The organism is Tenacibaculum adriaticum (genome assembly GCF_008124875.1).
Lineage (GTDB): Bacteria > Bacteroidota > Bacteroidia > Flavobacteriales > Flavobacteriaceae > Polaribacter > Polaribacter adriaticus.
In genome coordinates, this window is the sequence record NZ_VNIA01000003.1 from 115,343 (window position 1) to 173,013 (window position 57,671).

The 57,671-nt window shown below is 30.6% G+C and carries 54 protein-coding genes, 1 tRNA gene, 1 other RNA gene and 1 pseudogene (2 of these 57 running past the window's edge); 31 read left to right on the forward strand and 26 right to left on the reverse strand.

What is annotated here, in order from left to right:
• The 3 genes from C7447_RS09505 to C7447_RS09515 all read left to right on the forward strand — a co-directional run.
• Positions 1-1,629: the 3' portion of a S41 family peptidase gene (locus tag C7447_RS09505; protein ID WP_148870286.1), read on the forward strand. Its footprint begins 1,551 nt before the window's first position; 1,629 of the gene's 3,180 nt are visible here — the last part of the coding sequence; its start codon lies beyond the left edge, outside the window; it ends in the stop codon at positions 1,627-1,629.
• Positions 1,630-1,698: 69 nt separating this feature from the next.
• Positions 1,699-3,810, forward strand: coding sequence for a DNA helicase RecQ (recQ, locus tag C7447_RS09510; RefSeq protein ID WP_246143055.1), 2,112 nt, complete (start codon positions 1,699-1,701; stop codon positions 3,808-3,810).
• Positions 3,811-3,826: 16 nt separating this feature from the next.
• Positions 3,827-4,546: a hypothetical protein gene (locus tag C7447_RS09515; protein WP_148870287.1), complete on the forward strand. Its 720-nt coding sequence runs from the start codon at positions 3,827-3,829 to the stop codon at positions 4,544-4,546.
• A 51-nt stretch (positions 4,547-4,597) separates the two neighbouring features.
• On the opposite strand, the gene C7447_RS09520 is transcribed toward C7447_RS09515, so the two are convergent.
• Positions 4,598-8,023 carry a methylmalonyl-CoA mutase family protein gene (locus C7447_RS09520; protein WP_148870288.1) on the reverse strand — a complete coding sequence of 1,142 codons (3,426 nt, stop codon included), beginning with the start codon at positions 8,021-8,023 and terminating at the stop codon, positions 4,598-4,600.
• Positions 8,024-8,164: 141 nt separating this feature from the next.
• On the opposite strand from C7447_RS09520, the gene purU reads away from it, so the two are divergent.
• Positions 8,165-9,019, forward strand: a complete 855-nt coding sequence (purU, locus tag C7447_RS09525; RefSeq protein WP_148870289.1) for a formyltetrahydrofolate deformylase — start codon at positions 8,165-8,167, stop codon at positions 9,017-9,019.
• Here purU and C7447_RS09530 read toward each other — a convergent pair.
• Positions 9,016-9,339 carry a hypothetical protein gene (locus tag C7447_RS09530; protein WP_148870290.1) on the reverse strand — a complete coding sequence of 108 codons (324 nt, stop codon included), beginning with the start codon at positions 9,337-9,339 and terminating at the stop codon, positions 9,016-9,018. The genes purU and C7447_RS09530 overlap by 4 nt on opposite strands.
• 63 nt (positions 9,340-9,402) lie before the next feature.
• Between C7447_RS09530 and C7447_RS09535 the strand changes: the two genes are divergently transcribed.
• The 5 genes from C7447_RS09535 (at position 9,403) to C7447_RS09550 (ending at position 13,397) form a co-directional block, all read left to right on the forward strand.
• Positions 9,403-11,397 carry a urocanate hydratase gene (locus tag C7447_RS09535; RefSeq protein WP_148870291.1) on the forward strand — a complete coding sequence of 665 codons (1,995 nt, stop codon included), beginning with the start codon at positions 9,403-9,405 and terminating at the stop codon, positions 11,395-11,397.
• 11 nt (positions 11,398-11,408) lie between these two features.
• On the forward strand, positions 11,409-11,957 hold the full coding sequence (locus C7447_RS09540; protein WP_148870292.1) for a DUF4136 domain-containing protein: 549 nt from the start codon (positions 11,409-11,411) through the stop codon (positions 11,955-11,957).
• Between the two features lie 98 nt (positions 11,958-12,055).
• Positions 12,056-12,223: a DUF5522 domain-containing protein gene (locus C7447_RS14795; RefSeq protein WP_170245976.1), complete on the forward strand. Its 168-nt coding sequence runs from the start codon at positions 12,056-12,058 to the stop codon at positions 12,221-12,223.
• Between the two features lie 43 nt (positions 12,224-12,266).
• Positions 12,267-12,977, forward strand: a complete 711-nt coding sequence (locus C7447_RS09545; RefSeq protein WP_148870293.1) for a DUF4197 domain-containing protein — start codon at positions 12,267-12,269, stop codon at positions 12,975-12,977.
• Between the two features lie 234 nt (positions 12,978-13,211).
• On the forward strand, positions 13,212-13,397 hold the full coding sequence (locus tag C7447_RS09550; RefSeq protein ID WP_148870294.1) for a hypothetical protein: 186 nt from the start codon (positions 13,212-13,214) through the stop codon (positions 13,395-13,397).
• On the opposite strand, the gene C7447_RS09555 is transcribed toward C7447_RS09550, so the two are convergent.
• Positions 13,377-14,171, reverse strand: coding sequence for an ABC transporter substrate-binding protein (locus C7447_RS09555; RefSeq protein WP_148870295.1), 795 nt, complete (start codon positions 14,169-14,171; stop codon positions 13,377-13,379). The two genes, C7447_RS09550 and C7447_RS09555, sit on opposite strands and share 21 nt — an antisense overlap.
• Before the next feature lie 5 nt (positions 14,172-14,176).
• Positions 14,177-14,989 (reverse strand): orotidine-5'-phosphate decarboxylase, encoded by an 813-nt coding sequence (gene pyrF, locus C7447_RS09560; protein WP_148870296.1) that lies wholly within the window; start codon positions 14,987-14,989, stop codon positions 14,177-14,179.
• A gap of 63 nt (positions 14,990-15,052) precedes the next feature.
• Here pyrF and C7447_RS09565 point away from each other — a divergent pair, with 63 nt between their 5' ends.
• From C7447_RS09565 to C7447_RS09600, 7 genes are all read left to right on the forward strand, one after another.
• Positions 15,053-16,129 carry an ABC transporter permease gene (locus C7447_RS09565; protein WP_148870297.1) on the forward strand — a complete coding sequence of 359 codons (1,077 nt, stop codon included), beginning with the start codon at positions 15,053-15,055 and terminating at the stop codon, positions 16,127-16,129.
• A gap of 1 nt (position 16,130) precedes the next feature.
• The gene (locus C7447_RS09570) at positions 16,131-16,601 is read left to right on the forward strand and encodes a TlpA family protein disulfide reductase (protein ID WP_148870298.1); all 471 of its coding nucleotides are present in this window, start codon (positions 16,131-16,133) and stop codon (positions 16,599-16,601) included.
• 1 nt (position 16,602) lies between these two features.
• Positions 16,603-17,088 (forward strand): TlpA family protein disulfide reductase, encoded by a 486-nt coding sequence (locus C7447_RS09575; protein WP_148870299.1) that lies wholly within the window; start codon positions 16,603-16,605, stop codon positions 17,086-17,088.
• Positions 17,089-17,140: 52 nt separating this feature from the next.
• On the forward strand, positions 17,141-17,899 hold the full coding sequence (gene tpiA / locus C7447_RS09580; RefSeq protein ID WP_148870300.1) for a triose-phosphate isomerase: 759 nt from the start codon (positions 17,141-17,143) through the stop codon (positions 17,897-17,899).
• The gene (gene prmA, locus C7447_RS09585; RefSeq protein WP_148870301.1) at positions 17,900-18,733 is read left to right on the forward strand and encodes a 50S ribosomal protein L11 methyltransferase; all 834 of its coding nucleotides are present in this window, start codon (positions 17,900-17,902) and stop codon (positions 18,731-18,733) included. It begins immediately after the preceding gene.
• A 6-nt stretch (positions 18,734-18,739) separates the two neighbouring features.
• Positions 18,740-19,015 carry an ATP-dependent Clp protease adaptor ClpS gene (locus C7447_RS09590; protein WP_148870302.1) on the forward strand — a complete coding sequence of 92 codons (276 nt, stop codon included), beginning with the start codon at positions 18,740-18,742 and terminating at the stop codon, positions 19,013-19,015.
• Between the two features lie 813 nt (positions 19,016-19,828).
• Positions 19,829-20,662: a M57 family metalloprotease gene (locus tag C7447_RS09600; protein WP_148870304.1), complete on the forward strand. Its 834-nt coding sequence runs from the start codon at positions 19,829-19,831 to the stop codon at positions 20,660-20,662.
• A gap of 55 nt (positions 20,663-20,717) precedes the next feature.
• Here C7447_RS09600 and C7447_RS09605 read toward each other — a convergent pair whose 3' ends face one another.
• The gene (locus C7447_RS09605; protein ID WP_148870305.1) at positions 20,718-21,110 is read right to left on the reverse strand and encodes a hypothetical protein; all 393 of its coding nucleotides are present in this window, start codon (positions 21,108-21,110) and stop codon (positions 20,718-20,720) included.
• Between the two features lie 288 nt (positions 21,111-21,398).
• On the opposite strand from C7447_RS09605, the gene C7447_RS09610 reads away from it, so the two are divergent.
• On the forward strand, positions 21,399-21,971 hold the full coding sequence (locus C7447_RS09610; RefSeq protein ID WP_148870306.1) for a biliverdin-producing heme oxygenase: 573 nt from the start codon (positions 21,399-21,401) through the stop codon (positions 21,969-21,971).
• On the opposite strand, the gene C7447_RS09615 is transcribed toward C7447_RS09610, so the two are convergent.
• From C7447_RS09615 to C7447_RS09635, 5 genes are all read right to left on the reverse strand, one after another.
• Complete coding sequence (locus C7447_RS09615; protein ID WP_148870307.1) at positions 21,961-24,219, reverse strand: ATP-binding protein; 2,259 nt, start codon at positions 24,217-24,219, stop codon at positions 21,961-21,963. The two genes, C7447_RS09610 and C7447_RS09615, sit on opposite strands and share 11 nt — an antisense overlap.
• 37 nt (positions 24,220-24,256) lie before the next feature.
• Positions 24,257-24,709 (reverse strand): response regulator, encoded by a 453-nt coding sequence (locus C7447_RS09620; protein WP_148870308.1) that lies wholly within the window; start codon positions 24,707-24,709, stop codon positions 24,257-24,259.
• 415 nt (positions 24,710-25,124) lie between these two features.
• Positions 25,125-25,198: transfer RNA gene (locus tag C7447_RS09625), tRNA-Arg, on the reverse strand.
• 44 nt (positions 25,199-25,242) lie between these two features.
• Entirely contained in the window at positions 25,243-25,470 is a 228-nt protein-coding gene (locus C7447_RS09630) for a putative signal transducing protein (RefSeq protein ID WP_148870309.1), read from the reverse strand.
• Between the two features lie 19 nt (positions 25,471-25,489).
• Complete coding sequence (locus C7447_RS09635; RefSeq protein ID WP_211354912.1) at positions 25,490-25,642, reverse strand: SsrA-binding protein; 153 nt, start codon at positions 25,640-25,642, stop codon at positions 25,490-25,492.
• A gap of 571 nt (positions 25,643-26,213) precedes the next feature.
• On the opposite strand from C7447_RS09635, the gene C7447_RS09640 reads away from it, so the two are divergent.
• Positions 26,214-27,155 carry a calcium/sodium antiporter gene (locus C7447_RS09640; RefSeq protein ID WP_148870311.1) on the forward strand — a complete coding sequence of 314 codons (942 nt, stop codon included), beginning with the start codon at positions 26,214-26,216 and terminating at the stop codon, positions 27,153-27,155.
• Between the two features lie 44 nt (positions 27,156-27,199).
• Here the strand turns inward: C7447_RS09640 and C7447_RS09645 are convergent, their stop codons facing one another.
• Positions 27,200-28,213 (reverse strand): glutamine synthetase beta-grasp domain-containing protein, encoded by a 1,014-nt coding sequence (locus C7447_RS09645; RefSeq protein WP_148870312.1) that lies wholly within the window; start codon positions 28,211-28,213, stop codon positions 27,200-27,202.
• A gap of 400 nt (positions 28,214-28,613) precedes the next feature.
• Between C7447_RS09645 and C7447_RS09650 the strand changes: the two genes are divergently transcribed.
• On the forward strand, positions 28,614-29,792 hold the full coding sequence (locus C7447_RS09650) for an AIR synthase related protein (RefSeq protein WP_148870656.1): 1,179 nt from the start codon (positions 28,614-28,616) through the stop codon (positions 29,790-29,792).
• Positions 29,793-29,906: 114 nt separating this feature from the next.
• On the opposite strand, the gene C7447_RS09655 is transcribed toward C7447_RS09650, so the two are convergent.
• Together C7447_RS09655 and C7447_RS09660 are read right to left on the reverse strand one after the other, a co-directional pair.
• Positions 29,907-30,902: a radical SAM protein gene (locus C7447_RS09655; protein WP_148870313.1), complete on the reverse strand. Its 996-nt coding sequence runs from the start codon at positions 30,900-30,902 to the stop codon at positions 29,907-29,909.
• Positions 30,877-31,158 carry a hypothetical protein gene (locus tag C7447_RS09660; protein WP_148870314.1) on the reverse strand — a complete coding sequence of 94 codons (282 nt, stop codon included), beginning with the start codon at positions 31,156-31,158 and terminating at the stop codon, positions 30,877-30,879. The genes C7447_RS09655 and C7447_RS09660 overlap by 26 nt, the downstream gene beginning before the upstream one ends.
• A 250-nt stretch (positions 31,159-31,408) precedes the next feature.
• On the opposite strand from C7447_RS09660, the pseudogene C7447_RS14985 reads away from it, so the two are divergent.
• Positions 31,409-31,546 (forward strand): annotated as a pseudogene (locus tag C7447_RS14985) (phosphoribosylformylglycinamidine cyclo-ligase); the annotation flags it as partial.
• Here the strand turns inward: C7447_RS14985 and C7447_RS09670 are convergent.
• Both C7447_RS09670 and C7447_RS09675 read right to left on the reverse strand, forming a co-directional pair.
• On the reverse strand, positions 31,547-32,299 hold the full coding sequence (locus C7447_RS09670; RefSeq protein ID WP_148870315.1) for an endonuclease/exonuclease/phosphatase family protein: 753 nt from the start codon (positions 32,297-32,299) through the stop codon (positions 31,547-31,549).
• Positions 32,300-32,493: 194 nt separating this feature from the next.
• Entirely contained in the window at positions 32,494-32,928 is a 435-nt protein-coding gene (locus C7447_RS09675) for a DUF6265 family protein (protein WP_148870316.1), read from the reverse strand.
• Between the two features lie 91 nt (positions 32,929-33,019).
• On the opposite strand from C7447_RS09675, the gene prfA reads away from it, so the two are divergent.
• Positions 33,020-34,096 (forward strand): peptide chain release factor 1, encoded by a 1,077-nt coding sequence (gene prfA / locus C7447_RS09680; protein WP_148870317.1) that lies wholly within the window; start codon positions 33,020-33,022, stop codon positions 34,094-34,096.
• A gap of 252 nt (positions 34,097-34,348) precedes the next feature.
• On the opposite strand, the gene C7447_RS09685 is transcribed toward prfA, so the two are convergent.
• The 3 genes from C7447_RS09685 to C7447_RS09695 form a co-directional block, all read right to left on the reverse strand.
• Positions 34,349-34,756, reverse strand: coding sequence for a hypothetical protein (locus C7447_RS09685; protein ID WP_148870318.1), 408 nt, complete (start codon positions 34,754-34,756; stop codon positions 34,349-34,351).
• A gap of 443 nt (positions 34,757-35,199) precedes the next feature.
• Entirely contained in the window at positions 35,200-36,219 is a 1,020-nt protein-coding gene (locus C7447_RS09690; protein WP_148870319.1) for a helix-turn-helix domain-containing protein, read from the reverse strand.
• Positions 36,220-36,414: 195 nt separating this feature from the next.
• Positions 36,415-36,627 carry a hypothetical protein gene (locus tag C7447_RS09695; RefSeq protein WP_148870320.1) on the reverse strand — a complete coding sequence of 71 codons (213 nt, stop codon included), beginning with the start codon at positions 36,625-36,627 and terminating at the stop codon, positions 36,415-36,417.
• 476 nt (positions 36,628-37,103) lie between these two features.
• On the opposite strand from C7447_RS09695, the gene rpsU reads away from it, so the two are divergent.
• The 4 genes from rpsU (at position 37,104) to C7447_RS09715 (ending at position 39,722) form a co-directional block, all read left to right on the forward strand.
• Positions 37,104-37,292: a 30S ribosomal protein S21 gene (gene rpsU / locus C7447_RS09700; protein WP_148870321.1), complete on the forward strand. Its 189-nt coding sequence runs from the start codon at positions 37,104-37,106 to the stop codon at positions 37,290-37,292.
• 152 nt (positions 37,293-37,444) lie between these two features.
• Entirely contained in the window at positions 37,445-38,824 is a 1,380-nt protein-coding gene (locus tag C7447_RS09705) for a hypothetical protein (RefSeq protein WP_148870322.1), read from the forward strand.
• Positions 38,821-39,147, forward strand: a complete 327-nt coding sequence (locus tag C7447_RS09710) for a DUF4325 domain-containing protein (protein WP_148870323.1) — start codon at positions 38,821-38,823, stop codon at positions 39,145-39,147. The genes C7447_RS09705 and C7447_RS09710 overlap by 4 nt, the downstream gene beginning before the upstream one ends.
• Complete coding sequence (locus tag C7447_RS09715; RefSeq protein WP_148870324.1) at positions 39,144-39,722, forward strand: hypothetical protein; 579 nt, start codon at positions 39,144-39,146, stop codon at positions 39,720-39,722. The genes C7447_RS09710 and C7447_RS09715 overlap by 4 nt, the downstream gene beginning before the upstream one ends.
• Positions 39,723-39,829: 107 nt before the next feature.
• Here C7447_RS09715 and ssrA read toward each other — a convergent pair.
• Positions 39,830-40,224: a transfer-messenger RNA gene (gene ssrA, locus C7447_RS09720) on the reverse strand.
• Positions 40,225-40,418: 194 nt separating this feature from the next.
• On the opposite strand from ssrA, the gene C7447_RS09725 reads away from it, so the two are divergent.
• From C7447_RS09725 to C7447_RS09735, 3 genes are read left to right on the forward strand one after another with little or no spacing between them, the layout of a single operon-like run.
• Positions 40,419-41,621, forward strand: coding sequence for an NAD(P)-dependent oxidoreductase (locus C7447_RS09725; protein WP_148870325.1), 1,203 nt, complete (start codon positions 40,419-40,421; stop codon positions 41,619-41,621).
• A 46-nt stretch (positions 41,622-41,667) separates the two neighbouring features.
• The gene (locus tag C7447_RS09730) at positions 41,668-41,883 is read left to right on the forward strand and encodes a DUF3820 family protein (RefSeq protein ID WP_148870326.1); all 216 of its coding nucleotides are present in this window, start codon (positions 41,668-41,670) and stop codon (positions 41,881-41,883) included.
• Positions 41,883-42,257, forward strand: coding sequence for a DUF1801 domain-containing protein (locus tag C7447_RS09735; protein WP_148870327.1), 375 nt, complete (start codon positions 41,883-41,885; stop codon positions 42,255-42,257). The genes C7447_RS09730 and C7447_RS09735 overlap by 1 nt, the downstream gene beginning before the upstream one ends.
• On the opposite strand, the gene C7447_RS09740 is transcribed toward C7447_RS09735, so the two are convergent.
• Together C7447_RS09740 and kdsA are read right to left on the reverse strand one after the other, a co-directional pair.
• The gene (locus C7447_RS09740) at positions 42,251-43,204 is read right to left on the reverse strand and encodes a transglutaminase domain-containing protein (RefSeq protein WP_148870328.1); all 954 of its coding nucleotides are present in this window, start codon (positions 43,202-43,204) and stop codon (positions 42,251-42,253) included. The genes C7447_RS09735 and C7447_RS09740 overlap by 7 nt on opposite strands.
• Before the next feature lie 25 nt (positions 43,205-43,229).
• On the reverse strand, positions 43,230-44,048 hold the full coding sequence (gene kdsA, locus C7447_RS09745) for a 3-deoxy-8-phosphooctulonate synthase (protein ID WP_148870329.1): 819 nt from the start codon (positions 44,046-44,048) through the stop codon (positions 43,230-43,232).
• A gap of 67 nt (positions 44,049-44,115) precedes the next feature.
• Here kdsA and C7447_RS09750 point away from each other — a divergent pair, with 67 nt between their 5' ends.
• The 3 genes from C7447_RS09750 (at position 44,116) to C7447_RS09760 (ending at position 47,357) form a co-directional block, all read left to right on the forward strand.
• Positions 44,116-45,105 carry a M20/M25/M40 family metallo-hydrolase gene (locus tag C7447_RS09750; protein ID WP_148870330.1) on the forward strand — a complete coding sequence of 330 codons (990 nt, stop codon included), beginning with the start codon at positions 44,116-44,118 and terminating at the stop codon, positions 45,103-45,105.
• Positions 45,106-45,208: 103 nt separating this feature from the next.
• On the forward strand, positions 45,209-46,699 hold the full coding sequence (locus tag C7447_RS09755) for a S8 family peptidase (protein WP_148870331.1): 1,491 nt from the start codon (positions 45,209-45,211) through the stop codon (positions 46,697-46,699).
• Between the two features lie 139 nt (positions 46,700-46,838).
• On the forward strand, positions 46,839-47,357 hold the full coding sequence (locus tag C7447_RS09760; protein WP_148870332.1) for a DUF4136 domain-containing protein: 519 nt from the start codon (positions 46,839-46,841) through the stop codon (positions 47,355-47,357).
• 42 nt (positions 47,358-47,399) lie between these two features.
• Here the strand turns inward: C7447_RS09760 and C7447_RS09765 are convergent, their stop codons facing one another.
• From C7447_RS09765 to C7447_RS09785, 5 genes are all read right to left on the reverse strand, one after another.
• Positions 47,400-47,876, reverse strand: a complete 477-nt coding sequence (locus tag C7447_RS09765; protein WP_148870333.1) for a hypothetical protein — start codon at positions 47,874-47,876, stop codon at positions 47,400-47,402.
• A gap of 15 nt (positions 47,877-47,891) precedes the next feature.
• Positions 47,892-53,975 carry an alpha-2-macroglobulin family protein gene (locus C7447_RS09770; protein WP_148870334.1) on the reverse strand — a complete coding sequence of 2,028 codons (6,084 nt, stop codon included), beginning with the start codon at positions 53,973-53,975 and terminating at the stop codon, positions 47,892-47,894.
• Between the two features lie 201 nt (positions 53,976-54,176).
• The gene (locus C7447_RS09775; protein WP_148870335.1) at positions 54,177-56,249 is read right to left on the reverse strand and encodes an OmpA family protein; all 2,073 of its coding nucleotides are present in this window, start codon (positions 56,247-56,249) and stop codon (positions 54,177-54,179) included.
• 12 nt (positions 56,250-56,261) lie between these two features.
• Positions 56,262-57,215: a PorP/SprF family type IX secretion system membrane protein gene (locus C7447_RS09780; protein ID WP_148870336.1), complete on the reverse strand. Its 954-nt coding sequence runs from the start codon at positions 57,213-57,215 to the stop codon at positions 56,262-56,264.
• 18 nt (positions 57,216-57,233) lie between these two features.
• Positions 57,234-57,671 carry the 3' end of a gliding motility-associated C-terminal domain-containing protein gene (locus C7447_RS09785; RefSeq protein ID WP_170245980.1) on the reverse strand. The gene runs 2,442 nt beyond the window's last position, so only the last 438 of its 2,880 coding nucleotides appear in the window; the start codon falls outside the window, past its right edge; the stop codon is at positions 57,234-57,236.

Below are 57,671 nucleotides of genomic sequence, written 5' to 3' on the forward strand. Positions count from 1 at the left end.
TACGACGTTTGGATGCTTTGGTTACAAAAAGAAGATTGGGAAAAGTCAAAAGCCGATCATGAAGAAGGTGATTATTACCAAAAAGAAGAGAAGAAAGACAAAGAGGAAGACAAGGATAAGAAAGATAAAAAGCCAAAGAAGAAAAAAGTTGTTGTAAAGATTGATGAAGATAAAATTTACGATCGTTTAGTACAGGTAACTTCGTTACAAGATGATGAGTACAGTTTAGCGTTTAGTAAAGACAATGATTTTATTTATTATTCAGCTACCGATCCATCAACTAAAAAAAGAAGTTTGTTTAAAATTAAATGGGATGGTTCAAAGCCAAAAGCAGTAAAAGGAACTGATGGAGCAAGAGGAGTTTCTTTACAAAACGGAAAAATTTATTTCCTTGCAAAAGGTGGTTTAAAAGAATTAGATACGAAGTCTGATAAAATTACAGGGTTACCACATTCGGCAACCTATACCAAGAATGTTCAAAAAGAGCGTGAGCAAATTTTTGAAGAAGGAATTAGAGCTCTGTCAGCTGGTTTTTATGATCCAGAATTCCATGGTTACAACTGGAAAAAGTTGATAGAAAAATATAAGCCTTGGGCGTTGAATGCGAGTACGCATCAAGATTTTACCTATATGTTTAACTTGTTATTAGGTCAGTTAAATGCAAGTCACATGGGGTACAGACCATCTAACAGTCCGGGCAAAACAACCAATGAAAAAATAGGATTGATAGGATTAGAGGTTACCAATACTAACAACGGAGCAAGAATCAATTATGTGTTGCCAAATTCACCTGCAGATAAGTCGAAAAGCAAATTAAATGTGGGTGATATAATTACGTCTGTAAACGGTACTCCGATTAAAAAAGGCACAAACTTTTTCAGTCTGTTTAAAAATACCGAAGATGATGAAGTGTTGTTAACTTTACAATCGGGTAAAGATGTAGTATTAAGAGCACAAAAAAGCTTAAGAAACTTACAATATGATGAGTGGGTAAATTCTCGTAAAAAACTGGTGGATGAATTTTCAAACGGACAATTAGGGTACATTCATATTCAAGGAATGAATATGCCAAGTTTTGAGCGTTTTGAACGCGAACTAAAAGCTAGTGGATATGGTAAAAGAGGAATTGTTATTGATGTGCGTTACAATGGTGGTGGTTGGACTACTGACCGATTAATGGCGGTATTGAATGTAGATCAGCATGCATATACCATTCCGAGAGGAGCTACAAAATCGTTGAAAAACAACAAACAATTTACAGGGAACTATCCGTTTAATGAACGTGCTATTTTATCAGTAAACACAAAACCTGTAGTAGCGTTGTGTAATGAAAACAGTTATTCAAATGCAGAAATTTTTTCACATGCATTTAAGAGTTTAGAGTTAGGTAAATTAGTTGGGCAACCTACTTTTGGGGCGGTAATTTCTACTGGAGGTAGACGTTTACAAAACGGATATATTCGTATGCCTTTTAGAGCTTGGTATGTAAAAAATACTGGAAAAAATATGGAAAATGAAGCTCCGGCAGTTCCAGATTATTTAGTTGAAAACAAACCAGGATGGAAAGATAGAGGAGAGGATGCTCAACTAAAAAAAGCTGTTGAGGTGTTATTGCAAGAGATTAAGTAAGTTTTTATAAACTATAAATTGAAGCGTAGAATTTATATTCTACGCTTTTTTTATTTCTACTTTTGCCGTATGATGCAGATTCAAGAAAAAGATTTACTTTCTAAGTTAAAAACAAATTTCGGTTATGATAGTTTTAGGCTACAACAACAAGAAATTATTGAAAATATTTTAGCAAAAAAAGATACGTTGGTAATTATGCCAACAGGTGGAGGTAAATCGATCTGCTATCAATTACCGGCACTTTTTTTTGAAGGAATTACTTTGGTTATTTCTCCGTTAATCGCGTTGATGAAAGATCAGGTAGATAGCTTAAAAGCCAACGGAATTTCAGCAGCGTATTTTAATAGTAGTCAAACACCCGAAGAGCATCAAAAAGTGTTCGATGGAGTAGCAGATAAAACGGTGAGATTACTTTACGTAGCGCCAGAGAGTTTGTCTTTACTTCAACATGTTTTAAATCAAAACTATATTAGTTGTATTGCGGTTGATGAAGCGCACTGTATTTCTGCATGGGGACATGATTTTCGACCATCATATAAACAACTTGCTTTTTTAAAAAAATCATTACCAGAAACACCAATTGTAGCCTTAACGGCAACAGCGGATAAAGCCACACAAGAAGATATATTACAACAATTAGCAATTCCGAATGCTACAAAATATGTAAGTTCTTTTAATCGTGAAAATATTGCTTTAGAAGTAAGACCTGCGAATGATCGTATAAAGCAAATTATTCGTTTTATTAAAGGTAAACCGAAAGAGGCAGGAATTATTTATTGTTTAAGTAGAAAAACAACAGAGCAACTCGCTAAAAAATTAAAAGACAACAATATTAATGCAAAATCGTATCATGCAGGTTTGTCTTTTGAAGAACGCTCTAAAACGCAAGAAGATTTTATTAAAGATGATGTTGATGTTATTTGTGCAACCATTGCTTTCGGGATGGGAATTGATAAATCGAATGTACGTTGGGTGATTCATTATAACATGCCTAAAAATATTGAAGGATATTACCAAGAGATCGGACGTTCTGGTAGAGATGGTTTAGAAGCACACGCGTTACTTTTTCATAGTTATGCAGATGTAATTCAGTTGCGTCAATTCATTGCAAATACTACGAATAAAGACGTTCAGGAAGCCAAGTTAGATAGAATGAAGCAGTTTGCAGAAGCTACTGTTTGTAGGCGTAAAATTTTGTTGAGTTATTTTGGAGAGCTGATTGAAGAAAATTGTGGTAATTGCGATGTTTGTAAAAATCCACCAAAGTTTTTTGACGGAACATTAATTGCACAAAAAGCATTGTCTGCTATTTATAGATTAGAAGGTAAAGAAGCCATGGGAACTGTAATAGATGTGTTGAGAGGGGCTCAAAATGCAACGATTTTAGAGAAAGGATATCAGCAAATAAAAACTTACGGAGTAGGAAAAGATATTTCATGGAGAGATTGGCAACATTATATTATTCAATTAATAAATCAAGGATTTTGTCAAATAGCTTTTCATTTACATAATGCTTTGCAGCTTACAGAATTCTCTAATAAAATACTGTTTAATGGTGAAAAAGTATTTTTAACCACTCCTGTTGAAATTGAAAAAATTAAAAAAGAAACTGAGGTTAAGTCAAAAACAAAAAAGAAAGTTGTAAAAGACACCTTATTTGAACGTTTGCGAAAATTGCGCTACAGAATTGCGCAGGAAGAAGATATTGCTGCCTATTTAGTTTTTAACGATGCTACATTAAGAGAATTGGAAAATGAGCGTCCGCAAACAGAAGAGGAGTTTTTGGCAATAAGTGGAGTAGGGCAACGAAAATTAGAAGTGTATGGAGGAGAGTTTATGGAAGAGATTAAAACGTTTCTCAATGAAAAAAAGAAGAGTAGAAAAGACACCACGTTAGAAACTTTTAATTTATACAAAGAAGGTTTTACTATTGATGAAATTGCTGATAAAAGAGGACTGAAACCTCAAACGATCTTTTCGCATTTATCAAAATTATACCTAGAAGGAAAAGATGTGAGTTTAGATGAATTTATCTCCGCAGACATTTTGAATTTGGTTAGAAACGCAAAAAAAGTGTTGAAAAATGAAACTGCTTTAAAACCGTATTTTGAGTTTTTAGGTGAAAAAGTTCCGTATGAGCAAATTAGAATAGGATTGACTATTTTACAGAAGAAACGATAAGAAGAACGTCTTAACGATGAGTAAAGAAAAATTACCTGCTACTAATAAATTTGATGAAAATGTTTCTGATTTAGAATCCAGAATTGATGATTTAAAAAATCAAATAAAAGCTATTGAAGTTCAATTAAATCCGTTTGAGCAATCGTTAAGAAATGCCATTGTGGATTTGTTGATTGAAGAAAAAGAGCTTACAATTCTTTATAAGCAGCAAAAAATAGCGAAAAAACAAAAACGTTTAGAGCAGAAGAAGAGAGGTAAAAACTACAAAGAACCTGTTGGATTAAAAATCGTAAAAAAAGAAACATCTGTTTTTGATAGTACTGATCAAAAAGAAAAAAAGCGTTTGTACAGAGAAGCTATGTTGTATGTGCATCCTGATCGGTTTTCTTTAAAAGAGGATAATGAAGATTTAGCAACTGAAATAACGACAAAACTTATTCAAATTTATCAAGCCGGAACGTTAGAAGAATTGCAAGCATATCACGCACATATTTTTGGGGGAAATACTCAAATGAAACTAGAAAATATTGATATTAAAATCAATACTACTATTGATAAAAACGTTTATTTAAAAAAGGAAATAAAACGTTTAGAAAAAGAATTGAAAGAGCTTTTAGAAAGATATACCTATAAGGTTTTAATTGAATATGAAAACCCGATGTTGTTTGTTGATGAGTTAAAAGAATACTATAACGATCGAATTTTTAAATTAAAAAAGAGAACACGGACTAAATAAAAAACCTCACAAATTTGTGAGGTTTTTATAATCATCTGCAAACATTGTTTGCTACATATTTCTTCTGTATTGTCCACCAACTTTAAATAAAGCTTCTGTAATTTGGCCTAAAGAACAGAACTTAGTAGCTTCCATTAATTTTTCAAAAAGATTCTCATTTTGAATAGCTGCTTCTTGTAAAATAGCTAATTGTTCTTGAACTTTACCATCATTGGCTTTGTTTAGTAACTCTTTTGTTTGAATTTGGAATTGCTTTTCTTCTTCCGTAGCTCTAATCACTTCCGCTGGTTGTACCGTTGGAGAACCTTTAGAACTTAAGAACGTATTTACTCCAATAATAGGGAACTCACCAGTATGTTTTAAGGTTTCATAGTATAAACTTTCTTCTTGAATTTTAGAACGCTGATACATAGTTTCCATTGCTCCTAAAACGCCTCCGCGCTCTGTAATTCGATCAAATTCAGCTAAAACCGCTTCTTCTACTAAATCGGTTAACTCTTCAATAATAAAAGCTCCTTGAATTGGATTTTCATTTTTAGTTAATCCTAATTCTTTGTTAATAATCAATTGAATTGCCATCGCTCTACGTACTGATTCTTCTGTAGGTGTTGTAATAGCCTCGTCATACGCATTGGTATGTAGTGAGTTACAGTTATCGTTAATGGCATATAAAGCTTGTAATGTTGTACGAATGTCGTTAAAATCAATTTCTTGCGCGTGCAAAGAACGACCAGAAGTTTGAATATGGTATTTCAACATTTGTGCTCTTGGATTAGCACCATATTTATATTTTAATGCTTTTGCCCAAATTTTACGAGCCACACGACCAATTACTGAGTATTCTGGATCAATTCCGTTTGAGAAAAAGAACGATAAGTTAGGTCCGAATTTATTAATGTCCATACCACGAGATAAGTAGTATTCAACATAGGTAAACCCGTTAGATAATGTTAAGGCTAATTGCGTAATTGGGTTGGCACCAGCTTCAGCGATATGATATCCAGAAATAGAAACCGAATAAAAATTACGTACTTGCTTTTCAATAAAATATTCTTGAACATCACCCATTAAACGTAAAGCGAATTCGGTAGAGAAAATACACGTATTTTGAGCTTGATCTTCTTTTAAAATATCAGCTTGAACCGTTCCACGAACTTGTGCTAAGGTATTTGCTTTTATTTCAGCATATACATCCGCAGGCAAGATCATATCACCGGTTAAACCTAACAACAGTAACCCTAAACCATCATTACCTTCTGGTAAATCACCTTGATAAGTTGGTCTTTCTAAGCCTTTTGAATCGTAAACTTCTTTAAATTTAGCTTCAACTTGTTTTTCTAACTTATGTTCTTTGATGTATTTCTCACAATTTTGATCGATAGCTGCATTCATAAAGAAGCCTAACAACATTGGAGCAGGTCCATTAATTGTCATAGAAACTGAAGTCATAGCGTGACTTAAATCAAAACCAGAATATAATTTTTTAGCATCGTCTAAACAACAAATTGAAACTCCGGCATTACCAATTTTTCCATAAATATCGGGTCTAATACCAGGGTCATTACCATATAAAGTAACCGAATCGAATGCCGTTGATAAACGTTTAGCGTCCATTCCTAAACTTACGTAATGGAATCTGCGATTTGTTCTTTCAGGCCCACCTTCACCAGCAAACATACGAGTTGGATCTTCACCTGTTCTTTTAAACGGATATAATCCTGCTGTATACGGGAATTCTCCAGGAACGTTTTCTTGTAAATTCCAACGCAATAAATCTCCCCAAGCTTTATATTTTGGTAAAGCTACTTTCGGAATTTGCGTATGCGATAACGACTCACTATGTGTTTTAATATTAATTTCTTTATCTCGAACCTTGAATGAATAAATTGGGTTTTTATACTTCGCAACTGTTTCTTGCCAGTTTAAAATAACCTCCCAGTTATAGGGATCCAAATTCATTTTTACACGATCAAACTCAGCAACTAATAATTTTAAAAAGTCTTTGTTGTTACCTGTTTTATTGATTGAATCTTCATCAATTCCAGACTTATCTAATACAATTTCGCTTTCTGAAACACTTTCAATTGTTTGATAGATACCGTATAATTTCTGAGCAACTTTTTCTTGATCGTCTACTTTTTTATCGTAAGCTCTGTTATTTTCCGCGATTTCTGATAAATAACGCGTTCTTGCTGGTGGAATCACAAAGATTTTTTCAGACATTTCTTTGGTAATTTCCATGTTTGATTTTAAATCAGCTCCAGTTTTTTCAACTAATTTATCCATAATACGCTTATACAACGTATTCATTCCAGGGTCGTTAAATTGAGAAGCAATCGTACCGAACACAGGCATGTCATCCATATGAACATCCCACAAATTATTGTTGCGCATGTATTGTTTTTTTACATCGCGTAACGCGTCTAAAGCTCCCCTTTTATCAAATTTGTTGATAGCAACTAAATCAGCAAAATCTAACATGTCGATTTTTTCTAATTGAGTTGCTGCACCAAATTCTGGAGTCATTACATACAAAGAAGTATCAGAATGTTCAATAATTTCAGTATCTGACTGACCAATTCCTGAAGTTTCTAAAATGATTAAATCAAACTCAGCAGCTTTTAAAACTTCTACGGCTTCATTTACATATTTTGATAACGCTAAATTAGATTGACGTGTTGCTAACGAACGCATATATACACGTTCATTATTAATTGCATTCATACGAATTCGGTCACCTAATAAAGCACCGCCAGTTTTACGTTTAGAAGGATCTACAGAAATTAACCCGATAGTTTTTTCTGGAAAATCAATTAAAAAACGACGAACTAATTCGTCTACCAAGCTCGATTTCCCAGCCCCACCAGTTCCTGTAATTCCTAAAACCGGCGTTTTTGAGTTTTTATTTTTTTCATGGATAATATCCATTGATTCTTTGGCAACTTCAGGGAAATTTTCAGCAGAAGAAATCAAACGAGCAATACTTCCAACGTTTTTATTTTCAATATGGTCTACCTCTCCGTTTAATTTATCTCCTATAGCAAAGTCAGATTGTTTGACTAAATCGTTAATCATGCCTTGCAATCCCATTTCACGGCCGTCATCAGGAGAATAGATACGTGTAATTCCGTAATCCATCAGTTCTTTGATTTCTTCAGGGAGAATTACCCCGCCACCGCCACCAAAAATTTTAATATGACCAGCTCCTTTTTCTTGTAACAAGTCGTACATATACTTAAAGTATTCGTTATGTCCGCCTTGGTAAGAGGTCATGGCAATTGCATTAGCATCTTCTTGAATTGCACAGTTTACCACTTCTTCTACGCTTCTATCATGACCTAGGTGAATTACTTCAACTCCAGTTGATTGAATAATTCTACGCATAATATTTATAGCTGCGTCGTGTCCGTCAAATAACGATGCTGCAGTTACAATTCTTACTTTATGTTTGGGTTTGTAAATGTCTATTTGTGTCATTCGTAATAAAAGTGAATATTTAAAGCTGCAATTTATATATTTTTCAATAAATAGTAATGATTATTAAAAAATATATAAGGCTATTTTTTAGAACTTGTAATGTTTAATTTTTAGTTAATTTTGTTAGCTTAATTGAAAAAAATGAAAAAAAGTATACTTCTTATTAATTGTAAAGATAATAAAGGAATCATTGCTTCTGTAACTAATTTTGTGCATCAACAAAAAGGGAATATTGTATATATAGATCAGCATGTCGATAGAGAGGATACTATGTTTTTTATGCGTTTAGAATGCGAATTTTCTAAAGATTCTTTTTCTAAAGAACAATTCGAAAATGATTTTGAAAATTCTATTGCCAATAAATTTGACATGAATTGGCAATTACATGATGCGGACGTAAAACCTAAAATGGCAATTTTTGTATCTAAGTATTCTCATTGTTTGTATGATATTTTAAGTAGATTTAGCTCTGGTGAGATGGGTGTTGAAATTCCGTTAATTATTAGTAATCATCCAGATTTAGAAAAAATTGCAAGATCTTTTAACATTCCTTATTACTGCATTAAGGTTACAAAGGAAACAAAAGTAGCAGCAGAAAGAGAGCAACTTGAATTGTTAAGAAAATATAAAATAGATTTTATTGTTTTAGCAAGATATATGCAAATAATCTCTTCTCGATTAATAGGCGAATTTCCGGATAAAATAATTAATATCCATCATTCTTTTTTGCCTGCTTTTCCAGGAGCAAAACCATATCATTCAGCATTTAAAAGAGGGGTTAAGATAATTGGAGCAACAAGTCATTATGTTACAGAAGAGTTAGATGAAGGTCCAATTATAGAGCAAGACATAACCAGAGTTTCACACATTCATACTATAAAAGATTTTATATTAAAAGGAAGAGATTTAGAGAAAATTGTTTTGTCTAGAGCTTTGCAATTACATACAAAACATAAGGTGATGGTTTACAATAATAAAACCGTTGTTTTTAATTAAAAATAATTAATAAAGTTCCAAAATTTTCTTTTTTGTAAATAGTTGAAGTTGTTTTCATTTTGATAGGCTTCACGCTCAAAACTCAAATTCCGATAGGCTATATACCCATTTCTGTATTTAAAGTATTTAACAACCCATTCTAATCCGTAAAAAATGTAAAAGAAGATGATTAGCAGTTCTAATTGTTGTTTTAAATGTATTTTCTCGTGATTAATGAGTGTTGAATTTTGCTGAGAATCTTTTTGTTTTAAAAAAATAAAAGGGAATAAGGTGATTCCAACAAACCCTCTAGGAACTATATATTTTGAAATAAAAATCATCTAATAAAGAAAAACAATAATCGCACCAAATTAAATATATTTGTTGGCACAGACAAACTAAAGATGACTTTTAAAGAACAAATACAACAAGGAATTCCTAGTGAATTACCTTTAAAAAAAGAATATGATCTAAATATTAATCACGCACCAAAGCGAAAGGAGATTTTATCTGCGGAAGAAAAAAAATTAGCTTTAAAAAACGCGTTGCGATATTTTGATAAAAAGCATCACGAAACGTTATTGCCAGAATTTGCTGAGGAATTAGAAAAATACGGTAGAATTTATATGTATCGTTTTCGTCCAGATTATAAAATGCAGGCTCGTGATATAAAAGAGTATCCAGGAAGATCTAAGCAAGCAAAATCTATTATGTTGATGATTCAAAATAATTTAGATTATGCTGTAGCACAACACCCACACGAGTTAATTACCTATGGTGGTAACGGAGCGGTTTTTCAAAATTGGGCACAGTATTTATTAACGATGCAGTATTTGTCTCAAATGACAGATGAACAAACCTTAACCATGTATTCTGGTCACCCAATGGGATTGTTTCCGTCAAGTAAAAATGCTCCAAGAGTTGTGGTGACCAATGGTATGATGATCCCAAATTATTCTCAACCCGACGATTGGGAAAAATTTAATGCATTAGGTGTTACACAATACGGACAAATGACAGCAGGAAGTTATATGTATATTGGTCCTCAAGGAATTGTTCACGGAACCACAATTACCGTTTTAAACGGATTTAGAAAGATAAATAAATCACCTAAAGGAAACTTATTTGTTACAGCAGGTTTAGGCGGTATGAGTGGAGCACAACCAAAAGCAGGAAATATTGCAGGTTGTATTACGGTTTGTGCAGAGGTTAATGAAAAAGCGGTTCATACGCGTCATTCGCAAAATTGGGTAGATGAGGTATTTTCAGATTTAGAAGAGTTGGTAACCCGTGTAAATAAGGCAAAAGAAAGTAATGAAACGGTTTCAATTGCTTATTTAGGAAATGTGGTTGATGTTTGGGAAAAATTTGATGAAGCGAATGTTCATGTCGATTTAGGTTCAGATCAAACGTCGTTGCACAATCCATGGGCAGGAGGCTATTATCCCGTGGGTATTTCGTTTGAAGAGGCTAATGTGATGATGGCTGAGCAACCAGAATTATTCAAGGAAAAAGTACAAGAAACATTACGTCGTCATGCAGCGGCAATAAATAAACACACCGCAAAAGGGACGTATTTTTTCGATTACGGAAATGCTTTTTTATTAGAAGCGAGTAGAGCAGGGGCAGAAGTAATGGCTGAGAATCCAAGCATAGGGAGAGAGTTTAAATATCCGAGCTATGTGCAAGATATTATGGGACCAATGTGTTTCGATTATGGTTTCGGACCCTTCCGTTGGGTATGTGCATCTGGGAAACCAGAAGATTTAGCAAAAACGGATAAAATTGCTTGTAAGGTTTTAGAAGAAATTAAGCAGAACTCACCAGAAGAAATTCAGCAACAAATGGCTGATAATATTCAGTGGATTCAAGGCGCACAAGAAAATAAACTAGTGGTAGGTTCTCAAGCACGAATTTTATATGCAGATGCAGAAGGTAGAATGAAAATTGCGAAAGCATTTAACAAAGCCATTAAAAAAGGAAAGATTGGTCCAGTTGTATTAGGTCGTGATCATCATGATGTTTCAGGAACCGATTCACCATATAGAGAAACTTCAAATATTTATGATGGCTCTCGTTTTACAGCAGATATGGCGATTCACAACGTAATTGGAGACAGTTTTAGAGGTGCTACTTGGGTATCAATCCACAATGGTGGTGGAGTTGGTTGGGGAGAAGTAATCAATGGTGGATTTGGCATGCTTCTTGATGGAAGTAAGAAAGCGTCAAAGCGCTTAAAATCAATGCTTTTTTGGGATGTAAATAACGGAATTGCAAGACGTAGTTGGGCAAGAAATGATGAGGCCATTTTTGCGATTAAGCGCGCCATGGAGGTGGAGAAAAGTTTGAAAGTTACACTTCCAAATATGGTAGACGATACATTGCTTAATAATGTTTAAAACCATAGAAAATGAAAATAGTAAAACTTTTTTTACCAGTAATCTTACTCGTATTTGTTGGGTGTAGTTCTGTAAAAGTAGCAACCGATTACGATACTAAAGTGGATTTTAATCAATATAAAACATTTGCGTTTTATAAAACAGGGATTGATAAAGCCGCAATTTCAGATTTAGATAAAAAGCGAATTATGCGTGCTATTGAAGCTGAGTTATTGGCAAAAGGAATGGCAAAGTCTGAAACTCCTGATGTTTTAGTGAGCTTGTTCACAAAATTTAGAGAGCGTATTAATATAACAGACAATAATTATGGTTATGGTTACGGTTATGGTTGGGGATGGAATCCTTGGATGTGGAACGGCGCAAATAGATTAAATGTAAATCAATATACAGAAGGAACTTTATTTTTAGATATTATTGACGCTAAAAAGAAAGAATTGATTTGGCAAGGAATAGGTACTGGAGCTTTACGAATGAGTAATGTAGAGAAGAAAGAAGAACGAATTAAAGAATTTGTAAGAGAGATAATGGCAAAGTACCCTCCAGGAGCAGCTAAAAAATAATTTTATCAAGAATAAAAATAAGTACAGTTAAAAAGTGTCAAGCTAAATTAAAATAGATTTAGTTTGGCATTTTTTATTTTAAAACTACATTTGTGATAATGTACAAGAAAAGAATAGAACTCGAAGAAGGAGATTATTACTTTAACGAAGAAGGATATAGAGTGTTTACAGAAAAGTATCATTTACGAAGAGGATATTGCTGTAAGAATGGATGTAAGCATTGTCCATATGGATATGATAAAAAAATAGATAGTTTTAAAAAGTGACTTTTACCCTAAAAAGGTTTCATAACATTAAATAATTTATACAATGATTAAAAAAATTTCAATACTATTTATTGCATTACAACTTGTTGGTTGTGCGGAATTACAAAAAATTGCCAGTCAATTACCAACTCAAGGAGTTTTATCTCAAGAGCAAATAGGAGCAGGTTTAAGACAGGCTTTAGACAAAGGGATAAAAAACCAAGTAACAAAATTAACAGCAAAAGATGGTTTTTATAAAAATGAAATGGTAAAAATTTTGTTGCCAGAAGAATTACAAGCAGTTGATAAAGGTTTGCGTAAAATAGGGTTAAGTAAGTTGGCAGATGAAGGATTAAAAGCTATTAATAGAACCGCAGAAGATGCTGTAAAAACAGCAACACCAATTTTTGTGAATGCAGTGAAAGAGATTACATTTAACGATGCTAAAAATATTTTGTTAGGTGAAAATAATGCAGCTACTAATTATTTAGAAGGTAAAACACAAAAAGCATTGTATGCTCAATTTAATCCTGTGATTAAAAACTCTTTTGGAAAAGTGGGAGCTGATAAAGTTTGGACTAATTTAATTAACAAGTATAATAGTATTCCTTTTGTAACTAAGGTAAATGCAGACTTAACAGATTATGTAACTAACCAAGCATTAGAAGGGGTTTTTACAATGATTGCTGTTGAAGAAGAAGGGATTAGAACAAAAGTAGGGTTGCGAAATACAGATTTATTACGTAAAGTTTTTGCTTTACAGGATAATATATAATTACAGTTGATTATCTGAAATTATTTCAAAGAAGAGCTTCTTAAAGGTATTTACTATTGGAAGTTCTTTTTTTTGTTTTTAGTATTTTAAAGAGTAAAAGGTATAGGTAAGTTGAAATAATATGAAATCTAATAAGAAGAATTTTAATTTTACAGGATAATCACTGTTTTTTTTATTTATTGATTTTCAATTAAATATTTTGATTATATTTATTAGAAAAATATTTTTATTGAAATGTCACGGTTAAGTCAATTATATCGATATAGAAAACATCTGGAAGAGCGCTATCAAAAATTGATAGAGCGTTCAAATGACTATAAGTATGTAGATGAAAGTAAGAGTGACTTAGCTTCTTTTAAAGCAATGAAAGTTCTAGAGAAAATTAACAGAGTTAAGTATCTAGACAATTCTGTGGTGTAATTTTTTAAAATAATCTAAAGCTTTAATTAAACGACTCCCATGCCATGAAAACATTTCGCCATCAACAAAAACAGTTTTGGCATGATGTGTATATCTTCCGATTTCAAAAGCATGCTCTTCTTTAAAAGGATAAGGTTCTGAGGATAAAAAAACAAGATCAGGATCACCTTCTAAGCGAATTTTTTTTAATTCTATTTCAGGATATCGTTCTTTGTTTTGATAGATATTAACAAACTTATTTAGTTGAAGTAAATGATTGATGTAGGTATTGTTTCCAGCAACCATCCAAGGATCTTTCCAAATAAAGTAAGCTACTTTTTTGGATTCGATACTTTTAATAAATGTTTTAAAATCGTTTAATTTAAAATTTATTTTTTGAATAATTTTAGCCGCTTCTGTTCTGCAAGAAAATTTTTCGCCATAAAATTGAATTAATTCTAGAGTATCGTCTATAGTATTAAGCTCTGAAACATGAACAGGAGCAATTTTTAAACAAGTTTCTACAATTTCTTTGGTGTTTTCTTCTTTATTACAAAGAATAATATCAGGATTTAAGGCTTTTATTTTATCTATTTTGATGTTTTTTGTTCCTCCAACAATTTCTTTGGTTTGTTTTAAATGATAGGGATGAACACAAAACTTTGTAATGCCAACAATATTATTTTCTAAGCCCAGGTCAAATAATAGTTCAGTTTGACTTGGTACTAAAGAAACGATCCTCTTAGGAGTTTGTTTTAGATCTAAAATTTTATTTATTTGGTTTGAAAGTTCCATTGAGTTTATACTAAAATATCAGCCATTGCTAATTGTAACTCTTTAGCTTTTTCTGCAGCTGCCTCTGCAAAATCTTCTTTATTTGAAGCATAAATAATTCCGCGAGAAGAATTAATTAATAATCCAATATTCTTGTTCATTCCGTATTTACAAACATCTTGTAAATTTCCTCCTTGTGCACCAACACCAGGTACTAATAAAAAGCTATCGGGAATTATTTGTCTAATTTCAGCGAGATATTCTGCTTTTGTAGCTCCCACAACATACATTAAGTTTTCTGAGTTTTTCCAAGTTTTAGAAGTTACTAAGACCTGTTTGTACACTTCTTGTCCATCAACCGTTTTAGTTTGGAAGTCGAATGCACCAGGGTTAGATGTTAACGCTAATAAAATTGTGTGCTTGTTTTCGAAAGCTAAAAAAGGTTCTACAGAATCTTTTCCCATATATGGAGCTACTGTAACACTGTCGAAAGCTAAATCTTCAAAAAAAGCTTTAGCATACATGGTTGAGGTATTACCAATATCACCACGTTTTGCATCAGCAATTGTAAAAATTTCAGGATGTTTTTGATTGATATACTTGATGGTTTTTTCAAGAGCTTTCCAGCCTTTAATTCCGTATGCTTCGTAAAAAGCAGTATTAGGTTTGTAGGCAATACAAAGATGATGTGTAGCGTCAATTATGGCTTTGTTAAAAGAGAAAATTGGGTCTTCTTCTTGTAGTAAATGAGGCGGAATTTTATTTAAATCTATATCTAAACCAATAGATAAAAATGATTTCTTTTTTCTAATTTGTGCTACGAGTTGTTCTGTTGTCATTGTGTTGTTAAAAAGTTATACAAAAGTACACTTTTTTAGCACTTTCTGTTATCTTTGTTTTTGATGTTTCAATACCTAATTAATAAAATTTTCTACGGATTTTTAACACTTTTTGGTGTAATTACCGTTATTTTCTTTTTATTTAATGTATTGCCAGGAGATCCTGCAAGGATGTTAATGGGGCAGCGTGAAGACACACAACAATTACAGAATATTCGAAAAAAGTACGGGTTCGATAAGCCAATCTCAACTCAATATTTTTATTATTTGAATGATGTTTCACCAATATCATTTCATAGTAAAAACACAAATGACTATACTTTTTTATCAACAGGAAAATACAATTACACAAAATTGTTTTCTGTAGATAAAATAGATATTGTGTTGAAATATCCATATTTGCGACAATCTTTTCAAAAGAATGGGAAAAATGTTTCTGAAGTTATTTATGAAACATTGCCTAATACTACAGTTTTAGCAACGGTGGCAATTTTTATAGCTATTGGTTTTGGGATTTTGTTAGGGATATTTTCAGCCTTAAATAAGGATAGTATTTATGATAGAATTATTGCGGTAATTAGTACTTTAGGAATGAGTGTTCCTTCATTTTTTTCTGCTATTTTATTTGCTTGGTTTTTTGGGTTTATTCTGCATAAATACACCAATTTGGAAATGACAGGAAGTTTGTATGAAGTGGATGATTTTGGAGAGGGAACTCATATAAAATGGAAAAATCTTATTTTACCTGCTTTAGTGTTAGGTATTCGTCCTTTAGCTGTGATTATACAATTAATGAGAAATTCGCTGTTAGAAACCTTAAATCAAGATTATGTGCGGACTGCGAGGGCAAAAGGATTAACGCAATATCAAGTAATTAAAAAACATGCCCTTAAAAATTCATTAAACCCTGTTGTTACGGCAGTTTCTGGATGGTTTGCATCGATGCTTGCAGGAGCAGTTTTTGTAGAGTATATTTTTAACTGGAACGGATTAGGAAAAGAAATTGTAAATGCGTTAAACACGCTAGATTTACCTGTAATAATGGGAAGTGTATTGGTTATTGCTACGTTGTTTATTATTATAAATATATTGGTAGATGTAATTTACAGTTGGTTAGATCCTAGAATTAGATTGAATTAGTATGAGAAATTTTGTTGCTTTTTTATCAGTTTTTATTTTTGTTGGTTGTGCAACTTTTCAACCAAGTTCATTTTCGAAAAGTGCATTAGATGAAAAATTAGTCACGCTAGAAAGGGATTCAATAACACTTCAAGATATATTAAAAAAGAATGCAGGTAAGGACAAGTTTATACAAGTTTTTGCAAGTTATTGCCCAGTAAGTCAGGATAGTTTTAAAGATGTAGCACGGTTTCAAAAGGAAAATCCAGAAAAAGAATATATTTTTTTGTCAGTTGATCATACTTATCACGACTGGAAAAGAGGATTAGAATATATAAAATTAAAGGGACAGTTTTATTACGTACCTAAAAAAGGAAAAGGAGCTTTGGGTAAATTTTTAAAATTAAAAAGCATACCTAGGTTTTTGAAAATTGATAAGAATGAAAATATAAAAGTATATAAAACATTTAAAGTGTCTGATAAATTAAAATAAGATGAAAAAAATAATTTTACTTGTAGTAATTATTCTTGCAAGTTGTAAAACAAAAAATCCAACTCAGTTTTCGAAAGAATCATTAAATGATACTTTTATTACTTTAAACGGAGAGTCTCAAAGTTTTAAAGACATATTAGATCAATATAAAGGGAAAAGGATTTTGATTGATGTTTGGGCTTCTTGGTGTGGAGATTGTATTAAAGGAATGCCAAAAGTTGAACAATTACAAGCAGAAAATCTTGATGTTATTTACTTGTTTTTATCGTTAGATAAAACGATTGAAGAGTGGGAAACTGGAATTAAAAAGTACAAAGTAAAGGGAGAGCATTATTTTATGCAATCTGGATGGAAAGGAGATTTTGGATCTTTTCTTGGTTTAGATTGGATTCCAAGATATGTTGTGGTTAATGAGCAAGGTGAAATAGATTTGTTTAAAGCAGTTGAGGCAGGTGATGAAAGAATACTAGACGCATTAAAAAAATAATGTAATTTTGCATACCAATTATAACTTAATAACTCTTTGAAAAACTAATAAAATGAGAAAAAAAATTGTAGCCGGAAACTGGAAAATGAACAATACGCTAGATGAGACTAAAAAACTGATCAAAGAGCTTAAGAAAGAAATAAAAGGAGTGAAGCTAAAAGGAAAGCGCGTTTTAATTGCGCCTACTTTTGTTAATTTACAGCCTGCCGTTAAGAAAATTAAGAAGAGTAAAATTGAAGTAATCGCCCAAAATATGCATCAGGCTAAAAATGGAGCCTTTACAGGTGAGATTTCTGCAGATATGTTAACTGATATTGGTGTTAAAACTGTTATTATTGGGCATTCAGAAAGACGTGAGTATTTTGGTGAAACTGATGCGATTTTAGCAGAGAAAGTAGATGCAGCTTTAAGTAATAATTTAGAAGTTGTTTTCTGTTTTGGAGAAAAATGGGAGGATAGAAAAGCTGGTAATCATTTTAAAGTAATAGAAGCTCAGTTAAAAAATGCTTTATTTCATTTAGAAGCAGGGTCATTTAAAAATATAATTTTAGCATACGAACCTGTTTGGGCTATTGGTACTGGTCAAACGGCATCTGCAGATCAAGCACAAGAAATGCATGCTTTTATTAGAAGTTTAATTGAGAAGAAATATAACAATGAAACTGCCGATGCGATTTCTATTTTATATGGAGGAAGTGTAAAGCCTAATAATGCAGAGGAAATTTTTTCAAAGCCAGATGTAGATGGAGGGTTAATAGGTGGAGCTTCTTTAAAAGCAAAAGATTTTACAGCAATTATAAAAGCGATTTAATTGGATAATATATATATAGAGTATAATTTCACAATACAACCTAAAGAGCCTGCAACAGAAATTTTAATAGCAGAGTTAGGAAATATTGGTTTTGAAAGTTTTGTTGAAACAGAAAATGGTGTAACAGCTTATATTCAAAAAGATGATTGGAATGTATCAATTTTAGAAGATGTTTTTATTTTAAAATCTGAAGAATTTAAGATTGATTTCAACAAAAAAGAAGTAGAACAAACGAATTGGAATGCCGAATGGGAAAAGAATTTTAATCCTATTCAGGTAAATGATTTGGTGAGTATTCGTGCACCTTTTCATAAAAATCCCAATTTAAAATACGATGTTGTAATTGAGCCTAAAATGAGTTTTGGTACAGGTCATCATGAAACTACGCACATGATGGTACAACATTTGATTGATTTAGATGTTGAGGGTAAAAAGGTGTTAGATATGGGGTGTGGAACTGGAATTTTGGCAATTTTTGCAGAAATGAAAGGAGCCAACCCAATTGATGCTATAGACATTGATAATTGGTGTTATTTGAACTCTTTAGAAAATGTTGAACGAAATAATTGTAAAAACATTTCTGTTTATGAAGGTGAAGCTTCATTACTAGAGGGTAAAGATTATGATGTTATTATAGCAAACATTAATAGAAATATATTGTTGAAAGACATTAAAACATATGCCTCTTGTTTAAATGATAAAGGAATATTACTTTTAAGTGGTTTTTATAAAGAAGATATTCCTGTAATTGATGAAGAGGTTTTAAAATACGATTTAAAATTAGATCGAGTTATAGAAAGAAATAATTGGGTAGCTGTTAAATACATAAAATAGATGAAGATGAGCACAATTGAAAAGATTCAAGAAGAGTTAGATGTTTTAATACAAGAAACACCTAAACATGAAATTGTTTTATATAATGACGACGTAAATACATTCGATCATGTAATTGATAGTTTGGTAGATGTTTGTGATCATACCTTAGAACAAGCAGAGCAATGTACCGTTTTGGTTCATTATAAAGGAAAATGTGCGGTAAAAACTGGTGAGTATAAAGATTTAGAACCACGTTGTTCAAAATTATTACAATTAGGTTTGTCTGCTGAGATCGTTTAATATGGAGAATGTTTTCAAGTATTATGAATTTTCAGAATTTAAAATAGATGAATCAGGTACTTTTTTGGGAAATCAAATATGTTTTTCTGAACTAAATCCCACACATTTTTTGATTTTTGAAAAAAAAGACAAAATTTTTAACCTATACGTTTCAAAATACTCTTCAAAAAAAGAAATAGGGTGTAAGCCTCCGGAAATACTGGAGTTGTTAGCTGAGAATTATGATAAAACACTGCCAGAGCATCGTGTAATTTTAAGGAAATATTTATACTAAAAACTCAAAAATTAATTTTTTTGAGTTTTTTTTATAATAATTGTGACCTTTTAAAAAAGATGGTGTCATAATAATGTAACAAATTAAGTTGCATAGTATTAATAAGTTCTATAAAAATTATATTTTTTAATTCCCAATAGGAAGTATAATCCCCTTTTATACCGGCTCCTTTCAGTAAGTAAGATACCCTTTATCCAAATTTTTGGATTTTCAGAAAAAAGGAGCTTTTAAAAAGGAAACAGTTAGTTTCAAGATAGTAGTAGTTAGTTTTTATACTAAGTTTGGTTAGACGAAAAGGCCTTAAGCGAAAGTTTAAGGTCTTTTTAATTGTATAAGTATTTTAAGTTACTTTTAAAAAGAAACATTGTGTTAAGAAAGGGGTAGATTAGGGGGTGTAAATCAAGGTTAAAACTTTAATTTTGTTTAATTTTAAACAAAATAAGATAATTTGTTAAATTTATTTAATGTGTTAAAAAAGTTAAAAAATGGTTATATTTTCGTTAAAAATTTAATTATTAATCATTTAAAACTTTTAAAAAATGAAAAATTTTAGATTCCCCCGAATCGCGGTGTTATTAATTGGCGCTAGCTTCTTCTCTTGTGAGAGTGAAAAAACAGTACAACAAGAAGAAATTTCACAAAACAACGTGTCAAAAGAGATTATTGCAAAACTTGCTGATTTTGATGTGAATACAAGTGATGTAAGAAAAGTAGATTTTTTGCTTCCTGAAGGAAAAACTACTCCGATGTATCAAATGGAAGGAGACATTCATATGTCAGAAGCGCAAATTATGGGTTTACCATCGTTACAAAATTTAGCAGGTAAAAATTATCATACAAATAATTTGGTTTCACAAAATAAAGTTATTACTATCATTGGTTATACTGGAGGTAGTCAAGCTTTATCAACTAAAGAGCAAACAGCTTTACAATGGGCTGTAGATAATTATAACGCTTTAGGTTTATCTATTTCGTTTAATTTGACATATGGTACAGATTATCAAAGTAAAGATATGGTTGTGTACCGTAATCCATCTCAAAGTGGAACAGGTGGTTCAGCAGGTTTTCCTTCTGGTGGAAATCCATACAAGTATGTTCAGATTTATGGTTTAAACAATTATGATACAAATGTGGTAGAACATGTAATTACTCATGAAATTGGTCACTCTGTTGGTTTTAGACATACAGATTGGTATTCAAGACAAAGCTGTGGGCAAAATCAGAATGAAGGTGATGCAGGTGTAGGAGCAAACCCAATTCCAGGTACTCCTTCTGGTTATGATCCAACTTCTGTAATGTTAGCTTGTTTTTCTTCATCTGAAGATGGTGAGTTTAATAACAATGATATTATAGCATTAAATTATTTATACTAGAAAATTTAGTATATTATAAAAAATCCCGAGTATTTTACTCGGGATTTTATTTTTTTTAATAGAATACTCTCTGTGAAAAATCAACTACATCATAATTTTCATCAAGTAGTTTAACTTTTACCATTGGATACTCAAGGTCGTTATTGGTGTTTTTAAGTTTTAAATTAATGTTTTGTATAACTACTTCAGATTCTTCGTTGTTGTAAGTCAAGAAGAATTTTTTATCTTTAAAACGTAAGGTAGCCATGTTTGAAGAAAGTTTTACTTCTTTTTCATCGAACAATTCAACTTCAATATATTCTGTTCCATGGAGTTCGAAGATGTCTATATTAATATTATAGGTTTCTTCTGTTCTGTCTACTGAAGAATAAAATATAGTGCCTTCTCTGTTTTGAGAAAAACAATTTAATGCGGTAAAAACTAATAATAGTAAAGTTATTTTTTTCATGTTTCGGGGATTTAATTTTAATGCAATTTTAAAATAAAAAAACGCAAATTACAAACGTTAATAGTATTTTAATAATTGTGATAGGTCTTTATGGTACTTGTGATATAGTTTAATTTTTTACTAGTATGACGGTTTAATGTGAAAAAATATATTAAAACAAAGGAAGAGGATCATTCTAAAAATGTTAGTTTCGTAAAACTTTTATTTAAAATTATTAGCCAATATTTAATACAATTATAAGTTTTTAAAAAAGGTTAATAATTTGTAAGACAAAAAAATAAACTAACTATGAGCTTACCTGACAAGCTAAAAGAAAGAACAAAATTGTATCATCAAGATGTTGAAAAAGTTTTAGTAAAAGAACTCAAAAGTATTTCAACACTTGAACAATATGCTACTTTACTTGATAGACTTTACCAATTTTATTTTCCTATTGAAAAAAAACTTCAAAACATTATTGATCGGTCTTTAATTTCAGATATAGGTAAACGTCAACATACAAAACGTTTATTTGATGATTTATCTGTTTTGAATTTTGGGTTTAAAGTTGAAGAAAATCTAGCTTTAATTTCTATTGATAATCCGTCTTATGCAATTGGAGTTTTATATGTTATTGAAGGTTCTACATTGGGAGGACAGATTATATCTAAGATGTTAAAGAAGCAGTTACAATTAAAAGAATCGGATATCAATATAACATCCTATTTTAATTCTTATGGCATAAATACCCAAGGCATGTGGTTAAGTTTTAAAAATGATTTATGCAAATCACAAAAAAAAATAGATGAAGAGGAAGTAATGTTGGGAGCGATAGATACTTTTAAAACATTAAAAAACTGGCTTTTAGCCACTAGTTTTTAGGAAAATATAATTTAATGGTCGCGCCTTTATCAACAGTACCAGTAGCATCTATAAAACCTTGATGTTTTATCATAATTTTTTTACAAAGAGCAAGACCTATTCCAGAGCCACTGTAATCTGATTTGTTATTTAATCGTGAAAATATTTTAAAAATCTTTTCTTTATATGCGTTATTAAAACCTATGCCATTATCTTTAACTTCGATGACATGATACATTCCGCTCTTTGAAATTTCATCTATTGAATCTTTTTCCATCTTTATTACTATAATTGGATCTCTTTCAGGACTGCTAAATTTTAGTGAATTATAGATAGTATTTAAAAACAATTGTTTTAATAAAAAAGGTACACCCTTAATATGTGGTAAAGGCTCTATTTTTAAACTAGCGTTTGTATCATTAAGTGTATCATTCATTTCCTCTTTAGTTTGTATGAGTAGATTGTGTAAGTCTACCATTTCAAAATCAGGCGCATCAACATTTGCTTTAGTGTATTTTAATATATCACTAATTAATGTTTGCATTCGTTCTGCTGAATTTTGCATTCTAATAATTTTATTATGAACATTCTCAGGAAGTGGGTTTTTTGTATCACTTCTTAATAATGTTGAGGCCATCATACGTATTTTGCGTAAAGGTTCTTGTAAATCATGCGTACTGATCCAGTTTATGTTTTCTAGTTCGGCATTGGTTTCCTTAAGAATTTCACTTAGTTTTTTTTGATTTTCTTTTTCTTCATTTATTATAATAGATCTTATATGAATCTGAAAAAAGTTAAAAAAATTAGAGCAAGCAGCTAATTCTGCTTCTAGCCATGGTTTGCAGGTGTCTTTTACGTTTTCAGTGAATTTTGCAAAAGATTTTCGAGGGGATAACCCTTTTGTATCTTTTTCAATAGACTTGCTTGGGTCTCCTGCCCAATGAATATCCTTTATTGTAGGTGTACGATACCAAATAATAAAGTTAGTTTCATCACCAAGTGAGTAGTAATTAATACCAGGAAAAGCTTCGGAGATAGATTTTAAATTTGAGGTAATGTGAGATAAAGAGGAGGTTACAAATCGTCCATTATCACTATAATTGTATAGGAAGTCTCCTAAAAGTTGGATTTCCTCATTGTTTGGAGTTTCGCCATAAATGTACAGTTCACCATCAATTAATGCCGATACACCTGCGCTATTACATAATGAAACAATTGATTTTTCATTGAACAATTCAATTATTGAACTACGATTAAAAGCTAATTTTTTAGATGTTAAACGCTCTACGGCAGCATTAACTCTTCCTGCAATTTCATACTGTTCATTTAATAGCCTTACATCAATTTGAGAGGTAATAAAGTGACCGTGAAGTTTTACAGTATTTCTAATGTCTTGACTTAAATATTTAGGTGAATAATGATGACACGCAATAAGTCCCCAAAGTTTACCTTTATGAATAAGTGATACAGTTAAGGTAGCACCTACGCCCATATTATGTAAATATTGAATATGAATAGGAGATACGCTTCTTAAAATTGATAAACTTAGGTCTAAAGTTTTAATAGGGCTCAAATTGTAGGTGAATAGTTCAACTGGTTTGTAGTCGACATCACCAATAATTCGTAAATGATTTTTAATATAAAGTTCTCTGGCCTGTACTGGAATATCTGTATGGGGATAATGAAGCCCTAAGAAGGGTTCAAGGTGTTCTTCTTTGCTTTCAGCAATTATTTCACCATTATATTCGGCATCGAAACGATAAACCATCACGCGATCGTAGTTAGTAATATTCTTTATTGCTAATACTACTGAGTTGCACAACTCTTTTAACGTAGATGTATCTTCAATGTAACTTAATAGTTGTTTCGAAGAATTATATAACTGGTTGTCTTTATCAAATTGATTTTCGGTAGGTTCTCCTTCAATAATAATAGCATTATCACTATGATGAAGGCTAATTGAAAAGAGTCTTTCATTTATAGAGAAATTAAACGCTTTAAATGGGGTAGCGGTATCTTTTTTAAAAATGTTGAATTCGCTTAAGAAAGTATTGTTAAAGAAAGTTTTTATTTCTTTTCCTAGTAGCTGTTGATACGTGAAGTCTATATAATTATTAATGTTTTCACTACAAACATTAATGATATTTGTTTGAAAATCTACAGAAATTAAAAAACCATGAGGTTGAATGAGTCCTGGAATATGAATAGGTTCATCCTCGCAGTTCTCTAAATTTACAATATCTCGATTGGTTATATTTCTAAAATTCATGGATAGCAGTTTGGATTAGAAATGAAAGTTACTAATATTAACAATAGACTTTATGAAAAAGAAAGTTGTTATTATCTTTAGGATGGTTTTTCCAATTAATATTTGCGGCGCTAGAAATAATTTTAAGTAAATCATTAAAATTATTTGGTTTCACGGCATAATAGTTTGCTCCTAGTTTTTGGCTTTGTAAAACATTATGATCATTAGAACTTGTAGAATACATAATAACAGGAGTACTTTGTATTTCGGGTTTTGATCTAATTTCCTCTAGAAGTTCAAATCCAGATTTTAGAGGCATGTTTAAATCTAAAAAGACTACAAAATTTCCGGAGTTATTTCGTTCTATGGTTTCTATTAGATTTTCTCCATTTTTGAGTAAAAATAGGTTAATTAAACGATCTCCATTTTCACATAATGAACTTACAGCTTCTTCAAAAAACATTAAATCGTCTTCATCATCGTCAGCATAAAAAATAGTAAACTCTTTCATTAAATTTATTTAAAAATAAGCCTGTAATTTAACACAGTTGATTATACAAAATGTTTAGCTAGCAAAGTGCTAAGTTAACTTTTTTTATTGTGTTGATAATATTTGAAGTAATTAATTGAAAGCTATTTACATCTTAATATAAGTTTAAGGCTATTAATTGAGGCTCTTCTTAAATTCTACAAGGGTTTATTTCGTTTTTGTTTTAAATAACCTGCAGAAGGATTGTAAAAGCTTAAAACCTAATTTATAAAAATATTGGTTATGGTGGACGTATATATAATAAAGTACGGTAATGATTATTCTGGTAGAAATTTATCTGTATTGATAATATTTGTTGTTGGGGGAATTTTAATTTATGGGTTAAAATTAAAAACTAAAAAACCCTTTAAAATCTAGTGATTAAAAAGGGTTATTGTGACCTCGACAGGATTCAAACCTGTAACCTCTTGAGCCGTAATCAAGTGCGCTATTCAGTTGCGCCACGAGGCCGTTTTTGCGGATGCAAATATAAGACTATTTTCTAAATTTGAAAATTATTCTGAAATTTCTTTTTTAAATTTTTTTATTACTTCTTTTGCTTTATCTGCGTCAGAATTAAAAATAAAAAGCTCAGATGAATCACCTAAGGTTCCAAAACCTGCTAATCTTCCTGATTCTTGGTCATCTTTAACAATACTAGGGATGTCTTCTTCATCTAACAAAAAAGCTAATCTGTTTGCTAAAATTGATGTTCCTGTATATATTTTTATATGCTCTTTCATAATGTTAGTAGTTTTTATGTTAATCTAATGAATTCATAGTTACAAAAGCGCGCCAACCAATAATGGCTAGTTGAGCTTTGGATGCTTTAGAAACATCTAACTGTCTTTTGGAATAAGAAGGTAAGACAGTTTTGTTAATTAAAGCCAATGTTTTAAAAAATTCTTTTTTCATTATCTGTTGATTATTAATCAAAAGTAGCGAAAATTTTATCATTATGGAACGAAGTGAAGAAACTTCACCTCGTTCTAATTGACTATTTAAAATACTGATTGAATAAAATTAAAAATTGTGGTTATAACTACCATGGCAATTTTGAGTACGAATAAAATCATTTTTTTTTAGTTTTTAGAGTTAGTAAATAGTTCAATTTCGAAATTGTTTTTTCAATATATGATGAAAGAAATATCACTACCAAAAAAATGGATATGATTTAATTTATTTGCATTTAAAATTGAAGTTAAAAAAGTTTTTTATGTTTTAATTTGTAATTATAATCTCTTTAAATTGCCTTAAAATTTAAAGTGTAATTTTTATTATTTGTTTCTATTTGTAATTAAATAAAGCCTTTTTTCAAGTCTTTTCCTGATAACAAAGCAGAGAATATTTTTTGAAGTTGATTTTTAAGAGCTTTAATTTTCACAATCAAAAAAAATCTATAAAATTAAGATTGAAAAAAGAAGGTAAAAAACATCTCTAATATTTAACTTACACCAAAAAAGTTATCTTCGCAGAAAAATAATTTATGAGTATAGTTTACATTATTATCGGATTACTATTGCTAGTTTTAGGAGGTAATTGGTTGTTAAAAGCAGCTGTAGGATTGTCTTTAAGGTTAGATATTCCGAAAATTGTAATCGGTATGACCGTTGTTTCTTTTGCAACATCAGCGCCAGAACTTATTGTAAGTGTAAAATCTGCATTAAACGGGGCAACAGGATTGGCTGTTGGTAATGTAATAGGTTCTAATATTGCTAATTTAGGTCTGGTTTTAGGAATAACAGTAATTTTATCTAAGATAGAGGTACAGAGAAGTTTTTATGTAACCGACTGGCCAGTGATGATGATAGCTTCTATAATGTTGTATTTTTTTATTGCTTTTGATAAAATTATTCAACAATACGAAGGAGTAATTTTGTTTACAACCCTAATTGTGTTTTTAATCTATTTATTGCGATTTCAAAAACAAGCAGTTGTCGATGAAATGCCAGAAGATGATGAGGAACTTCCTTTGTTTAAGGTTGTTTTATTTTTAGCTATAGGAGGAGTTAGTTTATGGGGGGGATCAGAATTATTAATAAACGGTTCTGTTTCTTTGGCGAAAAACCTTGGAGTAAGTGATGCTATAATTGGTGTAACTGTAGTTTCGGTAGGAACAAGTATACCAGAATTGGCAGCATCAATAATTGCAGTCTTAAAAAAGGAGAAGGCAATTTCATTAGGTAACTTAATAGGGTCAAACATATTCAATATTTTAGCTGTATTGGGTATTACCGCTATGATAACCCCTATAGAAGTAAAAGCCGACGCTTTAAGTTTGATTAATCATGATATTTTTTGGATGTTAGGAATATCATTCGCTATTTTACCTCTTGTTTTCTTTCCTAAGGGATTGCGTTTAGGTTGGCGAGATGGAATTATTCTTTTAATTGCCTATATTATTTTTGTTTATACAACAATTACTTAATAAAAAAACCCGCTAACAGCGGGTTTTTTCATGATTAAATCTTTTTATATTTTAGCACTTTTAACAGTTTTTACAATTCGACCTGCTACTTTATATGGATCTGCATTTGATGCAGGACGACGGTCTTCTAACCATCCTTTCCATCCTTTTTCTACCGTAATAATAGGGATACGAATTGAAGCCCCTCTATCTGATACGCCATAACTAAAATCGTTAATAGAAGCAGTTTCATGTTTACCGGTTAAACGTTGGTCGTTAAATTCACCATACACTTCAATATGTTCTTTAACAACAGGTCTAAATGCCTCACATATTTTTTCATAAACTTCTCTAGATCCGCAAGTTCTTAAAATTGTGTTAGAGAAATTAGCATGCATACCAGAACCGTTCCAGTCCGTATCGCCTAATGGTTTAGGATGATACTCTATATAATAACCAAACTTTTCAGTTAAACGATCTAATAAATAACGAGCAACCCAAATTTCATCTCCAGCTTTTTTCGCTCCTTTTGCAAATAATTGAAATTCCCACTGTCCAGATGCAACTTCTTGGTTAATTCCCTCAAAGTTTAATCCAGCATCAATACATAAATCAGCGTGCTCTTCAACTAAACTTCTACCGTGTGTATTCCTTCCTCCAACAGAACAGTAATACATACCTTGTGGTGCAGGGTAGCCACCTATTGGAAAGCCTAAAGGTAAAAGAGTTTTTCTATCCATAATAAAATATTCTTGTTCAAAACCGAACCAGAAATCATTATCATCATCATCTATTGTTGCTCTTCCGTTAGATTCGTGAGGTGTTCCATCAGCATTTAAAACTTCAGTCATTACTAAAAAACCGTTTCTTCTTGTTGGATCAGGATAAATAGCTACTGGTTTTAATAAACAGTCAGAATTTCCGCCTTCTGCTTGTTTTGTAGAAGAACCATCAAAAGACCAAATAGGACAATCTTCTAGTTTTCCACTAAAATCATCAACGACTTTAGTTTTACTACGCATGTTTTGTGTTGGAAAGTAACCATCTAACCAAATGTATTCTAATTTAGCTTTACTCATTGTGTTGTTGTTATGTGTTAAGAAATTTAAACACAAATATATATCATTAAATTTTTAGTCAATAATAAAAAATGATAAGAGCTTGATTTTTATGAAATTGTCAATTAGAAAAAAATAATTTATGAAATTTTTAAAATAATAGTAGTTTATTAGCATTTGTTTTAAACTCAGTTGATTTTTATCTATTTGATGAGAGATTAATAGCTGTTTTTTAGAATAAATAAACAAGGTTGATTTTTGTTAAATATTAAATAAAAACGTATTTAGAGACCTAAATTTGGTAATTTATGGTACATAAACTCAGATGAGACCTATTTAAAAAATGAGTGTAAAAACGTTCGGTTTTTTATGGTTAACAATTACAGAAAAACTAAATTTGCGGAACAACAACACAACAAAGATGAGTCAAGAAGTTTCTAAACGATACGCACAACGCGGTGTTTCTGCATCCAAAGAAGATGTTCACAATGCAATTAAGAATATAGACAAAGGTTTATTTCCAAAAGCTTTTTGTAAAATTGTGCCAGATTATTTAACAAATGATGAAGATTATTGTTTGATTATGCACGCAGATGGAGCAGGAACAAAATCGTCTTTAGCATATATGTACTGGAAAGAAACGGGAGATGTTTCTGTTTGGAAAGGAATTGCACAAGATGCATTAATTATGAATATTGATGATTTGTTGTGCGTAGGAGCCACAGATAATATCATGTTATCATCAACAATTGGGCGTAATAAAAACTTAATTCCAGGAGAAGTTTTATCTGCAATAATTAATGGCACTGAAGAGTTAATTTCTGAATTGAAAAAATTTGGAGTAACCATTCATTCTACGGGCGGTGAAACTGCAGATGTAGGAGATTTAGTGCGTACCATTATTGTAGATTCTACTGTAACTGCAAGAATGAAGCGTACAGATGTAATTGACAATGCAAATATAAAAGCGGGTGATGTTATTGTTGGTTTAGAGTCTTTTGGACAAGCAACGTATGAGAAAGAATACAATGGCGGAATGGGAAGTAACGGATTAACATCTGCACGACATGATGTTTTTCATAAATATTTAGCAGATAAATATCCAGAAAGTTTTGATGCTTCCGTACCTTCGGAATTAGTGTATTCAGGAAATGTAAAATTAACAGATAAGGTTGAGAATTCTCCAATTGATGCAGGTAAGTTAGTTTTATCGCCAACAAGAACCTACGCGCCAATTATTAAAGAAATTTTATCAAAATATTCTTCGGATGAAGTGCATGGAATGATTCATTGTTCTGGTGGTGCACAAACAAAAATTCTTCATTTTGTAGATAACTTACATATTGTAAAAGACAACATGTTTCCAATTCCTCCTTTATTTAAATTGATACAAGAGCAATCGAAAACCGATTGGAAAGAAATGTACCAAGTTTTCAATTGCGGACACAGAATGGAATTGTATGTTTCTTCAGAAGTTGGAGAAGATATTATAGCAATTTCTAAATCTTACAATGTAGATGCAAAAATTGTTGGACGAGTAGAGACTTCAGAAACAAAAAAGCTTACGATAAAAAGTGAGTTTGGTATTTTTGAGTATTAAGACATTAAGGTATTTATTTTTTTAATGAGCGTCAACTGTGTGTGGCGAAGTGAGGGGCGCCTCACGAGGAGCCATAAATTGCGTCTTATTCGTTATGCAAATTGTTAAGTACTTTTATTTTTCATTTGCTTTATGTGGACAAGCTAATTTATTCTTCTCCCAATTTATAAATCCTGACATCCAGTATTTTAATTTCTCAGAGTTTATTTTTAAAGTTCCATCCTTATTTAGTTTTCCTATATTATTTTCTCCTTTATCCAATGCTACTGTACATTTTGCTAAAGTTCCATCACCTCTGATTGCAATTGAATTAGGCTTAGAAGCATAGCATACATATGAGTTTTTTAAATTGAATATTTGCCTTTGATTAAGCACTAAATCTTCTAGATATTTCTTAATCTCAAGTTTTTTATTTGGCGACATTCTCTCAATATTTTTTGAATTTTCTCCACCTAAATCCTCTATTGCTTTAAAATAAAACTTAAATCTTTCATCGTTAAATTCTGAGTTTAACTTAACAATTAAAGATTCCATTTGTTCAGCATTTCTAGGATGAAAGTGAATTCTTAAAATAATTTCAAACTCTAAATTCGTTTCTTTTAAAACTTCTAAGTTATTCCATATTTTATTAAAAGTACCTCTACCATTTTTTAAAAGCCGAGTTTTATTATGTGTCATTATATCACCATCTAATGATACTTGAAAAACTTTAACATTATTAGAGACGAGTTTTGTAAACCTCTCTAGGCTTAAAGAGTAGGCATTAGTTGTAATATTTGAAATACTTGAGAAGTTTGGGTATTTATTTCTTAAAGAGTTTGTATACTCTAATATTTCAATTATTGAGTTATATGCCAATAAAGGTTCACCTCCAAACCAGCTAAACTCTAAGTAATTCAAGTATGGTGCTCTTTTTAGAACTAATTTCTTAATGCTTTCTACTAATTCAGGTTTCATTTTTCCAATTTTGAAGTCCTCGTAGCAATAAGTACATCTAAAATTACATTGTTCAGTAGGAAAAATAATTAGGTTAAGTCTGGAATTGTCAAAAGCATCTTTAATGATTTCAGACCTTTCTATGTTACTAACAACCTGCTCCACAAACTCCATTTTTTACAGCTGCTAATGGATTAAAGTTTTCGAACTTTGCTTTTAGAGCATCCGAAAACTCAGGATTCTTTATTGTTATGATACCAATATCATCGATTGTAATATCATCCAAAGAAAACTGCGGAAATTCATTCTTAATAAAATCGACTGTTTCATTTTGATTTACGACAAGTTTAGTCAATAATGAAGAATCTTTTATTGATACTTGGTCGGTACCAAAATCAACTTTTTCAGGTGTAATTTGAATTTTACTCATAATTTACATATTTAGCATTAATGTTTCTATTTAGTTTTGTCTAATTAATTGTATGAGAACTAAAAGTTATTTTATTTCTTTAAAGTAGTTTCATATAAAAAGTTATTGTATTAAGTTTAGTTCAAAACTATAAAAGATTATACATGAAAAATATACCTATAAATAGGTATTCTAGTTTTTTAGGCTAAAAAGACTTTTTTAATTCTATGAAAAAGAAACATATTTTTGGGAGCAAAAACTTTCAATTGTTGTTTCTCCAGAAGTTGCAGAAGATATAATTACAATTTCTAAATCTTACAATGTAGATGCAAAAATTGTTGGATGAGTAGAGACTTCAGAAACAAAAAAGCTTACGATAAAAAGTGAGTTTGGTATTTTTGAGTATTAATTATTTTATATCAACTTTGGCAAGAATCGGTAAATGATCAGATATCCAAAGATTGTTTTGCCTTCTGTCATCTATATGTCGATAATTAATAATAGCTAAATTCTTAGTGAATATATAATCAATACGTTTGTCTAGAGTTTTGTCTATTTCAAAACCATTAAATGTTCCTGTAGGGCCATAAAATTTTGATGTTGTAGTTGTTGTTAATCCTTTTTCTAAAATTTTAATAGCTTCACTTTCTGGCTCGCTATTCAAGTCTCCCATTACAATAAGTTTAGAAGTTTCAATTTTCAATTCTATTATTTTGTCAATAATAAGTTGCGCTGAATTTTTGCGAGCTTCTATTCCTATATGATCAAAATGAGTATTAAATACATGAATAACCTTCTTTGTTTTTTTATGTTTAAAAACACCATACGTACAAATTCTCTCCATTGAAGCGTCCCATCCAACAGAAATTTTGTTTGGAGTTTCAGAGAGCCAAAAAGTTTTATTACTAATTAGTTCAAGTTTAGTTGTATCAAAATAGATGGCAGAATATTCTCCTTTTTGTTTTCCATCATCTCTACCAACTCCGATATAGTTATAGTTAGCACTGTTTTGTAAAATAAATTCGACTTGATTGTGTAAACCTTCTTGTATTCCTAAGATATCTGGATGATAATATTTAAGAAAACTAACAACGTCTAACTCGCGTTCTTGCCAACTATTTTCATTGTCATTAGGATTGTCATATCTAAGATTGAAAGACATGATGTTTAGACTTTCTAGATTGTTAGTTTTGTTGAATTGTTTTTCTTTACAAGATAAAAAAAGAGTAAATATAAAAAGACATTTTATTGATTTGAATTTCATAATTATTGAGGAGATTTTAATAAGTCGTTATTAATGAATTTTTTATTTATAACACTCTAGAAGTTATCAGAAAAATTAAATGCAAATCAAGATTAATCTTTCAATTTTATAAAACTAAAATCAATAGTAAATTCTTCGTTAGAAACCTTAGCTTTTAGAGTGTCATTTTGTGTAAAATAATTTATTCTTTTAGGAAATTCATTCAAATTATTTTCACAAGTGAATGAGTTTTTAGTTTGTTGTGTAAACTTAAATAATGTAGGGTTTTCATTTACACCAGTTACTTGAAGGTATAAAGAATCATTTTTAAGAATGATACTTAAAATTTCTTTAAAAACGGTGTCTTTTTGTTTTAAAGTGAATCCTATACCAGTAAAATCTTCATTCCAAAATTCGTAAGTGGTTTTATCAGGTTTGTCACTAATTCTAATCCATTTTCCTAATAACCAATTAGGTTTTTGATGTTTTTTTTCTGTTTGACAAGAAAGAAAAATGAAAACCGAAATAAATAAGATAAGAGTTCGCATAAGAAATTGTTTTAGAGTTTAATAGGTGGTTTTCAAAATTAATTAAAAATCCGATAAAAAATCGTAAATTTGCCACCCAATAAAAGAGACAATGTTAGATAAGTTACAAATTGTTAAACAACGTTTTGATGAGGTGTCGGATTTAATTATTCAACCAGATATTATAACTGATCAAAAACGCTATGTAGAGCTTAATAAAGAATATAAAGATCTTGGTAAAGTGGTTAAAAAAGCCAACGAATACGAAGGTTTATTAAATAGTATTGCCGAGGCTAAAGAAATTATTTCTGATGGGAGTGATGCAGAAATGGTAGAAATGGCTAAGATGGAATTGGATGAAGCAACGAGTAGAATTCCTGTTTTAGAAGATGAAATTAAGTTTTTATTAATTCCAAGAGATCCAGAAGATGCTAAAAATGCTGTAGTAGAATTACGCGCTGGTACTGGTGGAGATGAAGCAAGTATTTTTGCAGGAGATTTATTTAGAATGTATTCTAAATATTGTGAAAGCAAAGGGTGGAAGGTTTCTATTGTAGATTATAGTGAAGGTACCAATGGTGGGTTTAAAGAAATTCAGTTTGAGGTTACTGGAGAAGATGTTTATGGGACTTTAAAGTTTGAAGCGGGTGTACATCGTGTGCAACGTGTACCGCAAACAGAAACACAAGGTAGAGTTCATACATCAGCAGCAACGTGTATGGTTTTTCCAGAAGCAGAAGAGTTTGATGTAGAAATTAACCCTAAAGATGTTCGTATCGATTTTTTCTGTTCGTCAGGACCAGGAGGTCAGTCGGTAAACACAACCTATTCTGCCGTACGTTTAACACATATTCCTACAGGTTTAGTAGCACAATGTCAAGATCAAAAATCGCAACATAAAAACAAGGAAAAAGCATTTAAGGTGTTACGTTCTCGTTTATACGATATGGAATTAGCGAAGAAACAAGCAGAAGACGCTTTAAAGCGTGGATCGATGGTAACTTCTGGAGACCGTTCTGCTAAAATTAGAACGTATAATTATCCGCAAGGCCGTGTAACAGATCATAGAATTGGGTTAACCTTATACGATTTGTCAAATATTGTAAATGGAGATATACAAAGAATTATTGATGAATTAATGCTTGCAGAGAACACTTCTAAGTTAAAAGAGTTAGGAGAAACAATATAAATAACCTCATCAAACGATTGGGTTATATACTGCATTTATTTTTTTCAATTGAAATCTATAAGAGTAATTTATTTAAGGGGTTAAAAAGAAGTCTTTATAAGTTAATGCTATTCTTTTATGATTTATTTAAGTGTTTACATTTGTGTAATTATTTATAACTCTAGTATATGGAAAGAGGTGCAATAGATTTTAAAAAATAAAAATTAAATTGTAAAAAAGCACTTGTACTTATTAGTACAAGTGCTTTTTAAATTACCACCTTACTCTTTCTTCTTCTTTATTATTTAATTCTTCAGAAAAAATCATCATATCTGATTTTTCTTTGATGCTTATTGCTTTATTACAATTAATTGCAATAGGACGTTGTAATAATCCGGGGTTATGTTTGATAATTTTTAACCAATCAGAAACTATGTAGTTATCTACATTACCAATACTTGGAGAGTCAGGATGCTCGGGAGAGAAAAGTTCACTCAAACGAACTCCAATCATATCTGCAATTTCTAACCATATCGTTTGCGAAATATTTTCATTACATATATTTACTGCTTGTATACGCTTATCAATGCTTTGAGCATAGGCTAACATTTCTTTTCCAAAATTTGATTCACATGAATAGATGTAAAGTAATTGTCTGTTGTCTTTTGCTAATACACTCATTGTTTAAATTTTATATAGCAAAAGTACCTTTGCAACTATTGTTATCTTAATTCAAATGGATCAATAATTAACTCATTTAAATAGATAGTGTTAATAATATTATATTTAATTAAGGATAGGAGGTAGAGGAAGAGGGGTTTAGCAGAATAATCATCTAAAGTAGCTATTTAATTAGTTCATTTAAAAAAAGCCGTTCGAATTTCGAACGGCCTTCGGGGGGAATCTAAGATAAACTTAGATTTAAAAAAAGAAAAATGAAGGGAATGTTTTAGGCTATTATAGTGATAATTTTAAGCCTTAAAATATTCATTCAAGGTTCTAATGATGTTTTAGCATTCTCAATAATATTCACAGCAAAAATATTATGGCTATCAATTATTAATCTATTACAAAAGGGTATTAAAATGCAATAAATGGGAAAAAAACATAAAGGATAGCGTTCTCTAGCTTTTTTTACGGTATTGTTTTGGACTTACACCATATTTATCTTTAAATATTTTTGAAGTGTATCCTGGAGAGTTAATACCTAATTGATAGCTTATTTCAGAGATAGTTAAATCAGTTTCTAGAAGTAAATCTCTCATTTTTTCAATTCGGTAATTGGTTACAAATTCTAAAACTGACATGCCAAATAATTTGTTAAAGCCTTGCTGTAGTCTTTTATTATTTAAGTTAACCTTATTGCCTAAGTCTGTAACCGTGCTAAAGCTTGCGACATCAGACTTTACTATCTTAGAAGCACGTAAAATATTTTCAGAGAACGTTCTTGATAAGCGTTTTTCATCTGCAGATAAAAATGAATTAGACGATATGGTGTTAAACTGTATACCTATTAATTGATAAATCAATCCTTCTAAATATATGCTTTCTGTAATACCTTCATAATTATTTTGAAAATATTTATTAAGTATGCTTAATGTGTTATGGTCATAATAATCTTCATAGAAATACGGATTAACACCGTTAACATCTCTTAATAAGTCTGATAGTTTTTCACTCATTACATCAACAAAATCTTCTACATAACTTTCAAATTCTTTCCTGTTAATTCTAATACTTAGTAATGATATATATTGGTTTTTAGGTAAGAAAATGGTGTGCTTCTGTCTAGCAATACTGGCCAGTGCTACTGAACCTTGTTCATTTAAGTATTCAGGTTCCTTTTTATCATGAAACTGATGTTTGAAACGAGCTTTTTTATTAATGATTATTTTTAAAGGATGTAATAGGCCTTGGTCATAAAGTAAATTGATTTCTTGCTTCAAATTTGCTTTAACTTCAAAGACTGATATACCAGACTTATAAAATCGTTGTTGGATACAGCCAGTGCCTATATTTTCAGGTAAGCAAAGCTTAGCATTGTTATTAGAAATATAATTTATAGGAACATTAAGTTCCTTAGCCATACTTTTAATAATTGCATTGGGAGTACCATCGTTAATATAAATGTTAATTGAATCCATTTGCACTGTTTGTTGTAAATACACTATTGATAGAATTAATAAAATTTTTAAAATATGTTAAATCGAAAGGATTCAACATATTACAAGTTTTTGTTTTATTTCTTTATAATTACTGTACGTTGTTTTTATCTTCGAAAAAAGGTATTTGATAGTTTTTTAACATCTAAAGATATAATTAACTCGGTTGTTCTAATTTTAATGACTTAAGTTGTTTCTTTTTTTTGCTACTAATCCAACTAATAGAGAAATAGATCCAATACCTAAGTTTATATAACTATAATCTGTGTTTGATGTAGGGTTGTAGTAGGAAATATTTGGAATCGTATATGGGAAAATAATCTTCAGTATACCATAGACTAATAAAAATAAGCCTGCAACTACTAAAAGTGTTTTCACAATCTTCATCATAATAAATTTTAATTATGAGTCAAAACTATAAACATATAAAGGAAAAGAGTTGCTTAATTAAAACAAATATTGACTCATATAATTTTTTTGTTGTTTTATATAGTTGAGTTTCTGAAAAACATCGCAACTTCAAAAATTAGTTTAATTTAAAAGACAAAGGGATAAAAGAAGCGAAACAGTTGTATAGATGAATCAATTTTATTGAGTTCCTTTTTATTATAGTATATAAAAGTTGTAAGGGGTATAAATATATTGTAACTTTGTGGTGTATTTGTATTCTATCCGTAAGGAGAAAATCTACGATTTTTTAGGTTATCACTAATTATAATTCTGATTCATTCAGATTTTAATATCTCGCAGAAGCTTTTTAAAGGTATTTTCTTTTCAATAGAACTATTTAAGTATAAATAGCCTATCGGCTATTGCCTATTTTTTAGGTACATTAAATCGATTAAAAATCATTAAAATTATTATATATGTTAAGAATAGTAGTCAAAGAAGGCGAAAATATAGAGAGAGCTTTAAAGCGTTATAAGCGTAAATTTAGAGATGTAAAGGTTTTACAAGAATTACGTGAGCGTAAGCAATTTACAAAACCATCTGTAGCGAAAAGAGCTGAAAAGAAAAAAGCAGCTTATATAGAACAGCTTTTTAAAGAAGATTAGAAATAAAAGTATAAAATAAAAACGCAACCAATTTGGTTGCGTTTTTATTTTTATAGTAGGTCGAAAGAGTTAAAAGTTATTTTTTAAGGTTAAAGTTAAGAAAGGTAGTTTATGGATAAAAAAAAGTAAATTGGCTAAAAAAATAATTGTTTATGAAGGATAAAAAAGCAATTAGAATAAGAATTGCAAATAATAGACATGAAAAAGAATTAAGAAGAAAGAATAAGTATTATAAGGACAAAATATCAAGACTGAGAGATTTTAATGGAAAAACTCAGAATATTGCAGAAATGAAGCATAATCTTCTCTCAGAAGATTTGAAATATATTTTTAATTGTAAAAAGGCTAATATTTTACAGCCATCAAGTTCATACTTTAATGTTCTGAAAGAGGCAGTTACTATTGAAGTACCCGAACCATTCTCTTTGGTTGATAATGCTGATAAGAGTTATAAGTTTATTAGTGATATTATTAATTGTCTTTATCATAATAGAGTTAGGAAATTAAATATTGATTATAAGAATTGTAAAACAATCCATTTAGGAGCTCAAATATATCTTGATATTCTTTTGAGGGATATGTTTAAATATTCAAGGCAGTTACATTCTAAATATCCTAATTTTTCTCACTTAGAAAGTGTTAAGCCAATTAATATTAATAATAAAAATGTAAGGAAACTACTTTATTCAATAGGTTCATATGCAATTTTAAAGAACGAAAAAGTAAAATATGATGATATAATACCATATAATTTATGTGAGTTTAAGGCTAATCCAAGTCCTTCTGCTAAAATGGTCAATATTGAAACAAAGGAGAGACATGTAACTGAAATGGTAGAATACGTCATTGAAAGCCTTGGTAGAATGGATAAAATTTTAACTTCAGAGAGTATTGAAAATTTAAGCATTATAATAGGAGAAGTCTTGATTAATGCTGAAGAACATTCAACAAATAATCATAGATTTTCAATTGGGTATTTTCAAGATTATAGTTCAAACTCTGAAGAGTATGGTATTTTTAATCTTGTTATTTTGAATTTTGGAGAGACTATTTATGATAAGTTTAAAGATGAAGATTGTGCTCGGCCAGATATAGTTAGACAAATGAAGGCTTTGTCTAATGATTATACTTCAAAAAATCTTTTTGGAACACAAATGAAAGAGGAAACATTATGGACTTTGTATGCTTTACAAGAAGAAGTAACTTCAGTTTCACCAAAGAAAAATATTAAAAGAGGTAATGGGTCGATTAAGTTCATTGAAAGTTTTTTCAATTTAAAAGGTAATAATGAAAATCAAGATAAAGTATCCAGATTAGCATTGTTGTCAGGTAATACTTCAATAGTATTTGATGGAACATATGGAATTAAAGAAAGTGAAAAAGGAGATGAGAAATTTAAGGTTATGACATTTAATAAATCTGCAGCCATTTCTGACAGACCAGACACAAAATATGTTAAATTTGTAAAAAATCATTTTCCTGGTACAATTATTAGTGCTCAAATATTAATTAGTAAAGATGATTTATTATGAAAGAAACAATTTTTGAATTAGAAGAATATAGAAGTAAGGGGTCTAAAGTATTTACAGGAAGGGACAAAGGTAAATATGTTAGAGAAGAATCTGAATTTGATAGTTTAGAGAAAAATAATGATAGTGTAACATTTGTGATACCAGATAATATTTTTTCTATAAACCCATCCTTTTTTGAAGAACTTCTAATCAATGTTGTTACTAAACTGGGTAAAGAAGGGTTTTTGAAAAAATTTAAGTTTAAAAATGAAGGAACTTATAAGTATGAAAAGCCTTTAAATGATGCTATTGATAGAATATTGAGAGAAAATAATGCTTTATGATGTTCTTGAATTTTTTTTCTGATAACATAACAACATTTGAAATTATAGAGAAAATATCAACAATAATTATTGCTGCTTTTACTTTATTTTTTAGTTGGTATATTTTTAAATATCAATCTGCAAAAAATGATAATGATTTAAAGTTAGATTGGTATAAACTCATTGTAGTTGAATCCAAGTTTGATATTTTTTTTGTTTTTTTTAAAAAGTTGAATTCTGCTCTTTTAAAGTTAAAAGATGATAATTTAACAATTCAAGTAAGAGAAGAAGTAAATAATCAAATTCTTGATGAACTTAATAAATTAGATTTAGATTTTATCTCTCTACTTTTAGCAGTAGATAAAATGCTTTACGAGTGCGTTAAAAACCAGTTTGATAAATTAATTGATGGTTTAACTGAAAAATTATCAAATGAGACTTTAAACCTTAATGAAGAAGAAGTGTTTAATGATGAAATTTCAAGTCATATAGCTGACTATAAAACACAAATTTTAAAAATGTTTGTTGATTTTAGAGGGAAAAATGACACACATAATAGTCTAATAGAAAGTTTTAAAGAAAAATACATAAATTAAAAAAAGAGAAAATAATGAACAATGTGTTTTTTGACTTATATATAAAGAAAAACTCTTTTTAATTTGATATTGAAAACCCTTACAAACACTAGATTTATAAGGGTTAAAAGTGGAGACGCCGAGAATCGAACTCGGGTCCAAACAAGCAGCCAAAAGGCTTTCTACATACTTAGTTCTTTCTTAATTTTCGACTAAGAACTGATTAAGAACAATCTGTTTTTAGCTTATCTTCTTTAGTTTCAAAAATTTGTCGAAGTGCCAAATTTTCTATGTTTACTTTTACGATGCCCAAAAATGAAACGCCGTAAACCAAGGCTTTTCGTGGACATAAAGCTTGCACACCTTGTGTGCCTAGGCTAATCTTACTATTAATTCAGATTAAGCAGCTAAAGCGTAGTTATCTTCGCCGTTTATAAAGTTGAAATAAGTTTAACGAGTAGTCATCTCAATCCTCGGTATGCTTACATTTTAACTGACCTTGCTGTCAAAACCAGTCGTCCCCATTATGTCAAAGAATCTTTATAACTAGTAATTTATTAAAAAACACACTATAAAGAAATTCGGATTGCGAAAGTATAAAAAATTTGCATACCCTTTTAATTACAGTTAATTTTATAGCAAAATTTATACCGATTCTTTTTACTGAAGGAATGTCAGGTTTTACAAACAACAAATTTCAAACCACTTTAACGATATATGAAATTCGGAATTATCAAAGAACGCAAAAATCCACCAGATAAACGCGTAGTATTTTCACCAAAAAAATTACAAGAGTTAAAAAAACAATTCCCACAAGCAGAAATTAAAGTAGAAAGTTCAGACATAAGAGTTTTTTCAGATGAAGCTTACAGAAATGCAGGAATAGAGGTCGTTGAAGATATCTCTGATTGTGATGTTATATTGGGAGTTAAAGAAGTTCCGGTTGAGGCATTAATTCCAAATAAAAAATATTTTTTCTTTTCTCATACCATAAAGAAGCAACCGTATAATAGAAAGTTGTTGAAAGCAATGTTAGAAAAAAACATTGAAATGTATGATCATGAAACTATTATAGAAGAAAATGGAGCGCGTTTGATTGGTTTTGGTCGTTATGCTGGTTTAGTTGGCGCTTATAATGGTTTTAGAGCTTTAGGTTTACGTGACGAATTGTTTAATCTACCTAAAGTAGAAACACTAGAAGATTTAGACGCGGTTAAAAGAGAATTGGATAAAATTAAGCTTCCAAATATTAAAATACTACTTTCAGGAACAGGGAAAGTAGCGTATGGAGCCAAAGAAATTTTAGATTATTTAGAAATTAAAGAAGTTAGTGATGCGTTGTATTTAACTTCAGAGTTTACTGAGCCAGTTTATTGCATGATAGATGTAATGGAATATAATAAGCGTAAAGATGGTAAAGTAGGTGATAAATTTGAGTTTTATAAAGATCCAACAGGATATGAAAGTAACTTTATGCCATATGCTAAAGTGACAGATTATTTTATTGCAGGTCATTTCTACGGAAATGGTGCACCTTTTTTATTTTCTAGAGAAGATGCTAAATCAAAAGATTTCAAAATAAAAACTATAGCAGATATCAGTTGTGATGTAGACGGGCCAGTTGCTTCCACTATAAGAGCTTCTACGATTGCAAATCCTATTTACGGCTACGATCCAGAAACAGAAACAGAGGTTGATTTTAAAGATGAAAAAGCAATTACAGTAATGGCTGTTGATAATTTGCCTTGTGAATTACCAAAAGACGCTAGTGAAGGTTTCGGGGAAATGTTTTTAAAGCATGTAGTTCCTGCGTTCTTCAATAATGACAAAAACGGGATTTTAGCCAGAGCAAAAATGACTAAAAATGGAAAATTGACGGAACGTTTTTTATACTTACAAGATTACGTAGACGGAAAATAATAAACAACAATAAATTGTCATTCCTGCGAAAGCGGGAATCTTTTTTATGATACCAGACAAACAATTTTTAATTGACACAGCCAATATGAGGATGCCTTATGGTAAATACAAAGGCACATACTTAATAGATATTCCTGAATATTATATTGTTTGGTATCGCAATAAAGGATTTCCGAAAGGAAAATTAGGAACAATGATGGGTTTGGTGTATGAATTAAAGTTAAACGGGTTAGAAGATATTCTTCGTAAATTAAGGAATTAATGAATCCAGTAGAAGAATACATGTTAAAACAAGAAGAACCGTTTAAGTCAATACTTTTGCATTTACAGTTGTTGATTGAAAGTTCATTTCCTGAAGTTGAGATGAAGTACAAGTGGAAAATTCCGGTGTATTATTTAGAAGGTCAACCTCTATGTTATTTGAACTGTGCGGTTAAAAAAGGTTTTGTAGATGTTGGTTTTTGGGCTAAAGATCATTTAGAAAACTACAATGAATTTTTAGTTTCTGAAGGAAGAAAAGTTGTGAAATCTCTTCGTTATTTTTCTGTTGACGAAGTTGATACAACTATTCTGATATCAGTTATTGAAGAAGCTATTAAGAAAAATCACAAAGGATTTTACAAAAGTAACTACTGAATTAAAAACTCAATTGCTACTTCTTTATCAATCAATAAAAATAATTGCAGAGCATTTGTGGGAGGAGTAATAGTAACAGAAGTAACACCATTTTTAGAGGTTACTTCAGGTTTTTGAGCATATGGTAAACCTAAAAAACCTACATGGATTTGCTGAGAAGGTTTTATGTTTTTTAGAATTATATCAATCTTTCCATTCTTATTTTTTGATAAAATTCCAGATTTTGGAGCTGTCAACTCAACATCTGATTTTAAAAACAAATGACTATAAATAGGCTGATTGTAGAATTCTTCTTTTTCCATTCTACCAACACGCAATCTCCAAATAGATTTTTCAGGGAAATGTGTTTTAAAATATTTTTTTGTTGAAATATTGAAGTAATACGGGTTAAAATTTCTCAGCCATTTTCCATTATTTTCATAACCTGCTCCCCAAGTTGTATCAATAAAAATCCACTTATTGTTAATTTTTACTGTGTTCCAAGCATGGTTAGGTTGTTGTTGAGGTTTTCCAATAGTATTTGAAGAGGTTCTTACATAACCAGTAATAACTTCATTTTCTATTTGTAATAAATCACATATTTTAGAAAATGTTTGAGCATATCCTTCACAAACTCCTTTCCTTGTAGAAAGTGTTTCAGCTACTGTTTTATTCTTTATTTCTTGTAGTTTTTGATCACGCTCTTCATTAGTTCGGTATCTAAAACTAATTTCTTTACGAGTTGGGTTATAGAATTCATCTAAATCGTACCGAATATTCTTTGTCATCCAACAAAAAATAGCTTTTACTTTATCTTCTTCAGATGAAAAGTCAAGTTCAATTTTGTGAGCTAATTTTTCAGCAGTTAACAATCCCGAATACAAATCCGTTTTTTCTTTTATAACAGAAAAATTTTGAGCTGATATTGAAAATGAAATCAGTAAAAAGAAAATTAATAAATACTTCATAGTTTCAGAAAAACAAAAACTATGCCTATAAAGTATTAACAACTTTACGTATTGCAACTAAATTCGTTAATAATTTTTCTAAATAAGCTAAATCAAGCATATTAGCACCGTCAGATTTTGCGTTTGCTGGATCAAAGTGAGTTTCTATAAATAATCCATCAACATTATTAACAACCCCTGCACGAGCAATGGTTTCAATCATATCTGGTCTACCACCAGTAACACCACTAGATTGATTTGGTTGTTGTAGCGAATGTGTTACATCTAAAACTGTTGGAGCATATTGACGCATTGTTGGAATTCCGCGGAAATCAACAATCATATCTTGGTATCCAAACATAGTTCCTCTATCGGTTATCCATGCTTTCTGGTTTCCTGAATCGTGTACTTTTCTTACTGCGTGTTGCATTGCTTCCGGACTCATAAATTGTCCTTTTTTCAAATTTACCACTTTTCCTGTTTTTGCTGCTGCAACAACTAAATCTGTTTGACGAACTAAAAAAGCAGGAATTTGTAAAACATCTACATATTCTGCAGCTTTAGCAGCATCAGAAACTTCATGAATATCTGTAACTGTAGGCACTTTAAAAGTTTCGGATACTTTTCGTAAAATTTTTAATGCTTTTTCATCACCAATACCTGTAAAACTATCCACTCTACTTCTGTTGGCTTTTTTAAAACTTCCTTTAAAAATATAAGGAATTTCTAACTTGTCTGTAATCGAAATCACTTTCTCTGCAATGCGCATAGCCATATCTTCGCCTTCTATAGCACAAGGACCAGCTAGTAAAAAAAAGTTGTTAGAATCGGCGTGTTTTATATTGGGAATAAGAGATAAATCCATCGTTAAAAATTTTTAACAAAACTACGAAATTAAATTATCTATCTTTAAACTTTAAATTTAATAAAAGATGAAAAAAACAATTCTATTTTTAAGTGCATTATTGCTATTGAGTTCTTGTAAAGTAAAAAATGATAAAACTTCGCTTTCTGCACAAAATTCTAGTGAAAAAACAATAACAAAGAAGAGTTTTGTTATTGATACAGCTACAGTAAAAAAACATTTATATACGTTGGCTTCGGATGAAATGGAAGGTAGAAAACCAGGAACAGCAGGAATAGAGAAAGCGGCTAAATATATAGAAGGTGAGTTTAAAAGAATAGGACTTAAAACTTATGAAAACCTTGATTCTTACCGTCAAAACTTTAAGGATAATGAAATAGAAATGTTTAATGTTATTGGTGTTTTAGAAGGAAAAAGTAAAAAAGATGAATATGTGGTAGTTTCTGCTCACTATGATCATTTAGGTAAAATGAAAGACGGGGAAGGAGATCGAATATATAATGGGGCTAATGATGATGCTTCTGGGGTAACTGGGGTGTTAGCATTAGCGGAATATTTTGCAAGTCAAAATCAAAATGAAAGAAGTATTGTTTTTGTAGCTTTTACTGCAGAAGAAATGGGGTTAATTGGTTCAAAACATTTTGGAAAAGATATAGATGCTTCTAAATATGTAGCTGGTATTAATTTAGAACTTATAGGGAAAGAACCAAAAACAGGTCCTAAAACCGCTTGGTTAACTGGTTTTGAAAGATCAGATTTTGGTAAAATCATTCAAAAAAATTTAGAAGGTACAGGATATAAATTGTTTCCAGATCCATATACTAAGTTTAATTTATTTTTTAGGTCAGACAATGCTTCTCTAGCTCGGTTAGGAGTGCCTTCTCATACATTTTCTACCACACCAATAGATATTGATAAAGATTACCACAAAGTTTCTGATGAAGCAGAAACTTTAGATGTTTCAATTATTGTAGAAACAATTAAAGCTGTAGCGAAGGGTACTGAAAGTATCATCAACGGAAAGGATACACCAGCAAGAGTAGTTATTGAGGAGTAATTTGAGAATGTGGTAATTTTGAATATTGTTTTTTAGTAATACTGTTAAAATTTAATTAAAATTTTGATATATTCGCGAAGTTAACAATTAAAAACCCTTCGAAATGAAAAAAACAATGTTAAGTCTTGCAGTGGTAATTACGATGTTTTCGTGTTCTAAAAACGAAGAAATTCCTGTACAAGAAGAGCAAGCAGAAGTGCTATCAAGAAAAGAAATTAATGCTAAAATTAAAGAGTCGGTTGAAACGACAGGAGATTTTAGATGGTCTAACTCAGATGTTCATACAATATGGAGTGCATTAAAGCATGGGAATGACATCCTTACTATAGGTTATGGTATTTCTAAAACTGAATTTAAAAGAAGTGCTGAGTCTGAAAATGTTAAAGATGAGTTAATTAGTCTTGTTAATAATATTGAAGAAAAACATACCGCATCTAAAGGAACTAAAGAGTTACATATTGATGAAGTCATCAATGTAATTGATATGAAAGTTACCAGTAAAGAAACAATTGAAACTTTGCTTAAAGACCCTAGAGTTAGGTATATAGAGCCTGGTGATTATAGTGTTTTTGAAGATACTGATGAGTTACAGGCAAGATCAGAAGGTAAATCTGGTTGTGGATATTCATCAAGTTCATTAGCTTCACCAGATTATAGAACAGTAGCCCCAGGAGCAAGAGTGCCATGGTCTTTCGATGCACATAATATTCCAGCTGCTTGGGATTACAGTACAGGGCAAGGCATAACTGTTGCAGTAGTAGATACAGGTTTATCGTCGGAACAAAAATGGATGAATCAATATTTTAATGATGGCTATTCTTCTGGGAGAACAGTTCAGAGATACGGAACGTTTGTAGATTCTATTTGGCCTTGGTCAGATAATTATGATGGTGTAAACGATAAATGTGGTCATGGAACAAGCATGGCTTCGGTTGCAACAGCACCCAGAAATAACGATAACTTACCAGTAGGTGTAGCCTATAACGCAAATTTAGTTACTTATAGGGCTGTAGAAAACGTAGTGGTTGATGACTATCATGAAAAACAAGGAGTTGCAGATGCCTTAACATCTTTAGGAAATAGAAGTGACGTAAGGGTTATTTCAATGTCTATTGGATCTCCATTTAGTATAGGTAAAGTAGAAGATGCTGTAAAATATGCTTATAGTAAAGGAAAGATGATGATTGCTGCAGGAGGTACTTCAACTTCATTTACTACTTGGTATGGTGTTATTTTCCCTGCTTGGATGAGTGAAACTGTTGCGGTAACTGGTGTAAAAGAGGGACAATATGATAATTGTGACGTTTGTCATACAGGATCTGAAATTGAGTTTACTGTACAAATGCAACGTACAAATGGTACAGATAATAAAGTACCAGTATTAAGTTATTATGATCAAGCAACTGATTACGTTGGAGGTTCATCTGTAGCAACGGCTACAACAGCTGGAATTGCAGCGTTAGTTTGGGCAAAACATCCAACTTGGACACGCGATCAAGTATTAAACAAGATGCGTCAATCTGGAGATTATTATCCAAATAAGCATTCAGAATATGGTTACGGAAATATTAATGCTTTAGAAGCAGTTCAATAATCAACTAAATTCACTAATCTGAAAAGAGTTCCGCATTTTGTGGGACTCTTTTTGTTTTTAAAAGGAATAATTTATTGATGTTCTTTTAAAATCATTTATGAATGATTTTTATTAAATTAGTTACTCAAAATATCTACAGATGAAAAAGTTGAAATACTTATTACTATTAACAATTGTTGCTTGTTCTTCTCCAAAAGTGGTATATGATTATGATTCTAAAATGAATTTTAATCAGTATAAAACCTTTGACTTTTTTGAAGATGCTGGTAAAGGTTTGAATGAATTAGATCTTAAAAGAATTACTGCCGAAATTAGTCAAAATTTGAATAAGAAAGGATTAAGGCATTCTAATACACCAGATTTTTACATCAATATACTTTCTAAGACACGAGAAGTACAGAGTAGAAATACGGTAGGAATTGGAGTTGGAGGTGGAAGAAGAAATGTAGGTTTCGGTATTTCTGGAGGAATCCCAATTAGTTCTAAAAAATTAAATCAACAGTTGACAATTGATTTTGTAGAGAGCAAAGAAAACCAGTTAATATGGCAAGCTATTTTAGAAAGTGAAATAAACGAACAAACCTCACCACAAGAAAGAGATGTACATTATAAAAAAATAATAGGAAAGATTCTTGCAGGGTATCCTCCTAAAAAATAAAAAGCCTCTGATTATTCAGAGGCTTTTAGTACTATAATTTTTTTAGAATTGATAACGAATACCTAATCCGAAATCAGAATTAAAACCGTCATAAATATCATTACTAAACCCAATTTCTGGTCTAAAATCAAACGAAATTAATAAAGGAATATCAAAATTGTATTCAATACCAATAACTCCCGCACCAAAAAGAAAAGTATTAGAGTTGTCGGTAGCTTTGTTTTTCCAGCTACCTAGTCCACCACCAGCACCAACATACCAGTTAAATTGATCTTCTAATTGCCAAACCCATTGGTACAATGCAGTCGCTTTAAAAGCACTATAGCCACTATCGCCACGAAGTCCTAAATCTAATTCTAAACGATTGTCGCTACTTAATTTGTGTTGGTAAGAAACTTCTCCTCCAAAACCATTATTATCTCCAAAACGAAGTCCGATGGCATTTTCAGAAATACTTTGTGCGTTTACGCTAAAAAAAGATACACAAACTAAAGCTAGTGTAAAAATTACATTTTTCATATTTAATAATTATAATTAGTTTACTTTTAATCGAACTCCTTTAGAATGACTGCTAAACTCAGGAGCATACATACTTTGTATGGTTGTTATACCGTTACTAAAATCTCCTGCATTATTTACTCGTACATCGTATTCAAATATATAAATTCCTTTTGATAAACGATTAAAAAAGAAATTTGTTGCAGCATCTTTTGTGCTTTCGTAATAACCTAAGCCGTCTTGCCATTTGTATTGAGAAAGTACATTTATCGGTTCAACACCCGATGCTCTCATGTCTTTCATATGGATAAATTCCATGTCTCTATCTACACGCAACTCAATACGAACGGTTAATAAATCTCCCACCTTTAAGTTTGTGTCATTGGTAACTTCTTGGAGTTCTTTACCAGTATCAGAATTAATTTTTTTAAAGAGCTCTTTTTTCAGTTTTAACGGAGTTTCAGCAGAAGTAATTTTATCTAAATCTTCAAAATATTGCCAATACAATCCGCCCCAAGCAATATTTTTTTCTGTAGATGAAATGGTAATTTCACTCATTTTAGGTGTAATTTCAGGACCATTCCAAGAGGTTTTAAAATAACCTGTACCAGCTTCTACTTGTACGTCTTTCATTTTTGAAGGCTCAATTTTAATATCACCTAGTTTTAGATCTACCATATCAGTAACTGAAATCCAATTGCTCCCTTGTAGTAATAAGGCATACACTGCTTCGGTAGTTGCCTTGGTTGTTTTCCATTGATTTACTTGTTTGTTTTTTAGTAGCCAAATTTTCAAATTATCAATGGTTTCTATATCATTTTCAATTTCTGAAAAAGCTTCAATTAATAGTGCTTGTGTTTCGATAGGAGCTTGGTGCCAAAACCAACTTGGTTGATTTGCTTTCCAGTACATTCCCAGTTCTTCGGAAGTAATACTATTCTCTCTTAATGATGCTAGAATTTTACTTGAAATACTTTTATTTTTACTTCTATATTGAACCAAAGCAATCATCCCTTTTCCATATAAATTAAAATCGTTCCAGTATTTCGCTGACTGATTTTTGTAATACTCAATCGCTTTTTTTGTTTTATTGTTGATAGAAATATCAGTATAAAAACTACGCATATATAGATAGTGAAGCTCAAAATAACCAATATGTTTTTGCGATAAAAAGGCTTCGTATTTCTTTACACCGTCTTTTGCTTTAATTTTTTCAGCACGATCTAATAATTTATCATAGATCTCTATCAATTCATAATCTAAAAACTGAACAGCTTTGTTAATCATAGTTTCTGTAGAATCATCAAAAGTAGAAACTCCTAATTTTTTTAAATGACCAAATCCAGAAACAATATGTTGTGTTATATATGCACTTGGATAATTTCCACCTTTAAACCATGGAAAACCACCGTTATTTAGTTGAATATTCTCCAATTTATTGATGGCGATTTCTTGCTCTCTTTTCATTTTGTTTAAATCGAACAACAAAGCAATTCGTTTTTTCTGTTCTGTTTCCGATTGAGCATCTCGTAACCATGGAGTTTCTTGAATAATTAACGATTTTAATTCCTGATTTTTCTCTAAATTACTCAACAAAGCATCCGAAGATTTCCAAGAATTAAATACTTCTTGTATTCTCGGATTTGAATTCGCAATATGACTTGCCAATGTGTTAGCATAATAACGGGCAAAAGTTTGCTCCGAACATTCATATGGATATTCCATTAAATACGGTAATGCTTGTACTGCATACCAAGCAGGATTTGAAGTAACTTCTAACGTTAGTTTGTGATTTTTTAATGTAGTTGAGGTGTTATTTTTCAATTTATCTAACGTAAATGTTTTGGTTTGATTCGAACGAACCCACATTGGCAACGTTTCGGTCACTAATATGCGATTGGTTAAAACTGGAAGTGCATTTTGTTCTCCGTCAGAAAAATCTCCCGCTTTCGCTACTACTTTGTACTGAAGCGCATCAATAGTTTCAGGAATCGTTAAATCCCAAGAAACATTAGTATTACCTTCTTTATCAACCTTAAAAGACTGACTGCTGTTTTCTGAAACATCAAATAAATTAACATCTTTACCTGTAACCGCATCGGTTAATATGAGTTGAGCTAAACCTTGTAGGTTTTTGTCAGATAGATTTGAGATTTTTGCACTCAATGTTATTTGATCTCCATGACGTAAAAAACGCGGAGCGTTAGGAACCACCATTAACTCTTTTTGAGTTACCGTTTCTAAGGTTTTGGTTGCAGAATGCAATTCTTTGGTATGTGCTAACAATTGTAACTTCCATTTTGTTAAAGCTTCTGGAGCCGTGAAATTGAACTGAACATTTCCGTTTTTATCTGTGGTTAAATGTGGATAGAAAAAAGCGGTTTCTTGTAAGTTTTTACGAGTTTTAATGTCTTTTAAAGGATTTAGTTTTTCTGTTATTAGATCTATTTCTTTCTTTTTATCAGAGGCATTATACCCTGTAACAACAGCTTCTTCTAAATCCTGTTCATTATCCTGTATAGTTTCTATTTTAGCAGCTTTCATTTTTTGAGGTGCAACTCCTGAAACTTTACCTCTCATAGCAAACATCATATTTCTATTATTTCCGAAATAAAACCCGAACCAATTTAATTGATCATAACCTTGTGATTGGCATTGATTGCTATAGTCGTCGTTTATATTCTGAATAGAGAAATATGAATTCCCAAAACTTAGATGGGCATTTGTATTTGTGTACACATAATATTGTGGTTTTTGAATTGGATTAAAATTCCAGTTATGTGGTTTAAATTGATCTAAAGAGGCATCGTACATACCTGCTAATAATTCGGCAGTTACTTTATCTTTTTTAGTACCTTTTACAGTGAAACTCCATGTCTGATTTTCTCCTGGTTGTAATTTATCTCTAAACGTTTTAGTAAGAATCTCTAAATCGGTTTTAGGATACGGAACATTTACCAATATATTGCCATTTACAAAAGAGTTGTAGTTTACCAAATGGTACTTAATACCAAATCCACCTTCATCTTTTTTCGTTACAGGAACCGTAAAAGTTTTACTGTTTTTATTCAAGTGAATATAATGAGATTCTATAATTTTACGTTCTTTTTCTACAAACAACATTACCATTACATCATCAGAATTTGTGCTTACTGTTATTTTTGCTTTATCGCCAACTTGATACGTTTTTTTATCAGTGGTAATCTCAATTAACTGATTGTCTGATGGCAGTTTTTCATCCGAAGAAAGAACAGAAAAGAATTGTTTATCGGTAACTTTTTGGTTGAATTTATCCTGCGATTCTAACTCAACCACATATTTTCCAGCGGTCCAATTTTTAATTTTCTTGAGCTTTAATTCTTTGTCTTTTTCGGTGTTGAATTCTTCATGAAATACCATGATTCCTTTTTGCCAATTGATGTAGTTATCTTCATTGGTATAGGCATCATGAGGAAATTTTTGTTTGAATTCTTTTTTAGAAATAGTTTGATAATCGGGCGCTTCCCAAGGTCTTTTACGTAACGGAAATTCTGGTGCAATTAATTTATAGATTTTTATTTTCCCTTTTGCAGGAACAAATTCTCCGTTTAAATTTTTGGTGGTAATTTTTATAGTCTGATTTTTTTCTGAGGTGTTTAACTCGTCATCTATTTTAATAGTGGCTATTAATGAATGATATCCTACTTTTACGTTCGTGGTTGCACTGCGAGTTTCACCATTAATATCGGTAACATCTGCAGTAATTACATAGGTAAAAACAGGTAATTTTTTTTTGTCGACACTTTCATCTGCTAAAGCTTTAAAGTTGATTGTAAAATTCCCTGATGTATCGGTAATACTTTCTCCATGTGTAATTTCTTGAGGTTCTGAGGTAAAACTAGGTCTAAACCAATACCACCAACGTGGGTATTCTACCTGTCTGTGTACACGATACACAACTTTAGCTTCTGTAATATTGGCTCCAGAAAATGCTTTTGCAAAACCATTTACGATAATACTATCGTTAATTTTATAACTTTCGGTTACCGATTTAAAATCAGTTTCAAACTTTGGACGTTTGTATTCTTCTACCGAAATTGATTGATAACCTGTATCTCCGTCAATTTCAGCTTCTATATTAAAAAGTCCCGTTAATCCTGTGTTTGGTAAAATAAATTCACCAGAGAAAGAACCAAATTCATTGGTTTTTAATTCGAGTTCTTTAACTGTTTGTCCGTTAACATCATTAAGTGTAATGGTTACTGTTTTGTTAGTAGCAATTTCTGATTTTTCTTTAAAGGTTTTCATCGAAATCCCTTTAAAATATACAGTTTGTCCTGGTCTGTATATGCTTCTGTCGGTAAATAAAAAAGTTTGTGTATAGGCCTCAATTGTTTGGTCTCTTCTTTCGTATCGTCGATTAATGTAAAATTGCCCAAAAGTAGCTTCGTCATCTTTGTAAGTTACAACTGCTTTTACATTGCTATAATAATTCGTGTTAGGATTGAAGAAAAACTCTCCGTTTTTATCCGTTCTAAATGACTTGTCAATTTTATTATTGCGATAGTTGGTGGTTGTATTTAGAAATCTAACTTTTGCATTAGCAATAGGTTTACCTGTGTTTCTATCCAAAATTTGATAAATGTTACTGTCTTCTTCATTTCTATTGATAAAAGCTAAATTGGTAACTTGAATAGGAGTAGTGCCAAAAGTTGTGTTTTCTAATAAGTTCTCTTTTGATGAAGCTACGATTAAATAGTTGCCTTGCGCTAATTTAGGAACAATAACTTCTGTAGAATGCTGTTGGTAATCATGTTCATTTTTTAAAGAAGCTTTCCATGAGCTAACTTTATTCAGTTTGTTGATGAACTTAATTTTTTCTTTCTCTTCATAGGTTTTGTTTAGTTCCTCAATTTGTGGTTCTGAAATTGTGTACATAGAAAAGTGTAACTCTTTCATGTTTTTATAAGTAACTAAAACCTTAGAATATTCTTTAATAGATATATGTTTTTCAGCAACAATTTGTAATGATTTAGATAAAATTTGATGTTTTAAAAGTTGACATTTTTTTGCGCCATCACTCTTTGGAAATTGTTTAATTACTTCTTCGCAAATAGCTAGGACATCTTTGTTTTTAAAACGATGTATTTCGTTATTTTTTGGTTGATAAGAATTTGCTTGTTGATTATAAATTTGAGCAATTTCATAAGCATACAAACCAGAAGACTCTCTGTTTTTATATTGGTTTTTTGAGGTTTCTAAGACTTTTAAATATAGGGCTTCTTTGTTGGTGAAAGTTGCGTGTTGATTCACGAATTGTAAACGTTCTAAATCAACATCAACCAAAGCTTTTGTATTTTTTCTTAGTTGATGAAAAGCAATTAAATCTTGATATATTTTAATTGCATTATATTGTAATGATAAAGTGTCTTTTGTAGTTATATTAAGTTTAGAGAATGTTTTTGCATCACTTAACAATTCTGGATTTTCAATTTTAAATTGATATGCAGGTTTTGTAATGTTTGTTTCATTAGTTTTATAAAACTCTAAACTATTATGTGCTAAAAAATCATATAGTGATGGTCTGTATAATTTTGAGTCTTTAGCAACTTGTAAAATATCTTTAAAAGTGCGAATATCGACTTCTTTTAGTTGCGATTTATTCTCTAAAGAAGCTTGATAATGAGCATGTATTTCAGTAAAAAGAGTGTTTAAATCCCATGTTCTAAAATCGTCTTTATTAACTTTTTCAGCGGTTTTTGTACGGTTGTAAAACTTCCATCTATTTTGATTAAAGTATTGCCAGTGTAAATTAGCAAGTATACTTTGCAATACATTTTTTGTAGGAAAATTACTCTTTGTAATATGCTCTTTAAATTGATTTATAATTTTTAATTGGGCATTTTCCTCTAGCGATAATGAGAATTTACTTTTGTATAAAAGTGTTTTAACGAGTTGAGGAGAATTACTGTCTTTTTCAGCTTTTTGATAAATTTCTTCCACCACTTTTAAAGCTGATTTTGGCAGGTTGTCTAATTCAAATTGTTGAACCTTATCCCACAGATTTTTGTAGTTGTTCTGAGCGTTAATGGTTGTTGAAAATAATAAAATCATTAGCAATATTGGTGTCAGTTTTTTCATAACTTAAATTCTTAATTACTTATCAAATCTCTATATTTATTAAATAACGTACAATTTGAAATGTGTAAAATAATACTTTGAATGAGTAAATGTAACTTTTCAATGAGTTTGGTTTTCAAGATAGTTAAATTCTTGTTTCTAGATTTTTGATGAAACAAAAAGCGAGCCAAATAGGCTCGCATTATTTATAATTTTATTATGTTAAAATCCCTTTACTATAAATTCACATCGTCTGTTCGATTCGTGTTGTTCTTCTGTACAAGAATCTTCAGTCTTACATTTTATAAGAGGTTTTGTTTCACCATAACCAATGGCTGAAATTCGATCGGGTTCAGTACCATTTTCCATAAAATACATTCTTACAGATGTAGCTCGTTTTTGAGACAATTCTAAATTATACCTATCGTTTCCTCTAATATCAGAATGTGTCCCAACTTCAATTATCATACTAGGATATTTTTTCATTAGCGTAATAACTCTATCAATAGCTTTTTTAGTATCTCTTCTTAGATACCATAATTTATAATCGAAATTTATTTGCTCGGTCTTAACAATTATCCTGTCTTTATCCTTTATAATATCTTTTTCTTTGGCAATAATATTTTCTATATCTTTTTTCTTATTTAATTCTAATTTTTCAGCATCTTTAACCTTTTGTTCTTGCTCTTTTGCTTTTTGTAATTCTAGAGCTATTGCTTCTTCTTTTTTAAGTTGCTCCAATGATTTTAAAGCTAGAGAAGCGTCATTCTTTTTATTTCTTTCTTTTTGAAGGATTACTACTTTGTGATTTTTAGTATATCCTTCTTTTGAAGCTTTTATAACATACGTAGTTTCGCATTCTGCATTAAAATGGAACTTACCTAAAGTATCTGTATTTATTTTTTTAAGTTCTTCCTCTTTATCATTATTTAAGGTGACTAAAGTATTTGATAAAGGTTTTTGAGTGTCAACATCGGTTATAACTCCGGAAATAAATTGTTTGCAGTTTTCAATTACCAATGGTTTTTGCTCAACAATTTTATAGATATCGTCATTTCCCTTTCCGCCAGGTCTGTTTGAAGCAAAGTAGCCTTCTTTTGTATCTGTATCAATATTGAATGAAAAATCGTCATGACCTGAATTAACTGGTAAGCCAACATTATCGGGTTTTGAAAATCCATTACTGGTAATAGAACTAACAAAAACATCTAAAGAGCCAAATCCTGGGTGGCCGTTTGATGAGAAATACAATTCATTTTTTTTACTGATGAAAGGGAATTGTTCCTTTTTAACTGTATTTATCGTTTTACCAAGATTTGTTGGATCACTGTAACTTCCATCAGAGTTAATACTTACTGAAAAAATATCAAAAGAGCCCAAGGTTCCTGGCATATCTGAAGCAAAATACAACGTTTTTTCATCAGAGCTCAAAGCTGGGTGCTCTGTGGAGTATTCGTTACTGTTAAATGGTAAAGAGGTTATGTTTTTCCATTTTCCATCTACTAATTCAGCCTTATAAATTTGAAGGTGCGTTATTTTTTTGCTGTCTTTTTTTCGTTTTCCTTTTACAAAGTTATTCCTTGTAAAATAAGCGGTTTTACCATCTTTAGTAAATATGATGTTTGCTTCGTGTAATTTTGTATTAATTTCTTTGGAAAAATTATAAGCTACACTGTCTCCAAGATGTATTTTGTTAATGTTTATTTGATATAGATCAAGGTAGTGTTGACCATCCCATTTGTATAGTTTGTCAAGAAAGTTACTTTCTTTTTTTGAAGCTGTAAATATTAGTTTATTGCCTTGTTTTATAGCCCCAAACTCAGAGTGTTTAGTGTTGAGTTGTAAGTTTTCTATTTTAAAGCGATCTCCAATAGCTTTAATATTTTCAAGATATTTTGAGTCCGTTTCTAACTTCTTTAATCCTCCTTCATTTTTATTTTTGATGAAGAAGTTTTTCATCACTTCGTAAGCACTGTTGTATTTACCAGAAGCTTTAAGTGTGGTAACATATTTAAAATAATATTCATCGTCTATTTTATTGTTGAAATTTTTGAGAAGGTATTTATAAACTTGAGAAGCTCTTTCCATGTTATTTACATAATAATGACAATCAGCAAGGTTTTTCGTGGTTTCAAAACTTCTTTTACTTTTATAAATATTTTCGTAAATTGAAATTGCCTCGTTATAATAAGCTCGTTTAAAATATGTGTTAGCTCTTTCAAGTTTTTGTGAGGTTTGAGCATTTATTAATAAAGAGCTACATATAAAAAGTACGACAAATATTATCTTTTTCATGATATTCATAGTTTAAAAGAATCTTGGAGATTTATCATATCCTTGTTTTAACCCCATTAAGTCTAAATCAAAAAGCACCATTATTTCATGGGTTCCAGAATTGAAGTTTCCTAAGTTAGAAGTGGTATAGTCGAAAGCATAACCAATTCTTAAAGTGTTAGTGGCTTTAACATTGAACATCGCACTTACAGAATCATCAATTCTGTATGCAAGTCCACCCTCAAATCTGTTATTAAACAAGATATTTAAAGAAGTATCTAAAACAATTGGCGAACCTTTTACGGCTTTTGCCATAATTGCGGGTTTTAATTTTACAATTTCATTAATTTCATAAACGTATCCACCAGTTAAGAAAAAATGGATTTCTTCTCCACCAATACTATTCAATCCTTGTTTTTCTTTTAAATGTTTACTTTGTAAGAAGTTTGGAGCTGATAAACCAACATAATATGTATCTGTAAAGTAGAATGCTCCCACTCCAAAGTTAGGGAATGTATTATTTAAGGTGTTAAAAGCTTCATCGTTGGTTATAATACCTCTGATTGGGTCATCTTCAGGAAATCTAAAGTCATCAAAACTTGTGTTGAAGCTGGTAAAGCCAGCTTTTAAACCTAACGATAGCTTTTGAGTGTCATTTAATTTTAAAACATAGGCAAAATCCGCATAGATATTATTTTCTTTTAAAACTCCATCCCCTATATTATCAGTAATAACCGAAAGACCGACTTCAATCTTTTCACTTAAAGGAGTATGGGCAAATAAATTGTAGGTTTTGGGTGCTCCTACAGCAGATGACCATTGAGAACGATGCATAAAACCTAGGTTTACAATACCTGAATCTGTTGTTGCATAAGCAGGGTTAATAATACTTTGGTTATACATGTATTGTGTATACTGCGGATCTTGTTGAGATAAAGCAGTAAGATGGCCTGCAAAAATTATAAGAAGTAAAATAATTTTCTTCATCTATTATATTGTTCTTTACTATTTACTTAGGTAAAGTCTACCTTGTTTTGGCTTTAAATTATTCTTATTGTATTTAAGGATGTAGAAATAAACTCCACTTGTTGTGTCATTTCCTGATCCGTTATTTTTACCATCCCAAGCAGGGTGATTAATATCTCCCTTGAATAAAGATTGTCCATAACGATTAAAAATCTCTAATTCATATTTTGGATAGAAGAACTCAATATATGGGATGAAGTAATTGTCATTAACTCCATCATTATTTGGAGAAAAACCATCGGGAATAAAGAAATCATAATTTTCAGGATCACATTCTGAAAGGATTACAGAAATTTCAACTCTGTCGCTTTCACATCTTGTTTGCGGATCTATACTTGCTACATAATAATTAATTCCTTCTTGTAAGAGATTAGATTTATCTATTTCGAGTCCGTTTTCAGCAGCATCGTACCAAAT

Coding starts and splice junctions, on each gene's coding strand:
- recQ (WP_246143055.1), top strand. CDS start 1,699: ATGATGCAGATTCAAGAAAAAGATTTACTTTCTAAGTTAAAAACAAAT.
- C7447_RS09515 (WP_148870287.1), top strand. CDS start 3,827: ATGAGTAAAGAAAAATTACCTGCTACTAATAAATTTGATGAAAATGTT.
- C7447_RS09520 (WP_148870288.1), bottom strand. CDS start 8,023: ATGACACAAATAGACATTTACAAACCCAAACATAAAGTAAGAATTGTA.
- purU (WP_148870289.1), top strand. CDS start 8,165: ATGAAAAAAAGTATACTTCTTATTAATTGTAAAGATAATAAAGGAATC.
- C7447_RS09530 (WP_148870290.1), bottom strand. CDS start 9,339: ATGATTTTTATTTCAAAATATATAGTTCCTAGAGGGTTTGTTGGAATC.
- C7447_RS09535 (WP_148870291.1), top strand. CDS start 9,403: ATGACTTTTAAAGAACAAATACAACAAGGAATTCCTAGTGAATTACCT.
- C7447_RS09540 (WP_148870292.1), top strand. CDS start 11,409: ATGAAAATAGTAAAACTTTTTTTACCAGTAATCTTACTCGTATTTGTT.
- C7447_RS14795 (WP_170245976.1), top strand. CDS start 12,056: ATGTACAAGAAAAGAATAGAACTCGAAGAAGGAGATTATTACTTTAAC.
- C7447_RS09545 (WP_148870293.1), top strand. CDS start 12,267: ATGATTAAAAAAATTTCAATACTATTTATTGCATTACAACTTGTTGGT.
- C7447_RS09550 (WP_148870294.1), top strand. CDS start 13,212: ATGTCACGGTTAAGTCAATTATATCGATATAGAAAACATCTGGAAGAG.
- C7447_RS09555 (WP_148870295.1), bottom strand. CDS start 14,171: ATGGAACTTTCAAACCAAATAAATAAAATTTTAGATCTAAAACAAACT.
- pyrF (WP_148870296.1), bottom strand. CDS start 14,989: ATGACAACAGAACAACTCGTAGCACAAATTAGAAAAAAGAAATCATTT.
- C7447_RS09565 (WP_148870297.1), top strand. CDS start 15,053: ATGTTTCAATACCTAATTAATAAAATTTTCTACGGATTTTTAACACTT.
- C7447_RS09570 (WP_148870298.1), top strand. CDS start 16,131: ATGAGAAATTTTGTTGCTTTTTTATCAGTTTTTATTTTTGTTGGTTGT.
- C7447_RS09575 (WP_148870299.1), top strand. CDS start 16,603: ATGAAAAAAATAATTTTACTTGTAGTAATTATTCTTGCAAGTTGTAAA.
- tpiA (WP_148870300.1), top strand. CDS start 17,141: ATGAGAAAAAAAATTGTAGCCGGAAACTGGAAAATGAACAATACGCTA.
- C7447_RS09590 (WP_148870302.1), top strand. CDS start 18,740: ATGAGCACAATTGAAAAGATTCAAGAAGAGTTAGATGTTTTAATACAA.
- C7447_RS09600 (WP_148870304.1), top strand. CDS start 19,829: ATGAAAAATTTTAGATTCCCCCGAATCGCGGTGTTATTAATTGGCGCT.
- C7447_RS09605 (WP_148870305.1), bottom strand. CDS start 21,110: ATGAAAAAAATAACTTTACTATTATTAGTTTTTACCGCATTAAATTGT.
- C7447_RS09610 (WP_148870306.1), top strand. CDS start 21,399: ATGAGCTTACCTGACAAGCTAAAAGAAAGAACAAAATTGTATCATCAA.
- C7447_RS09615 (WP_148870307.1), bottom strand. CDS start 24,219: ATGAATTTTAGAAATATAACCAATCGAGATATTGTAAATTTAGAGAAC.
- C7447_RS09620 (WP_148870308.1), bottom strand. CDS start 24,709: ATGAAAGAGTTTACTATTTTTTATGCTGACGATGATGAAGACGATTTA.
- C7447_RS09630 (WP_148870309.1), bottom strand. CDS start 25,470: ATGAAAGAGCATATAAAAATATATACAGGAACATCAATTTTAGCAAAC.
- C7447_RS09635 (WP_211354912.1), bottom strand. CDS start 25,642: ATGAAAAAAGAATTTTTTAAAACATTGGCTTTAATTAACAAAACTGTC.
- C7447_RS09640 (WP_148870311.1), top strand. CDS start 26,214: ATGAGTATAGTTTACATTATTATCGGATTACTATTGCTAGTTTTAGGA.
- C7447_RS09645 (WP_148870312.1), bottom strand. CDS start 28,213: ATGAGTAAAGCTAAATTAGAATACATTTGGTTAGATGGTTACTTTCCA.
- C7447_RS09650 (WP_148870656.1), top strand. CDS start 28,614: ATGAGTCAAGAAGTTTCTAAACGATACGCACAACGCGGTGTTTCTGCA.
- C7447_RS09655 (WP_148870313.1), bottom strand. CDS start 30,902: ATGGAGTTTGTGGAGCAGGTTGTTAGTAACATAGAAAGGTCTGAAATC.
- C7447_RS09660 (WP_148870314.1), bottom strand. CDS start 31,158: ATGAGTAAAATTCAAATTACACCTGAAAAAGTTGATTTTGGTACCGAC.
- C7447_RS09670 (WP_148870315.1), bottom strand. CDS start 32,299: ATGTCTTTCAATCTTAGATATGACAATCCTAATGACAATGAAAATAGT.
- C7447_RS09675 (WP_148870316.1), bottom strand. CDS start 32,928: ATGCGAACTCTTATCTTATTTATTTCGGTTTTCATTTTTCTTTCTTGT.
- prfA (WP_148870317.1), top strand. CDS start 33,020: ATGTTAGATAAGTTACAAATTGTTAAACAACGTTTTGATGAGGTGTCG.
- C7447_RS09685 (WP_148870318.1), bottom strand. CDS start 34,756: ATGAGTGTATTAGCAAAAGACAACAGACAATTACTTTACATCTATTCA.
- C7447_RS09690 (WP_148870319.1), bottom strand. CDS start 36,219: ATGGATTCAATTAACATTTATATTAACGATGGTACTCCCAATGCAATT.
- C7447_RS09695 (WP_148870320.1), bottom strand. CDS start 36,627: ATGATGAAGATTGTGAAAACACTTTTAGTAGTTGCAGGCTTATTTTTA.
- rpsU (WP_148870321.1), top strand. CDS start 37,104: ATGTTAAGAATAGTAGTCAAAGAAGGCGAAAATATAGAGAGAGCTTTA.
- C7447_RS09705 (WP_148870322.1), top strand. CDS start 37,445: ATGAAGGATAAAAAAGCAATTAGAATAAGAATTGCAAATAATAGACAT.
- C7447_RS09710 (WP_148870323.1), top strand. CDS start 38,821: ATGAAAGAAACAATTTTTGAATTAGAAGAATATAGAAGTAAGGGGTCT.
- C7447_RS09715 (WP_148870324.1), top strand. CDS start 39,144: ATGATGTTCTTGAATTTTTTTTCTGATAACATAACAACATTTGAAATT.
- C7447_RS09725 (WP_148870325.1), top strand. CDS start 40,419: ATGAAATTCGGAATTATCAAAGAACGCAAAAATCCACCAGATAAACGC.
- C7447_RS09730 (WP_148870326.1), top strand. CDS start 41,668: ATGATACCAGACAAACAATTTTTAATTGACACAGCCAATATGAGGATG.
- C7447_RS09735 (WP_148870327.1), top strand. CDS start 41,883: ATGAATCCAGTAGAAGAATACATGTTAAAACAAGAAGAACCGTTTAAG.
- C7447_RS09740 (WP_148870328.1), bottom strand. CDS start 43,204: ATGAAGTATTTATTAATTTTCTTTTTACTGATTTCATTTTCAATATCA.
- kdsA (WP_148870329.1), bottom strand. CDS start 44,048: ATGGATTTATCTCTTATTCCCAATATAAAACACGCCGATTCTAACAAC.
- C7447_RS09750 (WP_148870330.1), top strand. CDS start 44,116: ATGAAAAAAACAATTCTATTTTTAAGTGCATTATTGCTATTGAGTTCT.
- C7447_RS09755 (WP_148870331.1), top strand. CDS start 45,209: ATGAAAAAAACAATGTTAAGTCTTGCAGTGGTAATTACGATGTTTTCG.
- C7447_RS09760 (WP_148870332.1), top strand. CDS start 46,839: ATGAAAAAGTTGAAATACTTATTACTATTAACAATTGTTGCTTGTTCT.
- C7447_RS09765 (WP_148870333.1), bottom strand. CDS start 47,876: ATGAAAAATGTAATTTTTACACTAGCTTTAGTTTGTGTATCTTTTTTT.
- C7447_RS09770 (WP_148870334.1), bottom strand. CDS start 53,975: ATGAAAAAACTGACACCAATATTGCTAATGATTTTATTATTTTCAACA.
- C7447_RS09775 (WP_148870335.1), bottom strand. CDS start 56,249: ATGAAAAAGATAATATTTGTCGTACTTTTTATATGTAGCTCTTTATTA.
- C7447_RS09780 (WP_148870336.1), bottom strand. CDS start 57,215: ATGAAGAAAATTATTTTACTTCTTATAATTTTTGCAGGCCATCTTACT.